Here is a 51,005-nt window from a genome sequence, read left to right as displayed (position 1 = left end):
CTTAGTTTAAAGTCGATGTCATACTTCATAAAATAACCCCCATAAGTTGTGTCCAACTTATGGGGGTCAGTTCACGAAAGACACGCCTTTTATTATAAAATCAACGTCGTTTTAAGCTTTAATTAAGCTTATTTTTTATCTTCGTCAACTTCAGTAAACTCAGCATCGACGACATCGTCATCTGCTTGGTTATTGTTACCAGCATTATCAGCACCTTGTTGGAACTGGCTTGGATCCATACCTTCTACGCCAGCCCCAGCATCAGCATAAATCTTTTGGCTCACTGGTAAGAATGCATTGTCTAGCGCTTCAAGTTTGGCTTTGATGTCATCATGATCATCTTCTTTAGCAGCCGCTTCAAGCTCAGAAATTGCAGTCTCTACTGTTGATTTTTCATCCTCAGTGACTTTATCGCCTGCTTCTTTTAGCGCTTTTTGTACCGCATGAATACGACCATCTGCTTCGTTACGTACCTGCGCAAGGTTAGCAAATTTCTCATCTTCAGCAGCGTTGGCTTCAGCATCACGCACCATTTGTTCGACTTCTTCGTCCGATAAACCAGAATCCGCTTTAATCTGGATACTTTGCGCTTTACCAGTACCTTTGTCTTTCGCTGAGATGTTCATGATACCGTCAGCGTTGATGTCAAAGGTAACTTCGATTTGCGGCAGGCCACGTGGCGCAGGTGGAATATCTGTCAAGTCAAAACGACCAAGCTGTTTGTTTTGGTTAGCGATTTTACGCTCACCTTGATACACCTGAATCGTTACGGCTGGCTGGTTGTCTTCAGCCGTTGAGAACACCTGTGATTTCTTAGTCGGAATCATGGTATTTTTCTCAATGATTGGCGTCATTACCCCGCCCATGGTTTCGATACCTAGGGTCAATGGTGTCACGTCAAGCAATAGCACGTCAGTCTTGTCACCAGACAATACCGCTCCTTGAATCGCAGCACCAGCGGCAACTGCTTCGTCAGGGTTCACGTCTTTACGTGGCTCTTGACCAAAGAATTCTTGTACTTTTTGCTGTACTAACGGCATACGAGTCTGACCACCAACTAAGATAACGTCATCGACATCGCCAACTTTTAGACCAGCATCTTCAAGGGCAGTTTTACAAGGACCCATCGTGCGTTGTACCAACTCTTCCGTTAAGCTCTCAAGTTTTGAGCGGCTGATAGTGACAACCAAATGCTTAGGACCACTGCTATCGGCAGTGATATATGGTAGGTTGACTTCAGTGCTTTGGGCACTTGATAGCTCGATTTTTGCTTTTTCAGCGGCTTCTTTTAGACGCTGCATCGCAAGAGAGTCACCTTTTAGGTTGACGTCTTGGTCTTTTTTGAACTCATCAACCAAATAATCAATTAACGCTGAGTCAAAGTCCTCACCGCCAAGGAATGTATCACCATTGGTCGCTAGTACTTCAAACTGCTGCTCGCCATCAACGTCAGCGATTTCGATGATTGATACGTCAAAAGTACCACCACCCAAGTCATAAACGGCAACGGTGCTATCGCCTTGTTTTTTATCCATACCGTAAGCGAGTGCGGCAGCGGTTGGTTCGTTAATAATACGTTTTACATCAAGACCGGCGATTTTACCGGCATCTTTGGTTGCTTGACGCTGCGAATCATTAAAATATGCAGGTACTGTTACAACAGCTTCGGTAACACTTTCACCAAGATAGTCTTCCGCTGTTTTTTTCATTTTTTTCAAGATTTCAGCAGAAACCTGTGGTGGCGCTAATTTTTTACCGTTAATTTCAACCCACGCATCACCGTTATCGGCTTTAGCGATTTTATAAGGCACCATACCGATGTCTTTTTGTACCACTTTGTCATCGAAACGACGACCAATCAGACGTTTAATGGCAAATAAAGTGTTGTTCGGGTTGGTGACCGCTTGACGCTTGGCCGACTGACCAACAAGGATTTCGTCATCTTTATAAGCGACAATCGATGGTGTAGTACGCGTACCTTCAGCATTTTCAATGATTTTAACTTTATCACCTTCCATCACTGCGACACATGAGTTCGTTGTACCCAAGTCAATACCAATTACTTTACCCATAATTAATTGCTCCTAATTTATTTTTAAATAAGATATTTATCTCATCAGACCTAACCTAGCAGATACCAGACGGTCACTTGTTGTTCTATATAGGTTTGAGGCTGTATTATTTCAAGTCATATAACCGACAAAAAATGTCTTTTATGTGATTTTTTGTGTAAACCCTTATTAATAGTAAGGTTTAGCTTGGTTAAAGACTTATTATGTAAAATATTAACCTCTACATAGTTAAGCTTGTAGAACCTACTGCCCAACGCGAACCATTGCTGGGCGCAGCAAACGACCATTTAGGCTATAGCCCTTTTGCAGTACCGTACCCACAGTATCAGCTTCGGCTTCTGGATCAATGCCAACCGCTTCATGCAAATCAGCATTAAATTTCTCGCCTTGTGGCTCAACCACTTCTACGCCGTTTTTGTTTAAGACATCTAATAATGCTTTATGAGTCAATCTGACACCTTCGGTGACAGGGTCATCTGCATGCGCGTTTTCGATAGCGCGCTCTAAATTATCGACAACTTCTAATAGCTCTTTGGCAAATTTTTGCAAGGCGAACTTCTTGCTCTTATCGGCCTCTTGCTCCATACGTTTTTGTGCATTGTAAGCTTCAGCATTGGCGCGCGCTGTACCTTCTTTCGCTTGCTTGACCTCGCCTTCTAACTCGGCGATACGCGCTTTAAACGTATCTAAATCGATATCGTTTTCGATAGTGCTTTCTTCCCCTGAATTTTGCTGTGGATTAAACTCTTCTAGCGTTTCTTTTAAGATACTATCGTCGTGCTCGACATTGTCGTGCGAAACGTTGTCGTGTGAGACATTTTGATCAATATTTTCGTGGTTATTATTCTGCTCGCTCATGATGGCTCCTTTATATAATTATGAATAAGGTTATTAACTGAATAATGATGGACTAGAAAACAACACCATAAATTGGCCAGATAATGAAATAATTGGCCATTCGCCAAACCGTGATTTTATGAATCATATATGTTTGGCAATAACGTTTAACTACCTTCTGATAGCTGATTAATAAAGGTGATGAGGGTAAATTTCAAGCCTACTCTGCAGAATTTTTCTCGCTGTGCATGAACACCATCTTAATCCATGACAGCGTCATGGTAATACTTGTGATGATTACCTTCTCTTAAGCAACCTTATTCCCTTTACGCTTATTGTCAATAAGTAATTCATTTCACTAACAAAACCTACAAAAAAGCGTCAGTTAAGGCAAATAAATTACTATTAGCCCGCAAACTATTACTAAATAATACTCAACTTTATTTTTGCCTATCTTATGATAACTACAAATATAATTTATCATTTATGGGAGGTGTTATGCCTTATTCAGCGACATTATCAGTCAACACCTTACTTAATAAAGCAGTAAAGACACTAAACCTTACGTCTTTAGGTCAAGAAAAACCTGAGCGTTTACTTAATAAACCTTCAAATGACTCTTTAGAGAGTGGTAAACAAGAGCCATTACAGATAAATACTTTGCAAATAAAAACTGATGGCGTGCAGGCCAGCACTGACAGCGAGCCCCTATCTATTAGAGACAAGGTGCTACATCACAATTTGGTGACGGCTTATCAGCCACATTTGCTGCACTATGCAATGAAAAGTATCGGTCTCTTGCCAGAGGCAGTATTAGACAGCTTGGTTGGTTATCTAGATGGACCAACGGCTAAGCAATATGAACATGTTGATGCGCATCTGCGCTTGATTCTTGCGGTGAATAGTAAGCTTAAAACCCCTTTACAGCTCTCAGAAATGGGTGAGCTGCGTAAACGGTTTGCTACTGACGCCGTTGCTATGCAAACGCCTAGAGTTTGGCATCAGGCAAGCTCTTCATTATTCGACAGTATAAAACCTTTTACCAAGAAAAATGAGCCTAGCGTAAATTGGGAAGATAAGACGATTGCCAACGCTGATGATGGCGATATGCTGATTCGTTGTTATCAAAAGCGAGTAAATGCAGCAGGCTTTAGCTTTAAAAAGAAAGCCAAACGCAATCCTGATGAAACCGTCATGCTATTTTTCCATGGCGGTGGCTTTTGTATTGGCGACATCAACACCCATCACGAGTTTTGTCATGCCGTCTGTGAGCAAACAGGTTGGCCAGTGGTCAGTGTTGATTATCGCCTAGCACCTGAATATCCTGCGCCTACGGGACTAAGAGATTGTATTGCTGCTTATGCTTGGTTGGCGGATAATTGCCATAAATTTGGGGCATTAGCGTCGCGTATTGTTTTGGCAGGAGATAGTGCGGGCGGCGGCTTATCTACTATGATTGCCCAACAAGTCATTACACCGTCTGCAAAAGCATGGCAAGACTTAGGGATTGATGGGCAAAAAACGTTTGAGATATTACAGCGCTTGCCGCAGCCACTGGCACAAATGCCTTTATACCCTGTGACAGATATCGAAAATGATTATCCAAGCTGGGAGCTATACGGCGAAGGGTTATTGCTCGATCACGCCGATGTGGCGGTTTTTGATGCTGCTTGTTTAGAAAATAGTCCGCTGCCGCGTCAACATATTTTGACGTCGCCTATGCTCGGTGACAATCGCCACATTTGCCCGACCTATGTCGTTGCAGCAGAATTGGACGTTTTACGTGATGAGGCGTTTGCGTATGCCAAGCAGTTAGAGGATTATGGTAGAGCTGTCCAAACTTATACGGTCTATGGTGCGCCGCATGGCTTTATTCATTTTATGAGCGTGCACCAAGGACTTGAGCAGGAAACTAACCATATTATTCATGGCTTTGCTGGCTTTGTACGTGACGTTATCAGCACACAAAACGTATTAGCAGCCTAGGGCGTGTCTTCAATTCAATTCAATCGATGGACATCTAAATGGGCTAAAAATGGCTGTTATCATTAAATGGCCGTTATCACTAAAAAGTGACAATGATGTTCAATAGGCAGTTAAAGGCTCATTAAAACTAAATCGCCGAGTAAAATGGTTCTGATTATACTTATAATGATAAAGGTAGATGATGATAAAGGTAATTGTCTATCAACTCGGCTGACCGCTTAAGCTAATAAGCCAAACTTCAGAACGTGAGCCCAAACGAAAGGGTATGCCCCAAAATCCATACCCTGACGATACCACAAAGTGACCTTGACCGATTTTTTCGTAGCCATAGCCCAAACGATTGATGGCCTTTACAATAAAATTGGCTGGAAATATTTGCCCATTATGGGTGTGTCCCGAAACCTGTAAATCAATCGGCAACTGACTATGCGCCATAATATCGCTCGGTCGGTGGTCTAACAAAATCACTGGCTCAGCAGTAGTCACTTGCTTGATCAGCTCGGTCGTTCCTACCCTCTGTCGTTTATGATTGTCAAATCGTCCAACAAGCCAAATCGGCTGACCTCGATGCGACAGACAAGTCACGTCATCGTTGAGCAATTGCACACCAGCAGCTTGTAGAGCCTCGCTAATTGGCTGCTCATGACCATACAAATCGTGATTACCTAATGTTGCATAAACACCGTAGCGCAGATTGCTTGCAAGCTTCGCCAAATCTTCTGCCATATTATAGGCCGCAAATGCCTTGGTATTGTCATCCATAATATCGCCTGGCATCAACAATATATCTGCTTCATAGCGCTGCACAATGTCATTGAGCCGTCCGATAGATTTATTGCCAAATAAGCGACCCAAATGCAAATCACTGGCTACCGCAATGCGCAGCGGATGAGTCAGTAGTTTGTCAATCTTAATAGACAGCTCTCGTACTACGGGTACATACGCGCTATACAGCGTATAGTTAAATAGTCCTATAAAGAAAACTAAGGCAAAAACACGTAAGCCAATGCTACTGACTTCTGTATCATAAAAAGTATGAACGCCCAAAGCATGTAAAAGCCAAAAACCACCATACAATAGACTACTTAACAACGCCGTAAGCATCATAAAATGCATCACCATCATCCAAGCGCTTATCCAACGATAGCTATTAGCAAACGACTTTGTGACGCTAAGCAGCAAAAGAGTATTAGTAATCGCAAAGACAGCAATCCAAGTATTTTGTATTAATAAAGGCGTGCTCCAAGGCTGTAGCCACCATTCTAGACTGCACGCTGCGCCAAAACTAAACAGCTGCACGAGGACGATAATAGTGATAATAAATGCGTAGCGCATGAAAATTCCTAGCGAGATAATATTCTAATATAGCGTTTGCTGGTTTTTAGTAGTATTTATAAAGCAGTTGAATTCTAATGACTGTTCTGTGTTTTTATTCAATTTATGACTCCTATAGTGACGACTATTGCGCTGCCTGTAAGGTAATCATCCATATCTCAGAGCGCGTGCCAAGCCGAAACGGTACCGCCCCAATGCCATAGCCAGAAGTCACCAAAAACTGCGTGCCCTCACTGTACTTTGCTCCATAAACCAGCGGCGTAAACCACTTTAGCAATAGTGTTAAAGGAAATATCTGCCCGCCATGTGTATGCCCTGACAGGTGCAAATCGATCGGCAAACCTTTTATTTGTTCTAAATCGGCAGGGCTGTGCTCTAAAAATATTACCGGCTTATTAGCCCTCACCTCACTAAGCAACTCTGTCGCAGCAGGACGTGCGGGATCGGTTTCATCCGAACGCCCTATCAGCAACACTGAGTCATCCAACCAAACGCTTTTATTGTCAATAACCTGAATACCTGCCCGCTCGACTGCCCTAGCAATCGCGACTTCATTACCCGAATAATCGTGATTGCCTAAAGTGGCATAGACACCGAGCGGCGCTGTCAATTTTGATAAGTGCGCATGCATATTGGTAGAGTCATAAGCGTCGGTCGAATCATTCATAACGTCGCCTGCGATGACCACGACATCAGGATTTTGGGCATCAATCAGCTTTACCATCTTATCAATCTGCCGATTGCCAAACCATCTCCCTAAGTGCGTGTCAGAAACCAAAGCTATTTGCAGCGGTTGCTTAAGTGCTTTATCCGTCGTTACTTGCAGTCGATGGACAACAGGTGAATAGGCATTAAATACTGCCAAACCTACGATACTACTATAAATGACCGTGGCAACGGCGCGTATAAGTTTTGGCTGAGGTTTTTGCCTAAGAATATAAACATACACTAAGGCAATAACAGCAGTTATTAATGCGGCATAAAACATAAAGCCTTGCAAAATACCTGCAACCAAATAGACATGGAAGCGCTCGTGCCAAAACTCACTCAATCCGTAGAGCAAAAAAGCATTATTGATAATAAAAATACTTAAGAGTAAGCCAATTTTAGCTACGCGCTGTTTTGGTTGAAAGAACCAGTAAAATATAATACTACTCATAAGGGAGAGCAGTTGGGTAAGGATGATAAAAGGCCACATAATAAAATTGAATCAGACAAAGACAGGCTTATAGTACGCCAATATTCTTACCTGTTGTAGACAGCATGATGGTTTATTGAAACTTGATAGCCGTTAAAACATAAAACGCTCAGCAATTTAGAGCATTTTTAAAATCGCTGTTTCACATGAAACATATCTCTAAAAGTTTACCCTTGCTGCTCCAGTGCTTGCTCTAAAGTTAAGTGTTCAAATTCAAAGCCCGCGTCCAGTAGCGCTTGTGGCAATACTTTTTGCCCATCAATCAACAAGGTCGACATCTCACCAAACATTAACTTTAATAAAAATACTGGTAAAGTAAAAAATGTCGGACGGTGTAGCCATGCGCCAAGTGTCTTAGTAAAATTATGATTGGTCACAGGCTTGGGCGCTGTCAGGTTATAAACCCGCGCTGGCGTAGCGTTTGCTGTTGTTAGAGCATTATCAACGCTATTTGATTGCTGTTGTTGATTAGCCGGATTGGCAAGATGCTGTTCAATGACAAATATCACCGCCCTTACCCAATCGGTGCGGCTGATCCAGCTCATGATTTGCGTACCCTCCCCCAACTGACCGCCGACACCCATTTTAAATGGCGTTAATAATTTTCTAACCATACCGCCCTTAGGATGAATGACGACACCCGTTCTCACGATAACAACAGGCACGCTGTAATCGGTGGCTTTCAATGCCAATTGCTCCCAGTCATCACAAAGTTTATGTGAAAAATCAGCGTTAAAACCACTGCTTTCTGTCAACTTCTTGTCACCTTGAGCACCATACCAGCCAATCGCTGAACCACTAACCAGTAGCTTAGGTTTTGTACTACTACGCGCGATAAAATCCAGTAGTTCCTCAGTAGGCTTGACGCGGCTGGCAAGTAGTTGCTCCTTACGCTCAGCACTCCAACGTTTATCGGCAATTCCTGCGCCTGCTAGATTCAAAATAACATCAAAGCTCTTATTTGATGTCGCCAGCTCATCATAGGTCATCATTTTAATATCATTAGGATGCGCCTGCTTGCTATCGCGCGTCAGCCACGTAACCTGCACTGCCTTATTGTCCTTCTGATAACGCTTGATGATTGCTTCACTAAACGCGCTACCTAGAAATCCTGAGCCACCACTGATTAGAATATTCATCGCTTTTTATCCTTATAGTTGTCTTACGTTTTTCTCAGTGTGACAAAAAACCATCTACAAAAACAAGAGATGAATTGTAGGACTAAGGCTTAAAGCAGCCAGTGATAGGTAGGTAAAAAAGATAAGGTAACTTAGTGATGGTTAGCGACTATTACAAAAAATCGTTAAGTTATGAATGGCGGCTAACGAATCACTTGACCCGTTAGCGCATCGCTGATTTGGCTAGGAAGCTGATAGCCCAGCGTTTCGCCCTTTAGATAGCCGACTTGTTGATTTCCACTTATATTAGCTGAAAGCTTGTGATTTTCATTGCCATTAAAACTATCGGCGCGGTCACTATTTAAAAAATAAGCCTTCGCTTCTACTAATGACAAAGCAGGCGGCTGACCAGAAGGGTTACAGCTGGTCGAGACGACAAAGCCATAAGGATTGTGGTCAGAAACCACTTGTTGACATAACTGCTGCACCAACGGATGGTCAATCACTCGCACCGCCACACTATGATGGGCACCGGTAATCCACGCAGGGATAGAAACGGGTAAGTTTTCTGACAACGGTAATAACCACGTATGCGCCTGCTGGCTATCGACATCACAATCGAAAACAGAATCAGCATCAGCATCAGCATCAGAATTAGAGTCGTTACGCCAGCTGTCTAACACCAACTGGCGTTGCTCATCATTTAGATTACTTAATAGCGCTGTCAGTCGACTGATACTATCAGTGACCACAATCATGCCCTTCTCTAACGGTCGTTGTTTGATAGCCAAAAGCTGCTGTACCGCTTGTTGATTAAAGGGGTCGCAACCGATGCCCCAAACGCTTTCGGTTGGATAAGCAAGCAGCTGTCCTTGTTGCAACCAACGCGCAGCTTCGATGATAGAATCGGTAATAAGTGGTTTAGAGGTAGACATAGCTGAAAAGGATAGAAAAGTGTGAGAGGATATAATACAACTTTAATGATGCGCAAAATAGCAGTTTTAAAGATTTGGCAAAATCGCCCTAGCTTATAATAAACATTAGACACGCAAATAACGCCCACCTTGTACACTGATAACGCCTAATAACTCCAGCTCCATAAGCTGAGCAATTAATTGCGCTGGCGTCATCTCAATAGTATTTAACAATCCATCTAAATCCTGCCCACGCCAATCAAGCTGCTCATAGACTGGCATTAAATGCTCAGGAATCAAAATAGCATTGGAGGAAGGTTTGAGATTAGACTGTGGCGACTGCCCATTAGGGGCAATAGGATTGCTAATCGTAGTTATAGTTTTTGAAGAAAGACAATTATTTGCTGACGAGCTTTCGGTTGAATGGGTTGAGTGGTATGGGCGATTATCATAGCTTAGCTGATTAGTAATATCCTCGATTACCTGCTGCGGATGATAAATCAAAGTTGCGCCTTCACGTATCAAATGGTGACAGCCTTCGGCATTGCTATTATCAATATGACTTGGAATGGCGAAAACTTGTTTACCTTGCTCTGAGGTTAGGCGCGCAGTAATCAGTGAGCCGCTTTGAATGGTCGCTTCAGTGACAATCGTTGCAAGGCTGAGTCCTGCAACTAAACGATTACGGCGCGGAAAGGTATGCTTATGTGGCAGTGTATGTGGTAATAGCTCGCTAATAATACAGCCGCCTTGATCGATAATCTGGCTAAACAATTTGTCATGATGATTGGGATAATTGACATCAATTCCTGTACCCATCACGCCAACCGTACGACCTTGATATTCAGCATCAACTTGGGTCAAAGCGCCTAAATGGGCACGCTTATCGACGCCCAACGCAAGGCCGCTGGTGATAATGTAACCGGCTTGCGCTAAATATTGCGCCATATCAAAGGTCGTTTTTTGCGCGTGGGCGGTTGGTTTGCGACTACCAACGATGGCGATTTGCGCTTGCTGTAAACGCGCTTTATCGCCGCGATAAAACAAAACAGGTGGTGGGTCGTATATCTCTAGCAACTGTGCTGGATAATCAGGCTGGTCTGCAAATAGCAGACCGTATTTTCCCTCTAACCATGCTTGCTGGATTTTATCGATAGTAGTGAGCGTTTGTTCTGGCTGCTCATGGCGTTTAAGATGGGTACTATGAATACCCAATTGACGCCATGCCTCTACTTTAGCGTTCCAAGCAAGTCCTGCACTACCGAAGGCCGAGATAAGTTTGTGATACGCTGATAACGACGCATTCACCTCAGTCCACAGCGCCAAAACTGCGCGCTGCTCAGCGGATAAAAGAGAAGTGACGGCAGTCATAATCATCTAGCTCATTTAGTCTAAGGTTAAACGCTTGGCGTAAAGAATAAGCATTGTACTGATTATAGATACGGCGGTGGTAACAGCTGATCACCGACGTTAAGTGGTAGTTCAGAGTCAAGCACATAAGCATAGCTGATATCATCAAAGGTATTAAACACCATCACCATACCAGTTGGCTCGCTTGGCAAACGTACTGGCATATCATTGTCCTTGATATCGCGTATGACCGCGCCTTTTTGGAAAACGGTTAAGACATCACCAGGTTTGGCACCGTGCGTGCGACCTAAATTGATAGCGACAACACTACCTTTAGCGGCTGAGCTAATAGAATCCATAACGCGGACAATCATACCGCCGCGACTAACCGTTGCTGGGGTTGGATAAAATACGGGCGGGATGGAGTTATTTAACTCAACAAAAACGCGATCGCCTTCACGGACTTCTTTGCCATAGCTATCGATAAGCTGCAAGCTGGTCACGCCGTTGGTCTCGGTAGACGTGACCAGACCGGTAGCGACTTGAGTCACTTCTAAACCAATGACTTTTTGTGTTTTAGGCTCAACATACTTCTCGCCCTCACGGTAAATACCATAACGTTGGCCAACGATAAGTGGTACGCCTTTGGCATAGACTTTATCGCCACTAGCGGTAATCAAATTACCTTTTTTTGAGGCCAAAATGTATGGGGTGGTATTAAAATCTGCTGGATTAACAATGATGGTTTTGTCGAGCCAATGCTGAATCGCCGACCATGGAATAGGTGGAATACTATTAGCGGTAGAGGTCACAGTCACTGAGCTGGCAACCACATTACCCGTCAATTGCTTTTCAACCCCAGCACAGCCCTCACCCGTATCAACCCCAACCAAGGTTTTACCTTGAATCACGCAGAGGATAAGAATGTCATTAGGATAAATAAGGTTGGGATTTTTGATTTGCTTATTGGTCGCCCAAATCTCTTTCCAGCGCCATGGACTATCTAGATAACGCCCTGAGATATCCCATAACGTATCGCCTTTTTTGACGATATAGCGATTGGGCGCATCAGCCTTAATAGTCGGCGGTGGATTATTGGCGTGGGCAGTGGTCAGCAGCATTGCACCACTAAATGTCGTCAGTAATAGTGCTTTTGCTATCTTCTTTAAGCTCATCTTCATTGTTATATCCACAATATGTACTGCGATCAGTACCATGATAAAGGCTATCTAAGTCTATTTCTTATGCTCAAAAATTATTGGTAAGAAAGAAACATGTATAAGAAAACATGAGCATAAAAAACTTAAAATAACGCTATCATAATGTCTATAAAGCAGCTGTTCAGTATGATTGACGGGTTTGGTTGCTAAAAAAGCGTCTAACAGATAATGACTTGCCGACGCTGTTTCTAATATTACAATTATATCTACCATAACACAATCATAAACACTTTATTACAATAGCGTAACCTTTGATTGGATATTAACTTTAATGAATATTTTTTATAAATAAGGTCTCTAAGCTATATTTGGCGTTACATATTGACGGATTTGCTCAGCGACCAGTTCGGCATTATTATCTAATACCACCACCTGCTGTGGTAAGTCTTCTAAGCCTTCGGTATGCGCAGGACGCGCAATTTCTATCTCTCCAACCGCCTCAAAGATAGTATCGGCAAACTTAACGGGCAACGCTGTTTCTGCACAAACAATCACTTCGCCCTCGCGCTGTAATTCTTTGGCGACTTTGATACCATCGGCCGTGTGCGGATCGACCAATTCACCATGCTGCTCATAAAGCGCTTTAATGGTTTGTAAGCGGTCATTATGGGTCGATTTGCCCGCAGCAAAGCCATAACGGGTATTAACCGCTTCCATCAAGTCAGACAAATCAAACCCTTGCCCAGATTTCACCCCTTCAAATAACTCATGAACGCGGGCGCTGTCTTTATCTAGCAATAAATAAACAAAGCGCTCAAAGTTAGATGCTTTAGAGATATCCATTGATGGGCTAGACGTGACGTAAGTTTTATCGGTCGGACGCGGCTGATAGGCACCTTGATTAAAGAAATCGTTAAGCACATCGTTTTCGTTGGTCGCGACGATTAGACGGTCAATTGGCAAGCCCATTTCGCGAGCAATGTGACCGGCGCAAATATTACCAAAGTTACCTGATGGCACGCTAAAGCTGACTTTTTCATCGTTGCTCGTAGTGACGGCAAAGTAGGCTTTAAAATAATAAACGATTTGCGCAAGGATACGACCCCAGTTGATAGAGTTAACGGTACCGAGGTTATAAGCCGCTTTAAATTTAGCATCTTGTTGCAGCGCTTTGACAATATCTTGGCAATCATCAAACATACCATCGATGGCGATATTATGAATATTAGCATCGGTCAAGCTATACATTTGCGCGCGCTGGAACTCGCTCATTTTGCCGTGTGGTGACAGCATAAAGACTTCGATATTGTCTTTACCACGTAGCGCATATTCTGCTGCGCTGCCCGTGTCACCACTAGTCGCACCAATGATGGTAATACGCGCGTCTTTTCTTTTCAGCACGTATTCAAAGGCATTGCCCAAGAACTGCATCGCCACATCTTTAAATGCCAATGTCGGACCGTTCGACAAGCCTAAAATATACAAATCATCTTCAAGTTTGCGGACAGGGACAATCTCATCAGAACCAAATATCTCAGCGGTATAAGTACGCTCGATGATATCTTGCAAATCAGCCGTAGGAATATCAGTGGCAAAGCGCTGCATAATCGCCATGGCAAGCTGTGGATAGCTGAGCGTACGCCATTCATCAAGGGTCGTGCTATCAATTTTTGGATAGTGCTCAGGCAGCATTAAACCGCCATCTGGCGCAAGACCCATCAATAGCACATCACTAAAATCCATTGGCGCTGTCTGACCACGGGTACTGATATATTTCATTAGATTGTCCTGTCTATAATGAGGTTATTCAATATTTAAAACGGTTTATTCAGCAGTTTTATGCCATTGTCTTATGAAGTAAGGCATAATAAAAACCATCACCACTCTCGCTATCTATGGGTAAACACTGGCGACCGATCGCTTGTTCGATACCCCAACTGCAATCGTCGCTAAACTCAATGGCTTCTACATTACTATAATGAGTCATGAAATCCTGCATTTGAAGGGCGTTTTCTTGCTTTAAGATAGAGCAGGTCACATACAATAGATAACCACCCGCTTTCAATTGTGGCCATAAATTATGCAAAATATCGGCTTGCAACAATGCGGTTTGCTCAACGTCTTCTTCGGTACGCAAAATACTGATATCAGGATGACGGCGAATCACGCCAGTCGCCGTACAAGGGGAATCGAGTAATATTGCATCAAATACCGGCTCATTGGTAGCCGCTTTTTTGTTTTTCCCATGCTGCCATCGGGTGGCATCAGCACAGACGATATTTAGGGCTATATTCTTCTCAGCCTGCTCTAAATCTTGCTGATTTAAGTTTAGACGCTGTAAATTTTCATATATACGTTCAATACGCGGTGCTTCACTATCTATCGCAGTCAGCTTCACTTTTGAAACCATAGAAACAGATTCGTCGCTTTGTTTCACGTGAAACAATGAATGCTCATTTGAGCTAATCAATTCTAACCAATGAGCTAATTTACCACCAGGTGCCGCACAAGCATCTAAGATATGCAGCTCATTATTATGGGCTTCTGAATCAATTTCTGTATTGGATTTATCAGCGCTTATTTTAGCCATTAACGCTTTGTTAATAATCGGCGCAGCAAGCTGAGCGTGCATATCTTGTACGCTAACAGCCCCTTCAGCGAAATGCGGCAAGGCGCTAACAGCGGTGCTTTGATGCAGCCTGAGAGCTTTGGTTAATAGCATTGTAGTAGTATGTGACGAGTTCGCTACCTTAAAACCAGTTGTTAGCTCAACGATATCTGCTTCAATCTCTGCCCCATCAAGTGCTTGCTGATAATCCTCTACTGAGCTAACCGCCGAATTGACTCGCAAGAACATTGGTGCTGCTTGGCGCAAACCTTGCATCAGCTCATCATACTGCTCGCTCCAGTCTTGCTTAAGCTGATAGGCAAGCCAGTTCGGCAGACTGTGCTTTTTATCGGACTTCTTACGGAACTTACTAGGATTTTTGGCGACTTTACGCAAGATAGCGTTAATCAAACCTGTCGCATGGGCAAAGTCAATCTCTTTTGCCGCTTCGACCGTTTCATGAATCGCTGCATGGTCCGCCACTTCTAAATACAGCAATTGCGCTAAGCCCACTTGAATAGTAGTCCTAACCTCAACCTCATCGATAGGATTGTCCGCTAGCGTATCGAGCAAACGCGCCAGCGCGTACCACTGACGCAGTGTCGTTAGTAGTAGCGCATGGGCAAAGCCTTTATCGCCGTCATGCAGACTGTTTAATAAAGGGTCAAGGACACTGGCAAGTGATTGACCATTTTGAATGGCCACTAAAGTGCGAATGACCCGTACACGGACGCTACCATTCATAATAAGGTTGCTTGAAGGTTTGAGCTTATTATTTCTTGCTGCGGTGCTGGTTTGTCTCATTAAATTGAATTTCCTTGACGTCTGATTGAGAACGTCTGATAAAAGTTAGATAACTTATGATTATTAGATAATTTCTGATTAAACTAGCGTAAGTGAATTATTTTGCTTCATGAGTAAATCTATCACCATCGTTTAGCTGATTGCCATGGCAGATTTGCTCAGCGCTCACGGGCTTACTACCTGCAAACTGCAAGTGAGTAATCGCTAAAGTCGTGGCTAACTCTTCATTGCTGAGTTGCTTGCTATCCGCTTCTTTGCCACAAGCGACCAGTATCGCTTTGCGTCCAACACTGATAACAGTACCCGCAGGCTTAACCGTTTGCTGTGATGGATTTACAGGTAGACTGGCTAAAATTTTGACGCGCTGCCCTACTAAAAAGGTGTAAGCACCAGGCCAGGGGGTTAGGCCACGAATCTGGCGTTCAATCTGTGTGGCAGATTGCGTCCAGTCAATTTCGCCTTCAGTTTTGACCAATTTTTCCGCATAATTGGCTTGGCTATTATCTTGAGCAACCGCTTGTGCCTGATAATGCGCCAAATCTTTTAGCACAGTAGCAATAGCTGCCGCGCCAAGTGCCGCCATCTTATCATGTAGACTGGCGGCCGTATCATCAGCTTCGATAGGCGCGCTGACTTTATAAAGCATGTCGCCTGTATCCAGGCCTTTATCCATCTGCATAATGGTAATGCCAGTCTCACTATCGCCCGCCAGTAATGCACGGTGAATCGGCGCCGCACCGCGCCAACGTGGCAGTAATGATGCATGAATATTAAGACAACCATAAGTTGGCGTGGTTAAGACGCCAATCGGTAATATGAGGCCATAAGCCGCGACAATCATGACGTCAGGCTGATAACTACGTAAATTTTGGCGCGCTGCCATGCCTTCGGTGCTGGATTTTTTAAAGGTAACAGGCTGCTCAACCGCAATATCATTGGCCAAAGCGACTTGCTTGACTGCCGACGCCGTCATTTTTTGTCCGCGACCTGCTTTGCGGTCGGGCTGGGTATAAACGGCAACGATATCTATATTCAGCGCTTCTTGCTGCTCGATAAGCGCCTCAAGGCTAACCGCTGCAAACTCTGGGGTGCCAGCAAATATCACGCGCAGCGGTTTAGCAGCAGATGGCACTTCGATAACAGTGCTGTTCTGAGGTTGAGTGGCGTGAATAGGTAAATTATATTGTGCAGCAGATGTGGTCATAGTCAGGCAGTATTTATGGTTAATTTGCCTATTATAGGTGAGTTTGTAGCGTTGTGCCATGATTGTAATAGCAGCAATCAAGCGCTATTAATGACGCATTTTATCTTTATAATGGTGATTAAGCTTAGTAACTTATTTCTCAAAAAAATGTAGCCAAATTTTATGCAACAATTTAAGTCTCTACAACGACTGCTGCTCTTTTATACACTGACATTATTGGCGATGTTGGCAGTGTATTACGGCACCATGTTTTATGAGATGAGGCAACATAATGAGCAGCACAGTATCCAAAGCTTTTATGATTTACAGCACGAGATAACTGAGCTCTCAAACCCTACAAACTTAGCAATTAAAAAGATATTAGAAAAGCCTTTTTTAAAGGATATTAGCTATCAGCTGATTTTTATGATGCCTTCTGGGCAAACGTATATTCACCGCCGTACTCGCCCTAATGAGCGGGAATTTACTGGCATCACCTTTCCCAACGTCATTAACGCATTACCTTCTCATAGCAATCATCATAGTGCTTATGAGCTAAACAATCGTAATTTGGTCGGTACCATTGAGCTTGAAAGCGGTCATAAGGTGCACCTGATACTGCGGCATGAACCGCTTGATATCAATTGGATGTCGTATCGCTATTGGCTGCCATTAATGACCGCCATCTTACTTTTTGCCATGGCCTTACTCTATACCCTAAAGCGCCGTGCCAACTGGGAACAACTGCTCATTTATACCGATGAATTAAGTAGCCATACCAAAGATGGTTATATCGCGCCGCCGTTTATCGAAAAGAAAACCACGGCTGAGTTTTTACGTTTGGGTCACGCGCTTAGCCGCATCAGTTATCAGCTGCACAGCAACCACCGCCGCATTACCACGCTAAAGCACCGGTTAGAGCGTCTGGTTGACCATGCGCCGCTGCCGATGCTGATGATTATGAGACATGGCCAAATCAGCTTTTTTAATCAGCGTTTTGAGCAAGTGTTTGGTACGACCTTTCACAGCGATAGCAATTATCAATTGACTGATTTTTTCTTTGCTAAAGACGAATCAACCCAAACCTTGCTACAAAAGCTGGCGGATTTGCGGGTCACGCGCACGCTACTGGTTTATGGTTTGCATAATAAAAAAGCCTATCAGTTGCATATCACACCGTGGTTTGGCGAGCATGGGCAGGTACATGGTTTTACCGTTTTACTCAATAACATCCATGAGCTTGTCGAACAGACCGCGCATTTGGCGCAAAAAAACCGTCAACTACAACGTCAGCTTGATGAGTTTGAAGCACTTAAATCGACGATGGGCCATAATTTACGCCTGCCATTAGAAGCGATGATTGATACCTTAGAGCCTATCAATCCCGATAATCTGACCGCTAAGCAAAATCAAGTCGTTACAACTTTGATTCAAACCAGCCACTCTATGCTGACAATGCTAAACGATATGTTAGATATAGGAGAAATAGAAGTTCGTAAATCTCGTCTGTCTATTGAGGCCGTTGATATTTATAAACTTGGGCAGAAAGTCAGTCAATCAATGGTAGAAAGCACAAGACAACAAGGCCTTGAGCTTCTGTATTTTTTCGCGCCTGACAGTCCACGCTGTATCGATACTGATGATAGACGCTTGCAACAAATCCTACGTAACTTATTAGATAACGCGATTAAGTTTACCAATTCTGGCTATGTGTCTTTGACCATCGACGCGGTAAGCAATGCCGATATAGTAGCAATCAAAAACAGCTATTTGGATACGGCCGACAACGACCATACCTCGAATAAAGGGAATGAAGTTAATAACAACCATTCTAACCATCAGTCCCACAACTGGATTCGATTTAGTGTAAAAGATAGCGGTATAGGGATTGATATAGCAAAACAGCATCAACTACTGACCTATTTCAACGAAAGCAACAGCCAAAACAGCATACATATCAAAAACCGCAACATTAGCTACGTGCAAACAAACAGCGCGATAAAAGGGCTCGGATTAAATGACGTCAATAGTTTCGCTAAATTACTAGGCGGTTTTATTGAAATGAAAAGTACGCTGGCTACCGGCAGTACTTTTAACCTGTATTTGCCTTGTAGGCGACCAATCTATCAGCCCATCTACCATTTCAATCAGCAATTGACCTATATCCATCTTATTGCCGTCATTAAACAACCGCTACGTGCCAAACATTTACGCGATTTATGCACTTATTTATCTATCCCAGTCACTATGTCTACTTCTATAGATAGAATAGCGCTTCAGCAAATACACGACAAACTGGCGCAAGACCAACAAAGACTGGCGCCAGTTTTGCTTCTCGATTATGAATATTATGAAGACATCACGCTCGCGTTATCACCTCAAATAAACATTGATGATAAAAATACAGAAGCTGAAAATAAATTGGAGAAATCAAGAAATCAGGCACGCATAGATATTGATAAACAGCAGGCGATTAATAGCTTACTGGCCAATACCGTGCTGCCAAAAATATTGGTTAGTATGAAAGCTGAGCGCCGCATTCCCTCTATATTATTGGATCAATGTGACGGCTTTTTAAACAAACCACTCGATGCCGCGTTATTGCTTTCTGAGTTACTGCGTTTGACTGCACCTATTAGACAAACGCTACGACAACCAGCCCCTAGCCAAGAAAGCCATAAGGAAAATAGTAGTCAGCTAGTCACAGCTGCAGATGACGCCGCTCATGAAGCCTTAGCACCACTGATTTTAGTGGTAGAAGATAGCCCAACCAATCAAAAAATAGCTTGCAAGATACTAGAAAAGATTGGTTATCGCACTATCGTGGCAGAAGATGGGCAGCAAGCGCTAGATAAATTGCAATCGCAGCGCCAAGAGATTGCCCTTATCTTAATGGACTGCCGGATGCCCGTGATGGATGGATTGCAGGCGACCAAAGCCATACGTGCGCAAGGCGATGATATTCCAATCGTTGCGCTAACAGCAAATAACAGCGAAGAAGATCGCGCCGCCTGCTTACAAGTTGGCATGGATGAATTTTTAGCCAAGCCTATTAATAAACAAAAGCTGCAAATCGTTTTGCAAACGCTGATTAAAAACTCATAAGCGTCTGCTAAAGCTGTCTTTTATAACAGCTTGGCTATAACTTTAACTTGATGTTAAAGGTTACTAACTATTAGACTCAAATCTTTAAGCCCAACCATTATTTCATAAAACCATTCTCGGCTAAAAATGCCTCAGTAATCGTACTTTGTGGACTGCTAGCATCTGCAGTATCCGCTTGTGATTTGTTTAATAACCGCTCTAAATAGCGCGCTACAATATCGACTTCAACATTAACTTTTCCGCCTACCAACCAATGCTGGGCGATGTTGGTGACTTGCGCGGTATGGGGAATAATATTGAGCGAAACGATGTTATCACGGACTAAATTAGTAGTGAGACTAATACCATCAAGGGTAATAGAGCCTTTGGTCGCCGTATAATGTGCCAACTCGTGCGGTATCTCAATTTCGATATAAAGTGAGCGCGCATCTTTTTGCAGCTTACGAACCATACCTACCCCATCAACGTGACCGGCGACGATATGCCCACCAAAGCGCGTGGTTGGTAGCATTGCCTTTTCTAAATTCACGATATGACCTGGCTTTAGTTCCGCTAAAGCGGTACGAGCGATAGTTTCACGTGAAACATCAACAGAGTAATAATTACTGCCAAACTCCACCACCGTCAAGCAAATGCCATTTGAAGCAATCGAATCTCCCAGTTTCACATCACTAAAATCCAAACCATCAGATTCTATCGTTAGACGGATATCACCGCCCGTTGGCTGCATGGACTTTACTTTGCCAACGCTTTCTATAATTCCAGTAAACATATAAACCTCTTTTGATTTTCTATTGCCATGAAAGGCAGAATATATTATTTGAGCCTTTGGTTTCATTTGAACCATCAGTGATGACTGCTCTTACACTTTAAGTGAGTTATAACGTTAGTATAAACTTAGCCAAAATACGAAGCGTTAGTGGATAGATTGTGGATAACTAACGTTAATTCAAGAAACAGTAGGATTAGAACCTTTGTTTTTAAAGAGTTATCCACAGTAAGTCTATTTTTTACCAACTATTCGCTACAGCTAAAGAAGATAGCTAGGTTATTGATATTAATATAATTAATAATTATAATCATTATTAAAGATTAACAATAAGTTTCATGTGAAACGAAGTTATACACAGTTTCATGTGAAACCTTGATCGAACCATTATATTTATCCACATCAGTTACCTCTAACTTTAGTCTTGTGGATAAAGCTCTTTAATTTAACCTTAAAAATAACAGGGTTATGACATAGGCTATAAAGGTAAGAGGGTAAGTTTAAGGTCAGAACCAAGTTGCTCATGACATTGAATATCAAAACGTAGCTGCTGCGCTAACGACAACAGATTGATAGCAACTATAGGACGCGCATCAATACCTAATAAGCAAGGCGCTTGATAGACAATGAGCTCATCTACCAGTTGCTGTTGTAAAAAACTACCAGCGACACTTGCCCCTGCCTCTACCAGTACGTCATAACATTGATAGTCGCACACTAGGCTTTTTAATAATTCGATTAAATTCTCTTCCCGCCAATATAATGTATCTGAGCGACGGCATAGCTGATAGTCAGATTGCAAATCGTGTTTTAGTCGCCCTCGTCTATCCAGTATCACTATCTTAGGCGGCGGCACTTGCTCAGGCGCGACACCCAACTGGTTTGAGCGTACGTTTAATTGCGGATTATCAACGATGACCGTTTCGCTACCCGTGATAATAGCGCCACTTTGCGCGCGTAGTTTCTGTACATCTTCACGCGCAGCCGTGCCCGTAATCCATTTAGACTCTCCAGACGCCATGGCCGTCCGACCGTCAAGACTGGTAGCAATCTTAAGCCTGACATAAGGCATTTGGCTGCGCATCGCCTTTAAAAAGCCTTTATTTAAGGCTTCTGCTTGCGCGGTTAGCACGCCAACGGTTACGGCTATGCCCGCTTGTTCTAATAGTTTCACACCGCGACCAGCCACTTGAGGATTAGGGTCGAGACCAGCGATGACGACACGTTTTACGCCAGCCTCAATAAGACCCAAGGCACAAGGCGGCGTACGCCCAGTATGACTACAAGGCTCTAAAGTCACATAAGCGGTCGCGCCGATCGCTCGCATGCCAGCATCTTTTAAGGCGAAAACCTCAGCATGCGGCTGCCCCGCTTGAGGATGAAAACCTTGACCCACTACCTCGTCTGCTTGCACAATCACACAGCCGACAGCCGGATTGGGACGCGTCGTATACAAACCACGCTTGGCCTGCTCAATGGCAAGCATCATAAAATAGCGGTCTTTGACATCTTTAGAATGCTTTAAGTTTGGCATAAAGGTGGACTTAATCAATGACTGATAATTATTATTAAAGATTTTATAGAGTAGAGCGAGTAAGCAATATAAACTTGCAAGCAGGCTAAATACTTAGCATGAGTGATGCTTATTTTTCATTAGGACGGATATTGGCAATTTCTTGATGAAAGGCGTCGATATCTTGAAAATCACGATAGACACTGGCAAAGCGCACATAAGCGACATCATCGAGCGTTTTAAGCTCGCTCATGATGATTTCACCCAAGACTTTACTACTTACTTCGCGCTCACCCATTTGGCGTACGCGCTTTTCGATACGACTAATCATCGCTTCTTGCTCATCAATAGTAATTGGGCGCTTTTGTAAGGGTAATAAAATCGAGCGGCGCAATTTATCATTGTCATAAGGCTCGATTTTGCCACTTGATTTGATAATACGCGGCATCACCACTTCTACTACCTCAAAGGTCGTAAAGCGTTCCTGACAGCTATTACATGAGCGGCGGCGCCGTACTTGTGCGCCATCAGCAGCCAGCCGTGAGTCAATAACCTTGGTATCTGAAGCATTACAATACGGGCAATGCATACGCTTTTCCTTAGTTTAATATTGCGGGCGCCTATAATTATTGATAATAACTAAACTTTCTAAAAAATGATGCTTTTACTGTGCAATTTAATAAAGAGGCAGCCTTTACTCATTATTTGCCAATACAGAAGCTACCAAAGATTTTTCCTAATAAATCGTCGGCGCTAAATTCACCCGTAATTTCTCCCAAACTTTGCTGCGCTTGGCGCAGGCTTTCTGCCACCAACTCACCTGCTTGAAACACCGTGAGCTGCTCATGTGCTTCTGCTAAAGAATCAGCGGTACGTCTTAGCGCGTCCAAATGACGTGTACGGGCGATTAAGCTATTTTCTGGCGGATGAAAACCTACTTTAGCACATAAGGTTTCAACCAAAACATCAATTCCTGCACCTGTTTCACATGAAACATTGACCTGCTCATAGCCACGATTTTTTATTTCTGCTTGTAAAGTAGCGATTCTTTCTTGACTGCTGTTGCCGTTTAATAAGTCGCTTTTATTGGCAATAATCAGTAAGCGCTTGGCTTCTGGTAACTCGCCAAATAGCTGTTCAGCCAGTTGTAATGGCGTGCTGTCACTTGCAAGGTCGCGAGTCACGTCATAAACCATCAGCAGCATATCAGCCTGCGTAATCGCCGTACGCGCACGCTCAATACCGATACGCTCAACCGTATCTTCGGTCTCGCGCAGGCCTGCGGTATCGGTTAGATGCAGGGTTAAGCCGTTAAGGACGACGGTTTCTTGTAAGGTATCGCGCGTTGTCCCAGCGACATCGGTCACGATAGCACGCTCTTGCCCTGCCAAACGATTCAGCAGACTTGATTTACCAGCATTTGGTCTGCCAGCAAGCACCACATGAATACCGTCACGTAATAGCTGACCTTGCTTAGCAGTCGCTAGCACCTGCTGAATTTTAGCTTGCGTCTGCTCGAGCTTATCTTGAATAACGCCATCAGATAAGAAATCAACGTCTTCTTCATCGGGGAAATCAATCGCCGCTTCGACGTGCAAGCGCAGATGAATCAATTGCTCAAGCAATTGATTAATTTTTTGGGAAAACTCACCACTAAGCGAGCGAATCGCACTACTGGCAGCGGCGGCGCTGGTAGCATCAATCGCGTCAGCGATGGCTTCTGCTTGCACCAAATCCAATTTATCATTATCAAAAGCACGGTAAGAGAATTCCCCTGCGCCCGCTTGTTTTGCGCCCAATTCAAACACGCGTGCTAGCAGCTGATTTTGTAAAATCATGCCGCCGTGACCTTGTAGCTCAATCACATCTTCGCCAGTAAACGAGTGCGGACCTTTAAAGTACAGCACCAAACCTTCATCAATGGTGGTGCCATCAGACTGATAGAAACGGCAGAAACTGGCCATACGCGGCGTGAAAGTCGACTTACCAGTGAGCTGACAAGCAATATCGTAAGCACGCGCGCCTGACAGACGAATGACCCCGACGCCACCACGCCCAAGCGGTGTCGCAATCGCCGCAATGGTCGGCAGGCCAGATACATTAGAATTTTTAGGTGACTCATCCAAATTATCGGCGGCTAGGGCCATCTCTAAAGAATCCACAATCACTCTCAATAAGCAAAAACCCCATTATAGACGGCTTAGCAGGCACTGACAAAGCAAACTTCAAAGAGTAGATTATTAAAATCCTAAAGTATGGTTATATAGCTATTTTCCTGGTTTATTAACACAAGAAAAGTCTTCTCTTTGATACATAAAAAAACCACCGCCGTAGCGATGGTTTTTTAGACTTGAACTTTATTTAATCCAGAACTTTCACGGTACGACGTTTTTGTTCTTCTTCAACCTTGCGGTTGATGATGTACTGCTGGGTCATACTAAATAAGTTGTTCACCGTCCAGTATAGTACCAGACCTGCTGGGAAGAACAGCATAAACGCAGTGAAGATAATGGGTAAAAACTTCATCACTTTTGCTTGCATTGGATCAGCTGGCTGCGGGTTTAGTTGCTGCTGAATAAACATCGACGCACCCATTAAGAGCGGTAAAATGAACCATGGATCCATTGCTGATAAATCGCGAATCCATAGGATCCAAGGCGCATGACGCAGCTCAACACTTTCAACCAATACCCAGTACAGCGCTAAGAAAATCGGCATTTGCATCAGAATAGGTAAACAACCCGCCATCGGATTGACTTTTTCTTCTTTATAAATTGCCATCATTTCTTGCGACATTTTCATGCGATCGTCGCCATGCTCTTCTTTTAATGCCGCAAGTCTTGGGGCGATAGCACGCATTTTCGCCATTGAGTAGTAGCTTTTATTAGAAACCCACATCAAGGCGATTTTAACCAACAGCGTCAACAGAATAATTGACCAGCCCCAGTTGCCGATAACTTTATGAATACCATCCAAAATCGCAAATAATATTTTTGATATTGGCCAGAGCAAGCCATAATCGACGGTTTGATTCAGACCTACTGCCACTTCTTTTAGCTCAGACTGTACTTTTGGACCAGCGTAGAGGGTTGCTTTTAAGGTAATTTGTTTGTTTGGCGCTACATTAACAGGTTGGCTGTTAAAACCAATAAAGTAGTCATTGCCCGTTTCGCGGCTAAAGAACTTACCCGTAAAGTTTTCAGGCGTCCAAGCAGAAACAAAGTAATGCTGAACGATGCCAACCCAACCTTCATCACTGGTCGTGGTCAACTCACCATCGTTAAATTTACCGAATTTTAATTTATTATAAGGATCTTCAGGTGTGCCCCAAGCGCCGCCCAAATAAGTCGCCATACTAAGCGCGCCTTTATCAGACATACCGGGGTCTTTACTATCGTCACGCTTTAACTGCGCAAACATCTGCCCTTGCCAAGCATTGGTAGAAGCATTTTGGATTTGATAGCTGATATCAATCGGATATTTATCTTGGGTGAAAGTAAAGGTCTTAGTAACCGTCACGCCATCTTTTTGATAGGTTAGCGGCACCGATAAGGTCTGCTGACCTTTTTCCATCACATAATTGTTGGCAGTGTGACTATATTTGGCGCGACCTTCGGCATTATCAATACCATTTGGACCTATAAGGCCAGACTGTGCTACATAAACGCGACCGCTGTTATTTTCCAACAACACAAAAGGTTTATCGCTATCGAGCGTGGCGTCATATTGCTTTAACGCAGCATAAACGATATCACCGCCTTCTGGATTGATTTTAATGTCATAGCGATCGGTTGTGACCGTGATTAGACCAGTATTGGTCGCTGGTGCCTCTGCAACAGCGCCCGCATCAACCGGTAGCGTTTGTGCTGGAATGTCACCTGCTGCGCCAGTGGTAGCAGGAATATCAGCACCTACCGATGTTGACGTTTCTGGTACCGCGTCTACAGCTGGTGCATCGGCATAATCATCTCGCCATGCTAAAATCAGCAGATAAGCGGTGATTAGCATCGCAATGATGATCATCACCCGAAATATCTTTTGCATAAACCTTTCCTAGATTAAAAATTAGGGAATGAAAAATCAGGCATGTGTTATGACCACCACACAGTATCAAAACCCTTTCCTAGCAGTCATACCAGCAGTCAATCACATAAAATGTTCATCATTTTACTAAAAAACCGCTCTAAATGATACAAGCGTGTGGATAACTTGTGGGTAACTTGAAAGATATCCACAAGTGCTTAGTGGATAATAAAGTTTATATCGACTTCATTAGATGATTTAGGCGAGCCACATAGCTCTTAGTATCTTTATAAACATACCAGCTTTGCGCTTTGCCATGAACTGGTGTCGTAGGCGATATATATTGATAATGATAAGAAGACAAAGGTAGTGGCACAAAATCGATGCCATGTCCGCCTAACGGATGACAGCTACTAATACGTTTTAATAATAGCCAACTACCCGTCCAAAGCCCATGCCACGCTAAAGCCTGTTTACCGTAATTTGAGCAAGTTGGATAATAACGACAACGCGCAGGTAAAATAGGACTGATTACTTTTTGATAAAAAACAATGAAATAATAAAATAACTTATAAAAAAAATTATTTATTTTTTTTAATAAATAATTCATTTTATTCTTTTTCTATTTTTTTAAAAATATTATTAATCTCATTGATTATCTCTTTATTGTTTAATTCTTTCATAGATTTTTTAACAATAAAAACAATATCTTTGTTTTCTAAGTAACTTGCCTTTATACGAAATTGTTCACGAACATGGCGTTTAATTAAATTTCGTGCGACAGCAGTCGGTACTTTACGTTTGGTAATGGCCATACCGACTCGAGGCTGTTCACAATGATTACTACGTACAAACGCCATTAAATGACCCTGATGCAGCTTACGCTCAGGTGCGTCAAATACCTCGCGAAAGGACGAAGGCGTGAGTAGGCGCTGCGCTTTGGTAAAGCGAGCATTATGGGGCGCTGAAACGGTATTGGACATAATACAACCTAATATAAGAGCTAGTAACACTAGCAGAGATAATAGCGCAGAAAGAATAACAAAGTATAGAGACAAAAAAAGCGCCGATGTGGGCGCTTTTAATATATGGCTGAGTGACAGTTGTGATGATTGACGATCGCAATCTATAAAATAATAGAAACACAACAAGCACTACCGGCCATGCTTATCGCAATCTACTGATTAATTATACAGTTAGGCGATGACGTCCTTTAGCGCGGCGACGAGCTAAGACTTGGCGGCCTTTTTTGGTTGCCATACGTGCACGGAAACCGTGAGTACGTTTACGCTTGATCACGCTTGGTTGGAATGTACGTTTCATAACTCACCTATCAAAATAATGGACTAAATTCGTAATAGCGGAGGATTATACCACTGCATAGTATTTTGGTCAACGAACTAATTTACTCTGTTTTCATACAGATGATTTTACAGCAGAGTGAGTTTTCTTATATTTATCCGTAATGAGAGTTTTGCAGCTAAGAGATTTAGTTAAATAAACTCATATTAGTAGACCCAAATTATCTTCTTAGAAAAACTATTTTGATAATCAATTTTTGGAACTTATCCACAGTCTGTGTCGAACTCTATAATAATTAACTATTAATATATATAAGTATTGTTGTTATTGGGGACCATATTATCTGTGGTTAACTTAATTTTTTACTTTATTATCAAAATGATAGGCTATGGGTAAGCCTGTGGATAACCTGTGGGTGGAATATGGATAACTCATGATATATACTTATCCACAAAACTATCCACAGTCTTATCCACAAAAAACAAGGTGTTATCCACAGGCTGTTTGTGTTAGATTAGCGCCCTACTAGATGTATGATTTTGAGTCATGTGACCATCAGGTATCTTTGTTAAGAAAAGAGGCTTTCTGGTGCTTAAAGCTGATAGATTTACACTATAAAAATGACGTTCTTTTGACCGATTACCTTGGACTATGGGGTTAGTATTTTTCATGATTGATACAGCAACTATTTGGGATAAATGCCTAAACGACTTACGTTATCATGTTAAAGATAATGTCTTTACGATGTGGTTGAGACCGTTATCTGCACACCAAGAAGCCAGTAGCTTGATTATTCTTGCTCCTAATGATTACTTTGTAACCTATATCAAAAAGAATCACTTACACGACATCAAGCAGTTAGTTGCTAAACATAGCCAAGGTAGTATTGAAGCCGTTATTGTACGTGTTGATAATGCTGGCCGTGAGATGGTTGATAGTAGTCAGTCGCAGTCAGGCTCATTGTTTGAAGAAGACCAGCCCTCCCCTACCCCTACTGATTACCATTTTCAAAGCACGCATAATGATATTGCTAGAGCGGATATCGATGCCAATATGCGTCATGCAGAACTGATTGAGACTGCCGATGCCAAATCATTAAGCTATTTGAATCCTGACTTCACCTTTGAAACCTTTGTCACTGGTAAGTCTAATAACTTAGCTTATAAGGCCTGTTACGAGCTTGGAAAACGCCAATCAAAAAATCGTCACAATCCTTTATTTATATACGGACCTTCGGGTTTGGGAAAAACGCATTTAATGCATTCTGTAGCGCATCGCTATTTAAAAAATAATCTAAGTTTCTATTATTTCACTTCCGAAAAATTTATTAATCAATTAGTTTACTCATTAAGAAATAATAAAATAGAAGATTTTAAAAAGAAAATAAAAAAAGTAGATTTATTAATTGTAGATGATATTCATGTATTAGCTGGCAAAACAAAAAGTAGCAATGAGTTTTTGACCTTATTTGCAGATTTTACCAGCGGTGATAAGCAACTGATTTTGGCATCAGATCGGCATCCATCACAAATGACTGAGTTTGACGAGCGTTTCAGGTCGCGCTTTTCTTGGGGTTTGACGGTTGCAGTAGATCCACCTGAAATTGATACACGAGTACAAATTTTACAAAGAAAAGCGGCATCGTATGGCATGAGCCTGCCTAAAGAGTGTGCCCTATTCATCGCTCAAAACGTGGTTTCTAATGTTAGGCGATTAGAAGGTGCATTAAACCAAGTGTTTGCCAATGCCAACTTGACGGGAGCGCCCATTACACTTGAGATGGTGCAATACGCCCTAAAAGACATCGTTGCCATGCGCGTGCAAGCGGTAAATATGGATAATATTCGTAAAGTGGTCGCCGAATACTACGATGTAAGCGTAAAAGATATCATGGGTCGTAAACGTACGCGCAGCATTGCTAGACCACGACAAATAGCGATGGCCTTATCACGCGAATTAACCAGTGATAGCTTTCCTGAAATTGGTCAGTCATTTGGTGGACGCGACCACACGACAGTGATGCATGCTTGTGATAAGGTCAATGAGCTACGCGCCGCTGACCCCGCGTTTAATAAGGATTACAAAACGCTTGCCTTGATGTTGCAAGCGGGTTAGAAGCTTATGGCGTCACAATGTTGTCACGAGCCGATATGGTTTATAATATTTTAATGATTAGCGGACAGAAGCTGTATGGATTATCATCAGTAGACAAGGTATTATTAAGCCATTATTTTAAAACCCTATGATTTAAAAACGTATAAAAATTCTTTTAATAAGAGTAACTAATAAACAAGAGTAACTAAGCATGCAATTATCGATTAATCGAGAGTCGTTACTAAAAGCCATTAACTTGATTGCCAAGGCTGCTGATAAGCGCCACAATATGGTTATCTTGGGCAATATTAAGCTGCAATTGTCGGAGGCGGCGCTGATTTTAACCGCCTCTGATTTAGAAGTAGAGCTGACATCGACGTTAAAATTGCCTGCTGGTGCTTGTATCGAAGCAGGTACAACCACATTACCTGCCACAAAGCTCAGAGATATCTGTAAATCATTGCCCACGCAAGCGCAGGTCAATCTGACCACTCAAGAAAATGAGCGCTGTCTATTGACCAGTGGTAAAAGTCGTTTTACTTTAGGTACATTACCTAGCGAGGACTATCCAAGTCTTGGTAATCCTGAAAATATCACACCTTTGACCATCAGTCGTAGTCGTTTGACCGACTTAATTCATAAAACCCAATTTGCAATGGCTATCCAAGATGTTCGTTACTATTTGACTGGTATGCTATTTGATGTATCACAGCAGCAACTGACTACGGTTGCGACTGACGGCCATAGATTGGCGTTAGCGCGTAGTGTCATTGATGTCAGTAGCGACTTAAATATGCAAGCGATTTTGCCGCGTAAAGCGGTGATTGAGCTTGAGCGTTTGGCTTCTGAGCTGGGTAAGATGCTGGGCGATAAAGATAATGCTGTGACATTGAGCTTTGGCCGTGAATTCTTACAAGTAAGCTTACCCTTTGGTGATGTGGATAGTACAGGGCAGGTGAGTGATGATTTAATGGTGACCTTTACCGCGCGTCTTATCGATGGTAAATTCCCTGATTATCGCCGCGTCATGCCAAGCAATACGGATAAATTGGCACTATTTAACCAAGAAAAAATGACTGATGTGCTGCGCCGTGTGGCAATTTTAAGTAATGAGAAATCTCGCGGTGTGGTGTTTAATTTTGCCAGTGATGGCATGGTAGAAGTTCGTGCTAATAATGCTGAGCAAGACGAGGCAGTCGAGATGATACAAGCAAAGTATCAAGGTGAGCCGATGGAGCTGTCATTTAATGCGGCGTATCTACAAGACGTCTTGGGCGTGATTCAAGGTGATTTGCAAATGCATATGAGCCAATCCAATGCTTCGGTACTGGTCAATCAGCTCAATGATGACTTCCATCAGTATGTTATTATGCCCATGCGTATATAATTTGGCCACCTTATAGAATAACAAACTTTTGCTTGCTAGAAAATGAGCGTAATATAGGCGGCTGTCACCATTATGATTGAACGTCTACATATCTCACACCTGCGTAATCTGACCCAGATCAGTTTAAACACTGCTGCTTGCAACGTTATTATCGGTGCAAATGGCAGTGGCAAAACCTCATTACTTGAAGCGATATTCTTGCTTTCAAGAGGTAAAAGCTTCCGCCATCATCAGCCTAAACGCTATATTCAGCACCATCAATATGCGGCAATTGTTCACGCCAGACTCAATGATAGCAGCACTTTAGCTATTCAAAAGCAAGCAGATGCGACGACGGTTCTACGGCTGAACCAAACCACGGTTTATAACCAAAGCATCTTAACCGAGCAGCTACCCACATTACTGATAGATCCGTCATCGATGGATATGTTAGAGCAGGGCAGTGCCAGCCGCAGACAGTTATTAGATTGGCTAGTGTTTCACATGAAACAGGGCTTTCATCCACAATGGGTCGCTTATCAGCGTTTGTTAAAACAGCGCAATAGTTTGCTAAAAAAGAGCCGTCACTTAACGCCAGTGCAGCTTACTGAGTTAAAATCATGGGACAAAGGGCTTGCTAGTCATGCGGCTCTTATTCATCATTATCGTGAGCGAGTCTTTAGCGATTGGCAGCCTTACTTTGCGAAGAGTATCACGCAGTTATTGCCTACCTACGCTGAGCAACTAAGTTTAAGCTATAACGCCGGCTACGACACCAATATCCCGCTAGATATCCAGCTTAACGAGCGTTTGGAGCAGGATTTGCAGCTAGGTTATACGCGGATAGGTAATCACCGCGCCGATATTCATGTGCATTGGCGCTCTAGTGATTTATCAGAGCTTGCTAACAACGAGGCAGACAGCAGTGCGAGAGCAGTATCAAAAACCATAGAAAAAGCAGACACTGCGGCCAAACTACCGACTATAAAAGAACAGGCTGCTAATGTTCTCTCTCGCGGCGAGAAAAAACTGTTAATTACCGCTCTACGCTTATCACAATTACCGTTATTGCTTAATGAAAACACTTCTACCCATACGATAGAGCAAGATAATAGCAGTGTTATTTTGCCAATTGACCATAACAAAGCGCGAGCTACGCCAGTAGTGCTACTAGACGATATTACCGCTGAACTTGATGCTAGGGCGATAGATATTCTGTTGTCGACTTTGGCGCAGCTACCATGTCAGGTATTTATGACCAGTTTAACCGACGATATTTTACCTTTGGTGCATGAGTATTGGTCAGAACCTAATTTGTTTCACGTGAAACGAGGAACCCTAATACGTTTATAAAGAACGCTTTTATAAACTGGTTTCGATGGTGAATATCAGCTAAGTTTGGGCTTCATTTTTATCAACCATGCTTCATATCTTCCTCAAAATTTCATTATTATGCTTATGGATGTAGTAGAAAAGTGATCTTGCTAAAATACTTGCTTAATACCGAGAAAACTGTCAGTAAACAGTGACTTAGCGCTAGAAAAATGTTAAAATAGAGCTTTATTTTTGCCCTGTTCTCAGCAAGTTATCTTACAAATTTTTATCAGTATTGTTTAAGGGTTGCTTGATAATATTCAGCTTCTAAGTGCTTGATAGATATATGCTTATTTCTAAGCTGTTTTAATTAAGCGTGAAAGAATTGACAGCGTATATTAAAAACAGTCTTTGAGGGATTGACTATATTTGAGTCCACTTGTCTCATACTGTTTTATCTTCTTTTAAGCGACCTCTGATAAGACTTTTACTAACTCTATAACTAAATATTTTGACCATAAAACGTTAAATCTAAGATAACGTCGTCGAGCATTGCCATTGTGGTGAGCAGATGACATATAGCTGATAATGGCTAGATTAAGGAATGCACATGAGTGATTCATTACCTACCGACCACGAACAATTGATGAGCGACAGCGCTCTAGAGACGACTGCACCTGCTGCCGTCTCTGAAGGAATGCCCTCTGATTATAGCTCCAAAGATATTCGTGTATTGCGCGGATTAGAAGCGGTGCGCGTACGTCCGGGTATGTATATTGGTGATACCGATGATGGTACCGGCTTGCATCATATGGTCTTTGAGGTGGTGGATAACTCTATTGATGAGGCGCTGGCTGGTCATTGCGACCAAATTGATATCATTATCCATGAAGACGAGTCGGTCAGCGTTATGGATAACGGTCGCGGCGTCCCTGTGGATATCCATCCAGAAGAAGGGGTATCAGCAGCACAGGTTATTATGACCGTCCTGCACGCTGGTGGTAAGTTTGATGACAACAGTTATAAAGTATCGGGTGGTCTACACGGTGTTGGGGTTTCGGTTGTAAACGCCTTATCTAAAAAGCTTGAGATGAATATTTGGCGCGAAGGCTATCATTATCATCAAACCTATACCGATGGCGTTCCTGATGCCGATATTCAGCAGATGGAGGCGACCAATAAAACCGGTACGCAAATTCGTTTTTATCCGAGTAACGATGTCTTTACTGGTACCATTTTTGAGTACGATATTTTAGCCAAACGCTTGCGTGAGCTGTCATTCTTGAACTCTGGTGTGCGCATTGTCCTAACCGATGAGCGCATCGATAAACGTCATGAGTTTGAGCATAAGGGCGGCTTGTCTGAATTTGTCAGCTACATTAACGCAGGTAAAGACGGTATTAATGAAGTCTTCCATTTTGTCAGTGAGCAAGACGACGGTATCAGTGTCGAAGTCGCGCTACAGTGGACGGATACCTATAACGAGAAAGTACTGTGTTTTACCAATAATATCCCGCAGCGCGATGGTGGGACGCATTTATCTGGCTTCCGCTCAGCTTTGACGCGCGGACTTAACAGCTATATGGATCGCGAAAACTTATTCAAAAAAGAAAAAATCGTTGCCACGGGTGATGATGCGCGTGAAGGTTTGACGGCGATTGTCTCGGTAAAAGTGCCCGATCCTAAGTTTTCCAGTCAGACCAAAGATAAGCTGGTTTCAAGCGAAGTGAAATCTGCCGTTGAGTCGGCCATGCATGATAAGTTTAACGACTATTTGCTTGAAAACCCAAGTGCTGGTAAAGCAATTGCCAATAAGATTATCGATGCTGCCCGTGCGCGTGATGCGGCGCGTAAAGCCCGCGAGATGACCCGTCGTAAAACCACGCTAGATATCGCAGGCCTCCCGGGTAAATTGGCGGATTGCCAAGAAAAAGATCCAGCATTGTCAGAGCTTTATATTGTAGAAGGGGATTCTGCTGGTGGTTCAGCTAAGCAAGGTCGTAGCCGTAAGACTCAAGCAATTTTGCCACTAAAAGGTAAGATTCTTAACGTTGAGCGCGCCCGTTTTGATAAAATGCTGTCATCTGCTGAAGTGGGTAACTTGATTACTGCGCTTGGTTGCGGCATTGGTCCGGATGAATATAATCCCGACAAAGTACGCTATCATAAAATTATTATCATGACCGATGCGGACGTGGATGGCTCGCATATTCGTACGCTGCTGTTGACCTTTTTCTTCCGTCAAACGCCAGAATTGATTGAGCGCGGTTATATTTATATCGCTCAGCCACCACTTTATAAAGTAAAAAAAGGTCGTCAAGAGCTATATTTAAAAGACGATGAAGCCTTAAAAGCGTATTTATTATCCTCAACGATCGATAATACCAGGCTGCATATCAGTGCCGATGCGCCTGCTATTACTGGTCAAGCGCTTGAGACCTTGCTCAATGACTATAACCAAACCCAGCTTATAAAAGCGCGTTTGCAGATTCGTTACCCAGCGGTGTTATTGGATGCATTGACCCATACGCCGAAGCTTAGCACCGATATGACTTATGATAAATCAGCGATGGAAGCGTGGAAAGCGTCATTACAAACACAGCTTGAGCACTTTGGTAGTGACTTAAGTCCTGAGATTGAACTGGTCAATATCCATGCACCGCAACCAAAAAATATGGATGCTGCCGCTGCTGATTTATTGGGTATGACCGCAGTGGTAGAACCTGATGAAAGTGAAAAATCTGCTGATAACAGTGATTCTTTATCTGCCAAAGCTCAATGGTTACCGCGTATCACTGTTTATGTGCATCAATTGGCGCATCATTATCTGTTAGATGCCAGCTTTATCAATTCAGGTGAGTATACTAAGCTGCTGCGCTTATCCGCGGAATGGAATACCTTACTTGCAGAAGATGCCTTTATCCGCCGTGAGGCCACCGCAGGTACCACCAAAGATATCCCAGTACGCGATTTTGATTATCTATGGCAACAGATGATGCTTGAGGCGCGTCGTGGTTTGGCGATTCAGCGCTATAAAGGGCTGGGTGAGATGAACGCTGATCAGCTTTGGGATACCACCATGGATCCTGAAAACCGTCGTATGTTGCGTGTCACGATTGAAGATGCGATTGCTGCTGACCATATGTTTACCTGTCTGATGGGTGACCATGTCGAGCCACGTCGTATTTTCATTGAAGAGAATGCGTTGACCGTGTCTAATTTAGATATTTAGCTTTTAGTTTATAGACCTTGAAGTTATAGTTTTGAAGTTTGAATATAATTGTTTATTGGTATAAAGTCATCTTGCTCGCAAGGTGGCTTTTTTCATGTGAAATATTATCAATAAAGTAGTGAAGGGAATACTATGCTAAATGCAGAACAAAAGAAGTATTTGTCACAACTATCAAAAAAGACCTTAATTGATTTTGTCTCTGAGGTGTATGGTATAGATAAAATGCTCGATAAAAAAATTGAGCGTCTGCTATTACAATCAGATAAACCTAAACTTATAAAAAAGTTAACCACTACACTAAAAGGACTTAGAAGACGAAAGAAGTTTGTAGATTACTGGGAATCTAGTGAATTTGCTATTGAGCTTCAGCATTTAGCCAGCGATATAATGAGCCTTTATCCTGAGCAACCAAAAGAGTGCTTGACGTTACTTGAGTTATTTATAGAGTCTACTAGTTCTAGCCTAGAACGTGCTGATGATTCCAACGGTTATATCGGTGATGTTTATAGGAGTTTGACGTCATTTTGGTTAGCAGTGGCTAGCACTTGCTATGAGCAAGAAAAGCGAGACATACCTGTTGATGAGCGCGATATACTCAGCCAAGCTTGGGTAAAGAAAGTAAAAGTGCTGGCTGACGATAATGATTATGGTACCAAAGATAGTTTATTAGAAAACATTGATCAACTGTTATCTGAGCCTGAGATACGTGGATTGATCGCTGATTATCAGCAAGAGCGTGAGAATATCCAAACAAAAAAAGCAATTAAAGATACGCTCAATGAAAGGCGAAACAGCCCTTTAAGTGATGATGCTTTTTCAATTAACTATGACAAGATGGTAATTGAGATCGCCATAAAAAACCTAACAAGTGCGCTAGGTGATGTGGGTTTTTTTGAAACCATATTCTTTGAGATGCAAGAGACTAGACCGGTTCATCCTCGAAGATTAGAAGAGTTGCTAACATTTCTGCTAAATCAAAGAGCTTTTGATAAGGCACTACACTACTTAAATGAAGAGTGGCAAAGCGATGGTCTATTAGATAAGATCAGACGTTTGGATTGGCTGAGTCACATATATCACATGCACAAAGATACCGACGCGCTCATGGAGGTGCTAGGCGAGGCGTTTGAGCTACAATCAACCCCTTCGCGGCTAAAAGCTATCATGGCTGTGGCCAGTCCTGCTCAGCAATCTAAGTGGCGAAAAAGAGCTTATGAGCTAGCAGAACAACAAGAAAATGTATTTATGGCTACATCGCTACTGCTAGAAATAGGAGAGATTGAGCTTGCTAATGAGGTCGCAGTTGCCCGTCATTCTCAGTTTGCTGATGTGCATTATACAGATCTCACAAGCATGTTAAAAGATTTGCCAACTAAGACAGATTTACTTCAAGTTATTATTTATCGCACTTTACTTAACGATATTCTAGACAGCTCTCGCAGCAAAGCTTATGGTCACGCCGCTCGCTACTTCGATCACCTAACCAAGCTTGATACGGTTATTAGTAAATCGTCTAAGCCTTACAGTGAACTTGCGACCCATAAAGAATATGTCACTACCCTTAAAGACAAGCATGGTAAAAAGCGTAGTTTTTGGGAAAAGGTAAACGATTAGATTGATGTAGTGTTTCACGTGAAACTTACGGCAATAAGCAGAAATAAGCGAAGAATAAAATGATTGAAGTTATATTACTTGCTATTGCCCTTGCGATGGATGCGTTTGCTGTTGCGATTGGATTGGGCGCGAAATCTCAAAACCAGCATCGCCATTATGTGCGGCGTTTGGCGATTTATGCGGGTTTGTATTTTGGTGTTGCGCAGGGTGTGATGCCATTAATTGGTTATTTATTGGGCGTAGCTTTATTAGGCTGGTTGGCCGCGGCTGCCTCTTGGATTGGTGGTTTTATTCTTATTGGTCTTGGTAGCAAGATGCTTTATGAAGTGTTTTTAGGAGATGGAGAAGAGGCGGTAGATAAAGCACTGCATATAAATAGCGAGGCAGCTTCTGTCAATGACAACCTAAAGAAAAATACCAATCATCGCACCATGTTTACCCTTGCGATTGCGACAAGTATTGATGCGATGGCAGCTGGTTTTACGCTTAATTTATTGGAATTGAATGCATGGTTAGCGTGTTTCATAATCGCTATTATCACTGCTATTTTTAGCGTTTTTGGTGTTTATTTGGGTAAACAATCAGGTACGTATCTTGAAGATAAGGCGGAAGTGCTTGGTGGTATAGTACTTATACTTATTGGCTTAAAGGTGATGCTCTTTAGCTAGTTTATTAGCCTCAAGCTCTTACTCTATAAAAAAAACCGCCTTGATAACTAAAGCAGTTTTTTTGTTTCACGTGAAACTTGAATAGATGTTTTTCAGACAATCATTTTTATTAGTTATTCTTCGTCAAGATTAAAGCGCCACGCTAGCACACGGGTATTCTTTTGCCCTTGGCTCATCTCGATGATGCGCATTTGGGCAACATCAAGCTGCTTTAATAACAGTTGTAAGGGTTTCACGTTCTCTGACTTTGATACCAAGCTGGTAAACCAGCCAACGTGCTCGGCAAAATCTTGACTCTCTTTTATCATTTTGGTCAAAAAGGCAATTTCGCCGCCCTCAGACCACAGCTCTTTATGCTGACCGCCGAAGTTGAGATTTTGCGCAGTATTTCCAGCCTTGGTTGAATGTCGGCTGATTTGCTCGTTTTCATTCTTACCACGATGTCGTTGCAGATTATGCTGCTTGCGGGTATTGGCTTGCATCGCTTCTTCTAATGACGCATGAAAAGGAGGGTTGCAAACGACCACATCAAAGTAATCTTGACGACCGATGATGTTTTTAAAAATAAATTTAGGCTCAGGCTGGAGTTTTACTTTAACCGCGCTTTTTAGCTTTGGGTTGGCGTCACAAATCAGCGCGGCGGTATTGACCGAAATAGGGTCGATATCACTCGCGGTAAAGCGCCAACCATAGCTTTGGCTACCGATAATCGGATAAATCGCACTGGCACCGGTACCGATATCAAGGGCGTGAATTTCTTTGCCCGTTGGCGGGGTGTTGTCGTCATTAACGTGCGTGGTTTGCGCGAGTAAATCAGCAATATAATGGATATAGTCTGCGCGACCCGGTATCGGTGGGCAGAGATAGCCTTTTGGAATATCCCAAAATTTCACACCGTAATAATGCGCGAGCAACGCTTGATTCAGGACGCGTACCGCTTCAGCGTCCGAGAAGTTAATGGTCGGCTCACCTTTCGGGTTTATGATGGTATGCTTGGCCAATTCGGGCAGGGCACGGGTCAATAGCACAAAGTCATAGCGACCTTGATGTGGATTGCGCGGATGTAGCTTGCCGAGTTTTTTGGCGGTCTCAGGTGAGCGGTTGCGATAAGTATTAGCATTTGCTCTACGGACGTTTGATGTATTGGTATTGGGCTTACTGGTCATAGTTTCGGACTGCGATGTTTGAATATAATCACCCAGTTTAGCAGATTTCGCGTCCATCTATCTGTTTATCCATGGCTACTCATTTACCTATGGCGAATAAGAATCGCAATCTGCCTGTGCGCGTATATCTGTCCTTGCGTTATCGCATGGGGGTGTCTATATTGAAACTAAGCCAAATGAGCATAAAGCGGCTATTTTATAAGCGCAGCAGATGATAATAATGCATTTAAAAGGATAAAAATATGACAACGGAAAGTAATAATTACAGCACCGATAACCGTATTACCTATGAAACCGACGGCTATATCTGCCTGATTGGGCTCAATCGCGCCGATAAACGCAACGCCTTTGATAGTCATATGATTAAGCAATTATCCGAAGCACTGACGCGTTATGAAAGTGACGATAACTTACGCTGCGTGCTCATATTTGCCCATGGTGAGCACTTTACCGCCGGGCTTGATTTAATGGAGCTACAGGATAAGTGGAATAAAGGCGCATTTGAGTTTAATGATAACGAGATTGACCCATGGGGCATCGGTGGTAAATTACGCAGCAAACCTGTCGTCGTCGCGGTACAAGGCACTTGCTTTACCGCGGGGATTGAATTAATGCTGAATAGTGATGTGGTCATCGCAAGTGATAACTGCAACTTTGCACAAATGGAGGTGCAGCGCGGTATCATGCCGTTTGGCGGTGCAACGGTACGTTTCATACAGGCAGCAGGTTGGCAAAAAGCTATGCCGTATTTGCTCACTGGTAAAGCCTTTGACGCGCAAACTGCTGATAGACTAAATTTGGTCAGTGAAGTAGTGACAAATGGCACAGAATACGAGCGCGCGCTAATTATTGCTAAAGAGATATGTAAGTCAGCTCCGCTCGGCGTGCAAGGATTATTGTCCTCAGCCCAAGATGCCAGCCGTAATGGCGCAAAATCAGCGCTGGCCAATATCCACGGTTATCTACCGCATTTATTTTATTCAGAAGATGCGAAAGAGGGAGCGATGGCAATGGTTGAGAGAAGGGCAGCTGAGTTTCAGGGACGTTAGTTATTCAAAGATTTTCCTCTTAGGAGAATAGTGGTGCAATACAATTTTGATGAAATAATTGATAGACGTGATACAGGGTCAGTCAAATGGCACTACTTTGATGATACCATCCCGCTGTGGGTCGCGGACATGGACTTTAATGCCGCACAGCCTATCTTAAAGTCGATTGAGCAAGTCGCGCAACATGGCATATTGGGTTATACCAAACCGACTGAAGCTTTGTATGAGGCGATTATCAACTGGCATAGCAGTCGTTATGGTTTGCAGCTAGATAAACAGAATATCTTGTTCTCGCCGGGCGTTGTGCCAAGTTTAGCACTGATGATGAACGTCTTTACCGGAGCAGGTGATGCGGTACTGGTTAGTGACCCCATTTATACGCCTTTTATGACTAAGGTTGAGCAAAATGGTCGCGCGCTTGTGATGTCAGCGTTAAAAGAATTCGACGGTAAATATCGGTTAGATTTGGCCGATATCGAAGCCAAGATAATCGAGCATAAGGTTAAGCTATATTTATTATGCAATCCGCACAATCCGGGCGGGCGCGTATGGACGAGGCAGGAGCTTGAAGCGTTACTGGCACTGTGTAAAAAGCATAATGTAGCGATTGTTAGTGATGAGATTCATCAAGATTTAACGTTGAATGGTCATAAATTTACGCCTTTTTTAAGACTAGCAGAAGCAGAAAATTACGCGCATAACGTCGTCAGCCTAACATCCATGACCAAAACCTTTAACGTAGCGGGTATCAAAGGCTCAATGATATTTGCTAAAGACGATGCGTTAATAAAAAAAATCAGTCAGCAGCAGCAGTTAAATGATGAATATGAGCTGAATTTATTTGCCTATACTGTGATGCGTAGTGCTTATGAAGATGGCGATGAATGGCTTGAGCAGGCGCTTCATTATATTGAAGCCAATATTGACTTAACCATTAGCTTTTTAGAGCAGCATCTGCCTGATATTAAGATTATGCGCCCAGAAGCCTCGTATTTAATTTGGTTGGATTGCTCGGCGTATGCACAAGATAATCAGAAGCTCTATGATAAGTTAAGAGAGGCGAAGGTTGAGCTCAATGCGGGGGTTAAATATGGCGCGGAGGGACATCTTAAAATGCGCCTAAATGTGGCGTGTCCTGAGGCACTGCTGCGCGAGGGATTAAATCGAGTTTCTGCGGCGTTTAGTGGTTAATAAGGCTTTATAAAGCGAGACGAGATTTAATGTTCTCAAGGCTCTATTTGACCTAAATTCTCTAAGTCTACAAACTCCTTTTTGCCATGGATAGTATACATTCTGCGTTTGATGTCTGGATAATTACAGATATCAAACGCTGGTCTGTTGCCTCCCATTAAATAGGTAGCGTCCGTATCACTATTATTACGCATAGAATGCGCTGCACCGTGTGCGGGGAAACCGACAAAATCTCCTGCATGTAGTTGATAAACTTCATCGTCATAATTTAGTGAAAGCTCGCCAGATAGCATATAAATGAACTCGTCTGAATTTTCATGATAGTGGTGTTGCGTGGTTTCATCACCCGACTCAACACGTACGAGATGCAGACCGAATTTGGTAAGACCGACAATATCACTTAATGAAACTGTATGGCGAATGGCATTGTCATTAAACTGATGGATGTGTTTGGTTGCAGGGGTGTTTTCAATATTGGATTTGGTTAGGACGTAATGCTGAGTGTTTTTGAGTGCAGACTTTGGTGTAGTCATAGCTTAGTCTCCGTTATTATTATCTTAAGCTTGAGTCTATAGAAGTAATAAAGTTAACTTAGAGGCTTAATTCACTTTGCAGGATAACCAGTAATATCTTGTATGCTTTGATATAAAGGTTTTAGGCGCTCATACATTTTTAGATAAACCTCATTATAAAGGCGTTTGTAGAGCTGGACATTGGCCTCAATAGGCAAGAATTCATCGCCTAAATGGGTCATTGCCTCACTTGCAACCGCGTGATCGGGATAGACGCCGATTCCGACTGCGCAGTTGATGGCAGCGCCTAATCCTGAAGCCTCATAAGTGTGCGGGCGATAAGCGGGCATACCAAAGATATCGGCAGTAAGCTGCATCGCTGAGTCACTTTGGGAGCCGCCGCCTGAGACACGTAAGTGCTTGATGGTTTTGCCCGTGCGCTTTTCAATGGTATCGAAGCCCAGTTTTAGCTCGTAAGCGAGCCCCTCTAAGATAGCGCGATAAACGTGCGCCCGCGTGTGCACATCACCAAAACCAATGAGGGCACCTTTACCTTCAAGTCCCGGATGACGGACGCCGGGTGACCAATACGGCTGCATCATCAGCCCCATACAGCCCGCCGGAATATCTTTAACTGCTTGATCGAGGAGCTTTTCGGTATCGATGCCTTGCGTCTTTGCTAGCTGCTCTTCATAGTGAGCAAATTGCTCTTTAAACCAGCTAACCATCCAAAAGCCGCGATAGATCATGTACTCATGATTGTAGTATTTCGGCGCAGCAGCAGTGTAGGCGGGCATATGCTTAAGGATTTCGACGTAATTGCTCGACGTGGTATTGATAGTCGCAGTAGTACCAAAGCTTAAACAGGCAGTATCGGCTGCCAGACCAGCAGAGCCCAAAGCCTCGCAAGCTTTATCACTAGCGGCCGCAATCATCAGCGTGCCCTCTAAAATCCCCGTGGCTTTAGCCGCTTTTGCGCTGATATGACCAAGTGGCTGACCTGGTGGTACAATCTTAGGCATTTGTTCAGGTCGACAGCTAAATAAACGCCATTTAAGATCTTTGGGTTTTAGCCATGTTTGCGCTTTATAGTCATAAGGCAGATAGCCTAGGGCATGACCAGTGGAATCGGCTAATTCGCCTGTGAGTTGATAGGTCAGGTAAGCAGATAGATTGACGTAATGGGCGGTTTTTGCCCACATCTCTGGTTCATGGTGTGCAAGCCAATTACAGCGGGCTTTTTGCTGTGCCTCTTGTACCAGCTCGCCCATGCCAATGATTTTGGTTAATGGGCTCAGAAAGCCGATATCGTTGTTTTCGCCGCGGCGTAAATCCATCCATACGATAGCAGGACGCAGCGGCTGCATGTCTTTATCGAGACAAATCATGGTATAGCGCTGGGTGGCAAGACTAACGCCTGCGATTTGCTCAGGGCTTATAGCGCTGGTGTGCCACAGTTGCTGACAAGCCTCGCTTAGCTTTTGCCAATAATAGTCAGCGTGCTGCTCGGCAAAATTGGGCTGGAGAGAGAAATACGGCTCGATAGGGACACGGGCTTTGGCAATCTCAGTGCCAAACTGATCAAAGATAAGCGCTCTAACACTTTGCGTACCATTATCAATGGCTAAGAAATAAATAGGGTCATCAAGGTTCGTGGTCATAGTCGTCCTTAACTATGTAGTCATATAAATTAAGCTGCAGGCAAATGGTAGTAGCGCTGCCACAAGTCCTGATAGCGGACAACTTCTTGCTGCCACTTTTGCTCATCCCAGCCGAGCTCTTGCTGACATATTTGCTTTAGTCTTGTGCTGATAAGCGGCGTCATTGCGCCATGCGGTAGGATTAAACCCAAGCGTGTCCGTCGCAGTAATAAATCATCTAAATGAATAACCTGCTCATGGCGCGCGGCAAAACGAATCTCTGCCCAAATGGTGTTGCTGTCGGTGACATAAGCCAAATCTTCGTCATGCGCTAGCTCTAGGAGAGTATCAAGCTGTAGGCCATAAAACCCTTGTAAGCGTTGTTGTAGAGCTTTTGGTAAAGTAGAAAATTTAGGATTGGTTGGTGTGGTATCGCTAAAGACGTAATCGCCATTTATGGTTTGATTTTGAATGACAGATTTATCGAGCGCGAGCACTTCTTGACACTTTTCAAGGACATCTAAAGCAATAAGGCGAAAGGTTGTTAGCTTGCCGCCGCTGACGGTCACCAGATTATTATCGAGCCACACGCTGTGGTCGCGCTTTTCTTTACTTGGGCTCACGCGCTTGCCATCGCCGCCTTCTGAAATCAGCGGACGCACGCCTGCCCACGTACTGATGACATCCTCTCGATTCAGGTCGGCATCATTAAAGAGCTCGTTAGTCGCAGTTAATAAATAATCGACCTCTTCATTCGTGATACCAACTTCACTATCGTCCAAAGGCGGATGATCCAAATCGGTGGTGCCAAGGACGGTGCGATTTTCCCAAGGAAAGACAAAGACCGCTCTTTTATCTTCAGGATGTAAAAAGGTATAGGCTTGCTTGAGGGGTAAACGTTCTTGACTGATAACCAAGTGACTGCCGCGCGATGGACGGATTTGTTTATGAAAGCTTTGCTCAGATTGCTTACTGGCTTGCATCCGTAAGGTATCCGCCCAAGCGCCTGTGGCACTGACCACCACTTTGGCGTAAACATCGTAACTTTGAACATTGTTTTGAGCATTACTATGAGCATTGTCTTCAGAAGAGGTATCTTTGAGTGTTGCGCCTACCACCAAGCCTTGTTCATTGGTAATCAACGATTCTGCTTTTAGGTAATTAATCGCCTGTGCGCCGTCATTAATTGCCTCATCAAGTACGCGCATCACCAGCCGCGAGTCGTCGGTCACCGCATCGCTAAATTGACTGGCTCCTAAAAACTTGTCTTGCTTGATATGCGGATTTAGACTTAAAAAAGCCTCTCTTTTAAAGTAAGTAAAGTAGCGCTTGCCCGCGAGCCTATCGTAGACTCGTAGCAAGGTATTAAATATCCATGGCGGTGGAAACTTGCCTTTATAATGCGGCATAACATAGTGCATCTCATTCACAAGGCCACTTGCTTCACTGAGCATACGTTCACGCTCACGAACGCTAAGCAAGGTGGTCTTATAATCACCCGAGGCAATATAGCGCAATCCGCCATGTACCATTTTACTAGAGCGGCTAGATGTACCCCAAGCAAAGTCTTTTTGCTCAATTAATAATACTGCCAAGCCGCGCCGTGCCGCTTCGCGCGCAATCCCAGCACCCGTAATGCCGCCACCAATAATCAGCATATCCCACGGTTCTACTTGAGACGAGCGATGAGATAAAGGCGCTAGTGCTTGCTGGCGTTGCTGATGGGGCTGATTGGGTTTAGTGGGGTTCATAAACGATTTATCTCACATGACACTTAAATGAATCAGTAACTTAGTATACTTGAATATATGTAAGTCATTTAATGGTACTAAGGCTATCTTTTAATCTTCGATTAAAACGCCCGGATTCATACGCTGTTCAGGGTCTAGGCTTTTGAGCATATCATGAGTCACCTGAATGCCAAGCTTCCCTTTTTCAGCCGCTAGATAAGGCGTATGATCACGGCCAACGCCATGCTGATGCGATATCGTGGCTGTACCATTGGCCAAACTTAAACTGGCCGCCTGTTTGATTTTTTGCCAGCGTTTTAAGGTTGTGGCGTGGTCTTTAGCTGCGCGAAAGAAGTAAGTGGTATAAAGACTAGCACCTTGTTTATAGACGTGTGAGATATGGGTAAAGGCCATGACCTTCTCGCCTTCCTCTGTTAAAGAGGTTCTCACCGCTTCTTGCATCTGCTGCATTTGCTCGTCGATGTTGTTCCAATTGGTTGCTGTCTCGAAGGTATCGACCATGATGCCTTTGTCCCATAAAGTGCCACGCAAGTAAGGAAATTTGAAACGTCCATGCGCCCACACGCTACCCATAATATCGGTAATTTTACCAGTGACACTACCGTGCTGCTTCAACAGCTTATTAAACTGCGTTAGTGCCAACTTATTCTGCGCTTTATCGCCTGATACGCCGTAAGTGAGCATGACTTTTTGAGAGTCTAGCCCGCGGGCTTTTAGATAGGTGCTGATGGCTAAGAATTGGCTTGGTGACGTGCCTAAATGTAGATGCGCATCAGTTTCGATAGCATTACTTAAACGTAGCATGGATAAGCGAACATTTTTTTGCACGGCTTGTCTAAGTACTTCTTTACCAGCTTCCCAGTTGGGCAGGAAAGCCACTTTAAATAGCTCTTCCTCAGGCTGCGGTTGTACGCGCATTTTGACCTCGGTAAAAATACCAGCACGACCTTCGGTGCCCATCATCATCTCGCGCAAATCAGGCCCTGCTGATGACGCCGGAATATCAGCGATATTAAGTACACCCTGCGGAGTGACCAACGTACCGCCCGCAAACATCTGCTCGATACGCCCGTAGCCCAATGACTGCTGACCACTAGAGCGCGCGGCAATCCAACCGCCAAGCGTTGATAGCTCCCAAGACTGCGGATAATGCCCTAAGCGGTAACCCTGTGCGTCCAACTGTGCTTCAACCGCTGGCCCTTGTGTACCCGCGCCAAAGGTAGCAATTTGGCTCTCGGTATCTAAATCGAGAAGCTGATCCATTTTGCTCATGGCAATGGTGAGTACTGGGCGTGAGCCCTTTTGCGGATTGATATGTCCAACGACTGAGGTGCCACCACCAAACGGAATGACAATTAGGTCGTGCTCACTGGCGAGCGTTAATAAAGTCTCGACGTCAGCGGTCGATTCGGGAAAAGCAACACCGTCAGGGAACACTTCAAAAGCGCCGCTGTGCATGGCTATCCAATCTGGGAAGCTTTGACCGCGCGCGTGTCTGAGTCTCACTTCTTTATCGATAGATACCGTATCCAGACTAGTTATAGCAGCAGGTAAGCGCGATTTTGGAACAGTTTTGAGTACCTGTTGTAAGCTAACAGAGGAGAGTTTTTTGGTTTTGCCGATATGTGATTTTATTAATTTTGCGCCATGCGGCGAGACTTTTTTATTGATACTGACATTGCCCCAACCGTTCCAGCGCGTCTGCTCAATAGGGGTGCTGGCGGGTGTATTATTTTTTTGAATAGGGTCTAAATTATTATTATCGTTGTTTTTGGTAGCAGAAAGGCTAGTGGTTTTACGAATAAGAGATTTGATTTTGCTCATAGGGACATACCTGTCGATTCGTTATTACGGTTTTTATACTAAAGGATTCGGTTAAGGGAGGTTTAGCTTGTCTGCTCAGCATAGGTGAATGATTAGCTCAGTGTTATCGTAAAAACCATACAATATTAAGCGCTTATGCCAAGCAGGTAATTCTAAAGCGAACCTATTTATCGTTTGAGCATAGCACAATATAAACAAATATTTCATATAGACTCGTCATTTGTATAATAAAAATTCATGGTTTTTATTTAGTAGCGGCAATATTAGGGTTCGCTCTGGCGTATTATTCTTATCAAGGCGTACTATCTCGCAAAAAACGTGAATAATTAACCATCTAATAGCCATTAATGGGCGCAAACTTGTTAAAATAGGGCACTAATTTTTTCTTGATGGACATCGATTTATGACCACTGCCGCTGCCACTCCTGCATTACCTACTATCAAGCAAGACCGCATCCTTATCCTCGATTTTGGCTCACAATATAGCCAGCTTATCGCTCGCCGTGTGCGCGATTCTGGCGTTTTCTGTGAGATGTTCCCTTACGACATCGACACTCAGCGTATCCATGATTTTGGTGCCAAAGGTGTCATCCTATCGGGCGGTCCTGAGAGCGTTCATGCCGAAAATAGCCCGCGTATTAATGATGCGGTGTTTGAGCTTGGCGTGCCAGTACTTGGCATTTGCTACGGTATGCAGGCGATGGCGGATCGCTTTGGCGGGCAGGTTCATGCCAGTGATATCCATGAGTTTGGCGCCGCGACGATTGAAGTTAATGGTCAGTCGCAGCTCACTGATGGTATTGAAGATAGCGTGACGGAGCACAACACCGCCAAGCTAGATGTGTGGATGAGTCATGGCGACAAGGTTATTGAGGCACCACAAGGTTTCGATATTATCGCCAGTACGCCAAGCTGTCCGATTGCGATTATGGCCGATGATGCCAAGCAGTATTATGGTCTACAGTTCCATCCTGAAGTGACGCATACCTTACAAGGTCAAGCGTTATTGGGCCGTTTCGTACATCAGATTTGCGACTGTGCGGGTGATTGGACGCCAGACAATATCGTCGATATGCGCGTGGCACAGTTGAAAGAGCAAATCGGTGACAAACAAGTATTGCTTGGTCTATCAGGCGGCGTTGATAGCTCAGTAGTTGCGGCGCTATTGCATAAAGCGATTGGTGATCAGCTAACGTGTGTGTTCGTTGATAATGGTCTGCTACGTCTGCACGAAGGCGATCAAGTGATGCAAATCTTTGCTGAAAACATGGGTGTAAAAGTCATCCGTGTCGATGCCGAAGATTTATTCTTAAACGCCTTAGCAGGCGAGTCTGATCCAGAAGCCAAACGTAAAATCATCGGTAAAACCTTTATTGATGTCTTTGCCAATAGTGCGCGTGAAATCAGCGAGCAAAGCGATGGTAAAGTCATTGAGTTCTTGGCACAAGGTACGATTTATCCTGATGTCATCGAATCAGCCAAGTCGCATCAAGGCAAGGCTCACGTGATTAAGAGCCATCACAACGTCGGCGGTTTGCCAGATGATTTGGCGTTTGAGTTGGTCGAGCCATTACGCGATTTATTTAAAGATGAAGTGCGTAAACTTGGTATCACCTTGGGTCTACCAGCTAAAATGATCTATCGTCATCCGTTCCCAGGTCCAGGTTTGGGCGTGCGTATCTTGGGTGAAGTCAAAAAAGAATACGCTGATATTTTACGTCAAGCCGATGCGATCTTTATGGCAGAATTAGAAAAATCAGGCTGGTACGATAAGACTGCGCAAGCATTTGCGGTATTCCAACCAATCAAATCAGTCGGCGTGGTCGGCGATGGCCGCCGCTATGCGTGGGTGATTGCGCTACGTGCGGTTGAAACTGTCGACTTTATGACCGCGCGCTTTGCCCATCTGCCATATGATTTGATTGAGACGGTATCGAATCGCATTATGAATGAAATCAAAGAGGTCTCACGTGTGACTTATGATGTGTCGAGCAAGCCACCTGCTACTATTGAGTGGGAATAACCTTTTACTTAGTCTTTAGCTGAAATAAAAAAACACTCAACTTGGTTGGGTGTTTTTTTTGATTTAATATTTCTGCAGCTAATCTCGCTTATCGCTATTATCCATTCTGCCCACTAGAGTAACGACTAAAGCCTACCGTATTCCTGTTATCGCTACATCACGTCTGGCTAAGTCTCTGCAATCCAGTAGTCAAACAAGGATAGCTGCTGCAAACAAGGCTGAAAAGCTCTAAATATCTAAGATTAGGCGGTTATCGAAAGCTAGCTAATTTTTACAACGTGCAATGTATATCAAGCATAGTACAAAATTGGCATTATTCAGTCATGCTGCAACGAGTAATAGCAGTCATCATATTGCATGATTAATCTTTGTTATTCTCCTTTGATGTATCATCAGGCATACTGAAAGCGGTTTTTGGTATGTTAATATCTCCATTTACCAGTTTATCTCCAATATCAATAAAGCCATTAATTTCAGCATCACTCATCCCTTCCAGATCGTCAAAAATAGAGCGGAGCTGAGAGGCTGTGACTCCTTCTTTTTTCCCCCGCGATAGTCGAGCGTGACCAGATACAAGTCGTGCGGTACCGAAAGTCAATTTTTCAGCTTGTTTGATTTTATCATTGATAGACATCTTGATACTCCTGATTATTTATGAGATTTCATTATATCGATTCAATAACAGGAAGAATATACACCAGAAAAACTATTAATTATATGGTGAGTATTCTTCTTAGGTGATTGTGATAAACTTTTTGAAAGAGATTTGAACAGATAAGGGTTGTAATGAAACAAAAGTATGAGTATGCAAAAGAACATGAAAACATGATATTTGTGGAGCTAGTAAATTTTATAGGACATGAAGCATATCGGGCGGCCGTATTAACTCAGTATCCTGATGAGTATAACCGTATAGTCAGTTTGAAGAATGAAGTAGTAAAAGAGCTTAAAGCGTTGCACTGGGATGAAATGCACTCTTATCTACATGACTTAACCAACTCCTTTATTAATTCTATTGTTCTAGAGCATCCTTTCGAAGAATTGAAAGGAAAAATCAATAATATAGTCAACCAAATCTGTCCTGATGAGATTCTTGATGATGAGCCTGCTCTTAAAATTCAGATTCAAAAAGAAACTAAAAAGATTATTAAAAGTGCAAAAGAACTTTATCATTCTCATGCAAATTGGTGCACTGACATTTACCATAGGTGTATGCCTGCTGGACTTATCTCCAAAGTAAAACTAGAAGATGTTATCAATTATGTTGAATCTAAGGAGTACTTAATAGAAAGAGAGATGATTGGTAACAGCGAACAACATTTAACAATAGTTTCACCACCGTTCGATTCAATCCCAATGTTTGGCGATGCACCCAAACATCGGTTTCAGAGTCAAAAAACAGATATGATACCTATTCCAGAAGCCTCCGTTTTTAATCGCTATATAAGAGAGGATACCTCTCTTAAAAATATACTGCAGCTTAATAATGAAACTCAATCTAAGGCAATGGTACGTTTGAGTTTTATAAATAAAGAAATTACTGAAGTGGAATTTACGAAATCATTGAATGTAAAAATTGATCTCAGTTCTCCAATGAGTAAGCGTGAAATGGAGCTGCTCATGAATAATCTTTATCACAAGATTACACATCACCAAAACATGAATACGGACTCTGCGTTATTGCTATGTAAGAATTTAGACCAACTTGAAAAAGCATATCAAAGTACAGATTTAGGTCGTTTCGATTTGGCAAAGCACATGGACTTAACCAAATACCAAATCAAGGGTGTTTCGTCGTTTACAGATGTGAAGAATGCCTTGCTTGGACTAATGGCTTGGCATAAGCATTTTATAAGAATAGGGCCTGACCACTCTCTTATATATGAGAAGGCTGATTGCCATCAGGACGACTCATTTGCTGCCTTGACAGATCAGTTTACTGACGTAAATAATGGTGAGTTTAGAAAGGGTTATGGTCTCAGTACTATTAAGAAAGGATACAGTATTGTTAGCGTGGCAATACAGCAGCAGTTAGCTAAGCAACGCTACGGTCGATACCAAGAACGTAAGATGAGCAAAGAGCGAAAGAAAGCACTGATGAATGCAACGACAATTTCATTTTCTGAGCTACATAAAAATGATAAAGAAGCAGTTACTAGTCGGTTAAACAAACTAGCATTGCAAGGGTATGAAGTCTCAATCAAGCGACATGAAGATGGTTCGGTTTGGATAGTACACTGCAAGAAATAATCATCATTCTTATTAGGGCGTGTCTTCAATTCAT

At 43.1% G+C, this 51,005-nt stretch carries 37 protein-coding genes; 12 read left to right on the top strand and 25 right to left on the bottom strand.

Features of this window, described 5'->3' with window-relative positions:
- Window positions 1-128 precede the first annotated feature (128 nt).
- Both dnaK and grpE read right to left on the bottom strand, forming a co-directional pair.
- Window positions 129-2,072, bottom strand: coding sequence for a molecular chaperone DnaK (gene dnaK, locus B2866_RS09850; protein ID WP_296193495.1), 1,944 nt, complete (start codon window positions 2,070-2,072; stop codon window positions 129-131).
- A 243-nt stretch (window positions 2,073-2,315) separates the two neighbouring features.
- Complete coding sequence (grpE, locus tag B2866_RS09845) at window positions 2,316-2,930, bottom strand: nucleotide exchange factor GrpE (RefSeq protein ID WP_296193492.1); 615 nt, start codon at window positions 2,928-2,930, stop codon at window positions 2,316-2,318.
- A gap of 477 nt (window positions 2,931-3,407) precedes the next feature.
- On the opposite strand from grpE, the gene B2866_RS09840 reads away from it, so the two are divergent.
- A complete protein-coding gene (locus tag B2866_RS09840) occupies window positions 3,408-4,895 on the top strand; it encodes an alpha/beta hydrolase (protein WP_296193490.1) in 1,488 nt (495 codons plus the stop codon).
- A 201-nt stretch (window positions 4,896-5,096) separates the two neighbouring features.
- Here the strand turns inward: B2866_RS09840 and B2866_RS09835 are convergent, their stop codons facing one another.
- From B2866_RS09835 to fmt, 9 genes are all read right to left on the bottom strand, one after another.
- Window positions 5,097-6,230, bottom strand: coding sequence for a metallophosphoesterase (locus B2866_RS09835; protein ID WP_296193487.1), 1,134 nt, complete (start codon window positions 6,228-6,230; stop codon window positions 5,097-5,099).
- Between the two features lie 124 nt (window positions 6,231-6,354).
- Window positions 6,355-7,389: a metallophosphoesterase gene (locus B2866_RS09830; protein WP_296193484.1), complete on the bottom strand. Its 1,035-nt coding sequence runs from the start codon at window positions 7,387-7,389 to the stop codon at window positions 6,355-6,357.
- Between the two features lie 206 nt (window positions 7,390-7,595).
- A complete protein-coding gene (locus tag B2866_RS09825; protein WP_296193481.1) occupies window positions 7,596-8,567 on the bottom strand; it encodes a TIGR01777 family oxidoreductase in 972 nt (323 codons plus the stop codon).
- A 182-nt stretch (window positions 8,568-8,749) separates the two neighbouring features.
- Window positions 8,750-9,481 (bottom strand): L-threonylcarbamoyladenylate synthase, encoded by a 732-nt coding sequence (locus B2866_RS09820; protein ID WP_296193479.1) that lies wholly within the window; start codon window positions 9,479-9,481, stop codon window positions 8,750-8,752.
- Window positions 9,482-9,586: 105 nt separating this feature from the next.
- Window positions 9,587-10,831: a DNA-processing protein DprA gene (gene dprA / locus B2866_RS09815; RefSeq protein ID WP_296193504.1), complete on the bottom strand. Its 1,245-nt coding sequence runs from the start codon at window positions 10,829-10,831 to the stop codon at window positions 9,587-9,589.
- 62 nt (window positions 10,832-10,893) lie between these two features.
- The gene (locus tag B2866_RS09810; RefSeq protein WP_296193476.1) at window positions 10,894-11,991 is read right to left on the bottom strand and encodes a LysM peptidoglycan-binding domain-containing protein; all 1,098 of its coding nucleotides are present in this window, start codon (window positions 11,989-11,991) and stop codon (window positions 10,894-10,896) included.
- Window positions 11,992-12,327: 336 nt separating this feature from the next.
- On the bottom strand, window positions 12,328-13,749 hold the full coding sequence (thrC, locus tag B2866_RS09805) for a threonine synthase (RefSeq protein ID WP_296193473.1): 1,422 nt from the start codon (window positions 13,747-13,749) through the stop codon (window positions 12,328-12,330).
- 58 nt (window positions 13,750-13,807) lie between these two features.
- Window positions 13,808-15,382 (bottom strand): transcription antitermination factor NusB, encoded by a 1,575-nt coding sequence (locus B2866_RS09800; RefSeq protein WP_296193469.1) that lies wholly within the window; start codon window positions 15,380-15,382, stop codon window positions 13,808-13,810.
- A gap of 97 nt (window positions 15,383-15,479) precedes the next feature.
- Window positions 15,480-16,586 (bottom strand): methionyl-tRNA formyltransferase, encoded by a 1,107-nt coding sequence (gene fmt / locus B2866_RS09795; protein WP_296193467.1) that lies wholly within the window; start codon window positions 16,584-16,586, stop codon window positions 15,480-15,482.
- A 162-nt stretch (window positions 16,587-16,748) separates the two neighbouring features.
- On the opposite strand from fmt, the gene B2866_RS09790 reads away from it, so the two are divergent.
- Complete coding sequence (locus B2866_RS09790) at window positions 16,749-19,670, top strand: response regulator (RefSeq protein WP_296193463.1); 2,922 nt, start codon at window positions 16,749-16,751, stop codon at window positions 19,668-19,670.
- Window positions 19,671-19,767: 97 nt separating this feature from the next.
- On the opposite strand, the gene B2866_RS09785 is transcribed toward B2866_RS09790, so the two are convergent.
- From B2866_RS09785 to rpmH, 8 genes are all read right to left on the bottom strand, one after another.
- The gene (locus B2866_RS09785; RefSeq protein ID WP_296193461.1) at window positions 19,768-20,442 is read right to left on the bottom strand and encodes a riboflavin synthase; all 675 of its coding nucleotides are present in this window, start codon (window positions 20,440-20,442) and stop codon (window positions 19,768-19,770) included.
- Window positions 20,443-20,917: 475 nt separating this feature from the next.
- Window positions 20,918-21,973, bottom strand: a complete 1,056-nt coding sequence (gene ribD / locus B2866_RS09780) for a bifunctional diaminohydroxyphosphoribosylaminopyrimidine deaminase/5-amino-6-(5-phosphoribosylamino)uracil reductase RibD (protein ID WP_296193459.1) — start codon at window positions 21,971-21,973, stop codon at window positions 20,918-20,920.
- A gap of 109 nt (window positions 21,974-22,082) precedes the next feature.
- The gene (nrdR, locus tag B2866_RS09775; RefSeq protein ID WP_068405041.1) at window positions 22,083-22,541 is read right to left on the bottom strand and encodes a transcriptional regulator NrdR; all 459 of its coding nucleotides are present in this window, start codon (window positions 22,539-22,541) and stop codon (window positions 22,083-22,085) included.
- A 112-nt stretch (window positions 22,542-22,653) separates the two neighbouring features.
- A complete protein-coding gene (mnmE, locus tag B2866_RS09770) occupies window positions 22,654-24,099 on the bottom strand; it encodes a tRNA uridine-5-carboxymethylaminomethyl(34) synthesis GTPase MnmE (RefSeq protein WP_296193502.1) in 1,446 nt (481 codons plus the stop codon).
- Between the two features lie 214 nt (window positions 24,100-24,313).
- A complete protein-coding gene (gene yidC / locus B2866_RS09765) occupies window positions 24,314-25,996 on the bottom strand; it encodes a membrane protein insertase YidC (RefSeq protein WP_296193457.1) in 1,683 nt (560 codons plus the stop codon).
- 214 nt (window positions 25,997-26,210) lie between these two features.
- A complete protein-coding gene (gene yidD, locus B2866_RS09760; RefSeq protein WP_296193454.1) occupies window positions 26,211-26,585 on the bottom strand; it encodes a membrane protein insertion efficiency factor YidD in 375 nt (124 codons plus the stop codon).
- 1 nt (window position 26,586) lies between these two features.
- A complete protein-coding gene (gene rnpA / locus B2866_RS09755) occupies window positions 26,587-26,958 on the bottom strand; it encodes a ribonuclease P protein component (RefSeq protein WP_296193452.1) in 372 nt (123 codons plus the stop codon).
- A 205-nt stretch (window positions 26,959-27,163) separates the two neighbouring features.
- A complete protein-coding gene (gene rpmH, locus B2866_RS09750) occupies window positions 27,164-27,298 on the bottom strand; it encodes a 50S ribosomal protein L34 (protein ID WP_007394757.1) in 135 nt (44 codons plus the stop codon).
- Window positions 27,299-27,946: 648 nt separating this feature from the next.
- Here rpmH and dnaA point away from each other — a divergent pair.
- From dnaA to B2866_RS09720, 6 genes are all read left to right on the top strand, one after another.
- Window positions 27,947-29,392: a chromosomal replication initiator protein DnaA gene (dnaA, locus tag B2866_RS09745; protein WP_296193449.1), complete on the top strand. Its 1,446-nt coding sequence runs from the start codon at window positions 27,947-27,949 to the stop codon at window positions 29,390-29,392.
- 190 nt (window positions 29,393-29,582) lie between these two features.
- Window positions 29,583-30,758 carry a DNA polymerase III subunit beta gene (gene dnaN / locus B2866_RS09740; RefSeq protein WP_296193446.1) on the top strand — a complete coding sequence of 392 codons (1,176 nt, stop codon included), beginning with the start codon at window positions 29,583-29,585 and terminating at the stop codon, window positions 30,756-30,758.
- A 72-nt stretch (window positions 30,759-30,830) separates the two neighbouring features.
- Window positions 30,831-32,090 carry a DNA replication/repair protein RecF gene (gene recF / locus B2866_RS09735; protein ID WP_296193445.1) on the top strand — a complete coding sequence of 420 codons (1,260 nt, stop codon included), beginning with the start codon at window positions 30,831-30,833 and terminating at the stop codon, window positions 32,088-32,090.
- Between the two features lie 658 nt (window positions 32,091-32,748).
- The gene (gene gyrB, locus B2866_RS09730; protein WP_296193500.1) at window positions 32,749-35,283 is read left to right on the top strand and encodes a DNA topoisomerase (ATP-hydrolyzing) subunit B; all 2,535 of its coding nucleotides are present in this window, start codon (window positions 32,749-32,751) and stop codon (window positions 35,281-35,283) included.
- Window positions 35,284-35,415: 132 nt separating this feature from the next.
- Window positions 35,416-36,897 (top strand): DUF6880 family protein, encoded by a 1,482-nt coding sequence (locus B2866_RS09725; RefSeq protein WP_296193443.1) that lies wholly within the window; start codon window positions 35,416-35,418, stop codon window positions 36,895-36,897.
- A 59-nt stretch (window positions 36,898-36,956) separates the two neighbouring features.
- Window positions 36,957-37,565 (top strand): manganese efflux pump MntP family protein, encoded by a 609-nt coding sequence (locus B2866_RS09720; RefSeq protein ID WP_296193440.1) that lies wholly within the window; start codon window positions 36,957-36,959, stop codon window positions 37,563-37,565.
- 113 nt (window positions 37,566-37,678) lie between these two features.
- Here B2866_RS09720 and rlmF read toward each other — a convergent pair whose 3' ends face one another.
- Window positions 37,679-38,731, bottom strand: a complete 1,053-nt coding sequence (gene rlmF, locus B2866_RS09715) for a 23S rRNA (adenine(1618)-N(6))-methyltransferase RlmF (protein WP_296193497.1) — start codon at window positions 38,729-38,731, stop codon at window positions 37,679-37,681.
- Window positions 38,732-38,973: 242 nt separating this feature from the next.
- On the opposite strand from rlmF, the gene B2866_RS09710 reads away from it, so the two are divergent.
- Both B2866_RS09710 and B2866_RS09705 read left to right on the top strand, forming a co-directional pair.
- The gene (locus B2866_RS09710; protein ID WP_296193437.1) at window positions 38,974-39,780 is read left to right on the top strand and encodes a crotonase/enoyl-CoA hydratase family protein; all 807 of its coding nucleotides are present in this window, start codon (window positions 38,974-38,976) and stop codon (window positions 39,778-39,780) included.
- A 33-nt stretch (window positions 39,781-39,813) separates the two neighbouring features.
- Window positions 39,814-40,971, top strand: coding sequence for a MalY/PatB family protein (locus B2866_RS09705; RefSeq protein ID WP_296193435.1), 1,158 nt, complete (start codon window positions 39,814-39,816; stop codon window positions 40,969-40,971).
- A gap of 35 nt (window positions 40,972-41,006) precedes the next feature.
- On the opposite strand, the gene B2866_RS09700 is transcribed toward B2866_RS09705, so the two are convergent.
- From B2866_RS09700 to B2866_RS09685, 4 genes are all read right to left on the bottom strand, one after another.
- On the bottom strand, window positions 41,007-41,504 hold the full coding sequence (locus B2866_RS09700; protein ID WP_296193431.1) for a cupin domain-containing protein: 498 nt from the start codon (window positions 41,502-41,504) through the stop codon (window positions 41,007-41,009).
- Window positions 41,505-41,575: 71 nt separating this feature from the next.
- Window positions 41,576-43,144 (bottom strand): FGGY-family carbohydrate kinase, encoded by a 1,569-nt coding sequence (locus tag B2866_RS09695; RefSeq protein ID WP_296193428.1) that lies wholly within the window; start codon window positions 43,142-43,144, stop codon window positions 41,576-41,578.
- Between the two features lie 29 nt (window positions 43,145-43,173).
- Entirely contained in the window at window positions 43,174-44,874 is a 1,701-nt protein-coding gene (locus tag B2866_RS09690; protein WP_296193426.1) for a glycerol-3-phosphate dehydrogenase/oxidase, read from the bottom strand.
- A gap of 90 nt (window positions 44,875-44,964) precedes the next feature.
- The gene (locus B2866_RS09685) at window positions 44,965-46,698 is read right to left on the bottom strand and encodes an FAD-binding oxidoreductase (RefSeq protein WP_296193424.1); all 1,734 of its coding nucleotides are present in this window, start codon (window positions 46,696-46,698) and stop codon (window positions 44,965-44,967) included.
- A 403-nt stretch (window positions 46,699-47,101) separates the two neighbouring features.
- Between B2866_RS09685 and guaA the strand changes: the two genes are divergently transcribed.
- Entirely contained in the window at window positions 47,102-48,721 is a 1,620-nt protein-coding gene (guaA, locus tag B2866_RS09680; protein WP_296193420.1) for a glutamine-hydrolyzing GMP synthase, read from the top strand.
- Window positions 48,722-49,082: 361 nt separating this feature from the next.
- Here the strand turns inward: guaA and B2866_RS09675 are convergent, their stop codons facing one another.
- Window positions 49,083-49,355 (bottom strand): hypothetical protein, encoded by a 273-nt coding sequence (locus tag B2866_RS09675; RefSeq protein WP_296193417.1) that lies wholly within the window; start codon window positions 49,353-49,355, stop codon window positions 49,083-49,085.
- A gap of 152 nt (window positions 49,356-49,507) precedes the next feature.
- On the opposite strand from B2866_RS09675, the gene B2866_RS09670 reads away from it, so the two are divergent.
- Window positions 49,508-50,971 carry a hypothetical protein gene (locus tag B2866_RS09670; protein WP_296193415.1) on the top strand — a complete coding sequence of 488 codons (1,464 nt, stop codon included), beginning with the start codon at window positions 49,508-49,510 and terminating at the stop codon, window positions 50,969-50,971.
- Window positions 50,972-51,005: the final 34 nt, after the last annotated feature.

Origin of the sequence: Psychrobacter sp. UBA3483, assembly GCF_002377905.1 — a bacterium.
Taxonomy (GTDB): domain Bacteria; phylum Pseudomonadota; class Gammaproteobacteria; order Pseudomonadales; family Moraxellaceae; genus Psychrobacter.
The sequence above is the reverse complement of the archived record's forward strand: the minus strand, read 5'-3'. Positions and strand labels throughout refer to the sequence as shown.

Bases quoted from the DNA above. Each gene is read 5' to 3' on its own strand.
- B2866_RS09670 (WP_296193415.1), top strand. From the start codon at position 49,508: ATGAAACAAAAGTATGAGTATGCAAAAGAACATGAAAACATGATATTT.
- B2866_RS09695 (WP_296193428.1), bottom strand. From the start codon at position 43,144: ATGACCACGAACCTTGATGACCCTATTTATTTCTTAGCCATTGATAAT.
- yidC (WP_296193457.1), bottom strand. From the start codon at position 25,996: ATGCAAAAGATATTTCGGGTGATGATCATCATTGCGATGCTAATCACC.
- gyrB (WP_296193500.1), top strand. From the start codon at position 32,749: ATGCCCTCTGATTATAGCTCCAAAGATATTCGTGTATTGCGCGGATTA.
- B2866_RS09810 (WP_296193476.1), bottom strand. From the start codon at position 11,991: ATGAAGATGAGCTTAAAGAAGATAGCAAAAGCACTATTACTGACGACA.
- B2866_RS09675 (WP_296193417.1), bottom strand. From the start codon at position 49,355: ATGTCTATCAATGATAAAATCAAACAAGCTGAAAAATTGACTTTCGGT.
- ribD (WP_296193459.1), bottom strand. From the start codon at position 21,973: ATGCCAAACTTAAAGCATTCTAAAGATGTCAAAGACCGCTATTTTATG.
- B2866_RS09835 (WP_296193487.1), bottom strand. From the start codon at position 6,230: ATGCGCTACGCATTTATTATCACTATTATCGTCCTCGTGCAGCTGTTT.
- nrdR (WP_068405041.1), bottom strand. From the start codon at position 22,541: ATGCATTGCCCGTATTGTAATGCTTCAGATACCAAGGTTATTGACTCA.
- B2866_RS09710 (WP_296193437.1), top strand. From the start codon at position 38,974: ATGACAACGGAAAGTAATAATTACAGCACCGATAACCGTATTACCTAT.
- dnaN (WP_296193446.1), top strand. From the start codon at position 29,583: ATGCAATTATCGATTAATCGAGAGTCGTTACTAAAAGCCATTAACTTG.
- rnpA (WP_296193452.1), bottom strand. From the start codon at position 26,958: ATGTCCAATACCGTTTCAGCGCCCCATAATGCTCGCTTTACCAAAGCG.
- B2866_RS09720 (WP_296193440.1), top strand. From the start codon at position 36,957: ATGATTGAAGTTATATTACTTGCTATTGCCCTTGCGATGGATGCGTTT.
- guaA (WP_296193420.1), top strand. From the start codon at position 47,102: ATGACCACTGCCGCTGCCACTCCTGCATTACCTACTATCAAGCAAGAC.
- B2866_RS09830 (WP_296193484.1), bottom strand. From the start codon at position 7,389: ATGAGTAGTATTATATTTTACTGGTTCTTTCAACCAAAACAGCGCGTA.
- yidD (WP_296193454.1), bottom strand. From the start codon at position 26,585: ATGAATTATTTATTAAAAAAAATAAATAATTTTTTTTATAAGTTATTT.
- B2866_RS09785 (WP_296193461.1), bottom strand. From the start codon at position 20,442: ATGTTTACTGGAATTATAGAAAGCGTTGGCAAAGTAAAGTCCATGCAG.
- B2866_RS09800 (WP_296193469.1), bottom strand. From the start codon at position 15,382: ATGAGACAAACCAGCACCGCAGCAAGAAATAATAAGCTCAAACCTTCA.
- grpE (WP_296193492.1), bottom strand. From the start codon at position 2,930: ATGAGCGAGCAGAATAATAACCACGAAAATATTGATCAAAATGTCTCA.
- rlmF (WP_296193497.1), bottom strand. From the start codon at position 38,731: ATGACCAGTAAGCCCAATACCAATACATCAAACGTCCGTAGAGCAAAT.
- B2866_RS09820 (WP_296193479.1), bottom strand. From the start codon at position 9,481: ATGTCTACCTCTAAACCACTTATTACCGATTCTATCATCGAAGCTGCG.
- dprA (WP_296193504.1), bottom strand. From the start codon at position 10,831: ATGACTGCCGTCACTTCTCTTTTATCCGCTGAGCAGCGCGCAGTTTTG.
- B2866_RS09790 (WP_296193463.1), top strand. From the start codon at position 16,749: ATGCAACAATTTAAGTCTCTACAACGACTGCTGCTCTTTTATACACTG.
- recF (WP_296193445.1), top strand. From the start codon at position 30,831: ATGATTGAACGTCTACATATCTCACACCTGCGTAATCTGACCCAGATC.
- mnmE (WP_296193502.1), bottom strand. From the start codon at position 24,099: ATGGCCCTAGCCGCCGATAATTTGGATGAGTCACCTAAAAATTCTAAT.
- B2866_RS09690 (WP_296193426.1), bottom strand. From the start codon at position 44,874: ATGAACCCCACTAAACCCAATCAGCCCCATCAGCAACGCCAGCAAGCA.
- dnaK (WP_296193495.1), bottom strand. From the start codon at position 2,072: ATGGGTAAAGTAATTGGTATTGACTTGGGTACAACGAACTCATGTGTC.
- B2866_RS09725 (WP_296193443.1), top strand. From the start codon at position 35,416: ATGCTAAATGCAGAACAAAAGAAGTATTTGTCACAACTATCAAAAAAG.
- B2866_RS09685 (WP_296193424.1), bottom strand. From the start codon at position 46,698: ATGAGCAAAATCAAATCTCTTATTCGTAAAACCACTAGCCTTTCTGCT.
- thrC (WP_296193473.1), bottom strand. From the start codon at position 13,749: ATGAAATATATCAGTACCCGTGGTCAGACAGCGCCAATGGATTTTAGT.
- dnaA (WP_296193449.1), top strand. From the start codon at position 27,947: ATGATTGATACAGCAACTATTTGGGATAAATGCCTAAACGACTTACGT.
- B2866_RS09825 (WP_296193481.1), bottom strand. From the start codon at position 8,567: ATGAATATTCTAATCAGTGGTGGCTCAGGATTTCTAGGTAGCGCGTTT.
- fmt (WP_296193467.1), bottom strand. From the start codon at position 16,586: ATGACCACATCTGCTGCACAATATAATTTACCTATTCACGCCACTCAA.
- B2866_RS09700 (WP_296193431.1), bottom strand. From the start codon at position 41,504: ATGACTACACCAAAGTCTGCACTCAAAAACACTCAGCATTACGTCCTA.
- B2866_RS09840 (WP_296193490.1), top strand. From the start codon at position 3,408: ATGCCTTATTCAGCGACATTATCAGTCAACACCTTACTTAATAAAGCA.
- rpmH (WP_007394757.1), bottom strand. From the start codon at position 27,298: ATGAAACGTACATTCCAACCAAGCGTGATCAAGCGTAAACGTACTCAC.